Below are 57,522 nucleotides of genomic sequence, written 5' to 3'. Positions count from 1 at the left end.
GGTGGTAGCCCGCATCCGAGCCACAGCCGAGAACCGTTGCGGATATTGTTTGACTCCTCAGCGTTACGCGATGCAGGTTCTGGAGATAGAGCACATCACTCCAAGAGCAACCGGTGGGACCGAAGACGAAGAGAACCTCTGGCTTGCGTGTCGTCTCTGCAATAACGCAAAGAGTGTGAAGACTCACGGGCACGACCCGGTAACCGGCCGACGAGTTCGACTCTTCAATCCAAGAAGGCAGAAGTGGCGCCGCCACTTCTACTGGAGTGATGACGGGGTGCGGTTGATAGGGCGTACGAGCTGCGGACGGGCAACAGTCGAGGCACTGAACCTTAACAATGAGATCGCTTTGGTCGTTAGACAGAACTGGGTCAGCGCAGGATGGCATCCACCGAGACCTTGAGTTTGAAGGAGACTGAAACCAATCATTTCTTTTGGGGTCCGACTCGCAAGAACGAGCACGCGCGCACAGCAGCTTTTTTAGCGCCCGACTCCCGATCAGTTCATTTCTTAATGCCACCGTCGTAACGCGTGGGGGGCTAATGGCCGAGGAAAAACCTAAAGAGCAGAGGGAGGAAGAGTGGCTAGCAAGCAACATCGTTACGCCCGCCAACAACTCTTGGCTCGCTGCGTTTCTGACAGATTTCGGGCCCGGTTGGGGCTTCGCCGTTCGGGCTGTGGCGACACTGCAATCCGTCGCGTCGCTCGTTCTTATATTCCTCTCAGGCCTCGCCGTGCGGCGACGATTTCAGATCAATTGACGTGACCAAACTGGTAGTGTCCTAATTCTAAACTGGGACACTACCCCCCCAGTCGCGTGGAATTCTGGTAAGGTCAGGCCGCAATTTCCGTAAACCCTCTTCCGCACTATCCGCTGCTTACGATCTTTGTGACTTACCCGATTGGCACCGTCTGTTTTATCATTTGCCTTTCCACCGCTAATCTATCTGAAGTCGCGCACGGGCTTCGGTCTTACGCAACACTGGAGGAGGCACGATGAGAAGAACATCCGTCACGACAACAATCAGGTTGGTCCTAGTTGGCTTCGGAATACTGGGCGCTGGCGGGATGGCTCGGCCGAGCACACCTAGGGCCGAAGATAACTTCGAACTAGTCAAAGTCGCGGAAGGCGTCTTTGCCGGCATCGCAAAACCTGGAGGTCTCGCATCGGGCAATGCCGGGTTTATCGTCGGCGATGGCGGAGTCCTGGTAGTCGATACGTTCTTTACTCCGATCGCCGTCGAAGAACTAATAGGGGCGATCGAAGCCCAAACCAAGCAGCCAATCAAGTACGCGGTCAACACTCACTACCATCTCGATCATACCGGCGGTAATCAGATACTTGCTGCGCGCAACATTCCCATCATCGCGCACGACAACCTTATGCAGTGGCAGACGACAAAGAACCGGCGCTTTCTTCCTCTTCCAGATGAGCTGCAAAAACGAAGAGCGGATGCGGCTAAACAACTCGGTGAGACTCCGGAAGATCAGAAAGACAAACGCGCACAACTTGAGCGGCAATTGCGCCGGCTCGACGCGATGCTTCAGATCAAACTCACCAATCCATCGGTGACATTCAGCGCCGGCGCTATGCATTTGTATCTGGGCACTCGTGAAGTCGTGCTGTTTAGTCTGCCAGGGCACACCGGAGGCGACGTGTTGGTCTTCGTGCCCGATGCTAACGTGATGTTCACCGGGGACATGGGTTGGTCAAAGACGCTTCCAAACCTGGTCGACGCAACAGTGAATGATTGGGTGCCTTCGCTCGACAAGATTCTCAGCAATCACTCGAGTGCGAAGTTCGTGCCCGGGCACGGCGACGTGGCGACAGCAGCCGACATGCGCGACTTCAGAGACTATCTCGATGATCTGCGGAGCCGGGTCAAGAAGGCGATCGCCGACGGCTTGACGATCGAACAGGCGAAGGAACAGTTGAAGCTACCCGACAAATACAAGGCCCTCGCGTTTCAGAATTTCGCTCAGTCCAACGTTGAAGATATGTACAAGGAGCTGAAGGGCACGAAGCAGACCCGGTAACTCCCTGGCGGACTAACTCGCGGCTTTACTGAGGAATCCCTGCGGGACTTGATTCCGATCATTGTTCGACTCGAAGGCTTGAGTTCAGCATCTCTCGCCTCTGAGGCAAACCAAACACAGATTGCCTCGTGGCCTTCGTGTCCTTCGTGGATAATCACTAGTTCATGACTAGCGAAAATCGGCAGTCGCCCGGCCAAGCGAGAACACCCGTGGGCCGGTTGCGCGACGCGCTTGGGTTGGAACGAAACGTCGTGGTGATGTCGCTCGCCGTCTTCCTGCTTGGCGCCGGAGAAGAGCTCTGGAAAAGCTTCCTGCCGAAATACCTCGAAGTCCTCGGCGCAAGCGCCGCCGTCATTGGACTGTTCGGAACGGCGCGCGACTTCCTCGACGCGATCTATCAGTATCCAGGCGGCGCCATTTCTGATCGCATCGGCAGCCGCCGAGCGCTGGTTCTGTTCGCCGGTCTCGCCGCTGCCGGTTACTTGATCTACGCTTTGAGTCCAAGCTGGCCATTTGTTTTTGCCGGACTGGTATTCTCGATGGCGTGGGCGAGCATGGCTTCACCGGCGATGTTCGCAATGATCGCTGAGCGGCTCCCACGCGAGCGCCGGGCGATGGGCTTCACCGTTCAGGCGATCCTCAAGCGCCTGCCGGTGATGCTTTCGCCTGCGATCGGCGGACTCCTGATTGCGAAGCTCGGCCTGTTGCGAGGCATTCGGACCTCGCTGCTGATTACCGCAGCCCTTGCGTTGACTGCGATCTTCGCACAGCGGCGGCTGTACAATGTGAGAGTCGCGGCCGCCGAAGTGAGGTCGATCAATCTTCTCGCGCAATTCCGCGCTCTGCATCACGCGCTAAAGCGTTTACTGATATCGGACATCTTCATACGAACGTGTGAAGGAATGGTCAGCGTGTTCGTCGTCCTTTACGCGACGAACGTGATCGGCGTGACTTCGGTGCAATTCGGGGTGCTTGTCGGAATCCAGATGGCCACATCAATCGCGGCATACCTTCCGGCGGCAAAACTTGCGGACCGCTATGGACGCAAGCCGTTCGTCGTCGCGACGTTCATTTGCTTTTCGATCTTTCCGCTGGCGGTTGCCCTCTCTCAGAGCTTCGCTGCGCTGGTCGCCGCTTTTGTGATCGGAGGGCTTAGAGAGCTTGGCGAGCCCGCGCGCAAAGCAATGATTGTAGATCTTGCCGATCCTACTCGCCGCGGGCGCACGGTCGGGCTCTATTACCTGACGCGCAGCCTCTCGATCACGCCGGCTTCGGTGATAGGCGGCTTCTTATGGAAGATCGATCCGACGATTCCGTTCTTCGTCGCGTGTGCAATCGGCCTCGCCGGAACTCTCATATTCGTGCTCACCGTTGAGCGTCGTTACGCCTCTTGAAGCTCGAATGTATTGGCGAGAAGCTTTAAAAACTGCGCATAATACTCACGCAGGATTCCTGAGCCCTGGGAGTTACAGATGGCAGCCGCTACTCATCCGCCGAGCCCCGCGCGAATACCCTTCATCGGCCACCTCACGATGTTCCGGCGCGACCCGCTGAGATTTCTGCTCGATTCGGCGCGAGAATACGGAGACGTCGTTTATTTGAAGTTCGGACCTCAGAGTGTCTACCTGCTCAACCATCCCGACTACATCAAAGACGTGCTGGTCACCAACAATCGCAACTTTGTCAAAAGCCGCGGCCTCGAGATGGCCAAGAAGTTCCTTGGCGAAAGCTTGCTCACCAGCGGGGGCGAGTTTCACCGTCGCCAGCGAAGGCTCGCGCAACCGGCGTTTCATCACCAGCGCATCAACGGCTACGCCGCGGTGATGACTGACTACGCCGCTCGCACACGGACTCGCTGGAAGTCGGGCGAAGCGCTCGACATCTGGCAAGAGATGATGCGTCTGACTCTGGGGATCGTAGGCAAGACGCTGTTCGACGCGGATGTTGAAGCCGAAGCTCCCGAGATCGGCGCGGCGCTCACCGATGTAATGCAGCTCTTCGAGCGAATAACGAATCCATTCGGAGGGCTGCTCGAGAAGCTGCCGCTGCCCGGCAATTTTCGCTGGCTCAAAGCAAAACAACGGCTAGACTCGACCATCTATCGAATCATCAACGAGCGTCGCGCAGCGGGCGTTGATCGGGGCGATTTGCTCTCGATGCTCTTGCTGGCGCAGGACGAAGAAGGCGATGGCGGCAGCATGACCGACGTGCAGCTTCGCGATGAAGCTATGACGCTTTTTGTAGCCGGGCATGAAACAACCGCCAACGCGCTCACCTGGACGTGGTACTTGCTCTCGCAACATCCTGAAGTCGAAGCAAAACTGCACGAAGAAATAGATACAGTGTTGGCAGGCAAGCTTCCCACCGCGGATGATGTCGCCCGGTTGCGCTACACCGAGATGGTCTTTGCGGAATCAATGCGACTCTATCCGCCGGCGTGGACTCTGGGGCGCCGCGTGCTGAATGACTATGAAGTCGGCGGCTACGTCGTGCCGGCCGGCTCAATTGTCTTGATGAGCCAGTGGGTGATGCATCACGATCCGAGATACTATCCTGAGCCCTTCAGGTTCGACCCCGAGCGTTGGATCCCGGAAGCAAGAGAAGCTCGGCCGAAATTTTCTTACTTCCCATTTGGCGGGGGACCTCGCGTGTGCATAGGCGAGCAGTTCGCCTGGATGGAAGGCGCGCTGCTGATCGCGACCATCGCGCAGCAATGGAAAATGCGACTGGCTCCGGATCAACTAGTGGAGCCGAAGGCGATGATTACTCTGCGGCCGAAGTACGGGATGCGTATGGTGCTTTCGGAGAGGATAGAGCGACTAGATCGTCAGGAGGGCGTTATCTACTCAAGCCGCGTCAACGAATCTGCTTTACCTTTGCGCCGATCTTGAGTTTCGACCAGTTGCGTTCCGAGGTTAGGACGGTCGCCTTATGCGCGATCCCGAGGGCGAGGCAACACCGATCTCCAAGCGACAACCCAAATCTCCTCGTGGCAAGCCGTAGCGACGCCGCCTGAAATGCCAGCTTCGCGTCAAAGCTCACTATCTCGATATTGAGCAAGTCAACCGTATGGCGAGCATCGTCGTCTGGAACGCCCGCATCGATGAGCTTCCCGATCACTTCGCAGTAGTTGACGGCGCTGATCGAGCAATCACCAATAGCCTCCTCGACGACGTCCTTCCCGGCTTCCTCATTGAGAAGCGCAAGTAGCGCTGACGCGTCAAGAACGAAACTACTCACGTTCAGCCTCCGTGCGGCGCTCCCGCCCCAGTTCCTCGACCAAAGAGCGGCCCTTCTTCACATGCTTGCGCACTATTGCCTGAGCTTCCTTAATAGCTTCGCGTCTGGTTCTAATCCGAACCTCACCATCAATCAGGCGCAAGATCACTTCATCGCCTGTCTGCAACCCAAGTTGTCTCCTGAATTCGGCAGGTATGACAATCCGGCCACCTTTTGTGAGGCGTGTACTTAGAGCGCTCATATGACACCTCCAACTCTGCTTACCATATCGGTCGATTTGTACCACGATCAGCGAGACATGGCAATGGGATCTTCGCCTGCCATTTCAAGTTTGGGCGGCAAACGCTTGATTAGGCTTACGCCGCAAGCTATGCTGCGCCTCAGACAGGAGACACAGCGGTATGAACGTCGATTTCGCTTCAGTTGCAACGATTCCGTTGCCCGAAAACACGGAAGCAGTAATCATCCGGCCTGGGTTGCGCCCATTCAGCGATGAGGAGTTCGCCGAGTACTGTGCGCAATACCCTGAACTGCGTATCGAGATGAACAGCGAGGGTGAAATGATGATCATGCTTCCAGTCGTTTCCGAAAGTGGGAAAAGGAACTTCACTCTGACCACTCGTTTTGGGTCCTGGGTCGAAAGGGATAGAACCGGCGTTGGATTCGACTCTTCAACTGGATTCACGTTACCAAACGGCGCGAAGCGCTCACCCGATGTCTCATGGATTCGCAACCAACGGTGGGACGCTCTGTCTGCGGAACAAAGAAACGATTTCGCTCCGATCTGTCCAGACTTCGTCGTGGAGTTGCGCTCCAAGTCGGACCGGCTCAGACATCTCCAAGAGAAGATGGAGGAATACATCGAGAACGGCGCCGAATTGGGCTGGCTGATTGATCCGCGCGAAAGGAAAGTTCACATCTACCGGATGGGCGCAGAAGTTCAAGTACTGGACGGTCCATCGGAGATCTCCGGCGATCCTCTGCTCAAAGGTTTCGTGCTGAGACTAGACGGCATCCTCGACTAGATTCGCTGCGAAGCTTGCACGTGCTATCCAGTTCCTTACACAGTCTTGGCGCCGCTCTTTGTGCAGCGGCGGTGATTCATGGAGCCTACGAAAGCCAAATACGTTTGGGACTACGATATCAGTCAGGAACAATTCGATGACATTCTGGCGGGGCGCTACACGCGCGGCAGTCTGGACCGCGATTGGGCCGCCGTACGGGTCATCGAGTGGGCGCCCTACGAAGAGATGGTCAGGCTGATTGGTTTCCCACAACTCGTCAAGGAGTGGCCGCGCTGGCGCTCGAGGGTGCGGTCTGAACAACAACGCCGCGGCATTGATTTCCTGGTGGAATGGTTGCCTACTCATCACCCGGAGTTGCTGACTGATGCCCAATAACCAGACTGAGCAGCAGTCAGTCACCAATGAGAGTGCTGAATGACTCGATACCTGAAAGTGCTTCTTCTCGTCTTCGTCGCGGTATGGGTTTGGGCCGCGATAAATCCATCCTATCGTCACGACTGGTTGCTCGAGAACTATCTCGTCTTCATCTTCGTTCCGATACTCGTCTTGACCGGCCGGTACTTCAAACTGTCGAAGGTATCGTACACGCTGATCACGCTGTTCATGATCCTGCACGTCATTGGCTCGCACTACACGTACGCCGAGGTTCCGTTCGGCGACGTACTGCAGAACTGGCTGGGCGCGAGCCGAAACATGTACGACAGACTCGTTCACTTTTCGTTTGGGTTCTTGCTGGCATATCCGGTTCGCGAAGTCTTTCTCCGCGTCACACGTGTGAAAGGCTTCTGGGGCTACTACCTGCCTTTCGACGTAACGCTGGCGTTTTCCGCGGTCTACGAAATAATCGAGTGGGTCGCCGCGGCAAACATTGATCCGGCGGCTGGCCTTGCATTCCTCGGATCGCAAGGCGACGTGTGGGACGCGCAAAAGGATATGACCATGGCGGGGATCGGCGCGCTGCTGGCGATGATCATCATCGCGCTGATCAACGTGAGGTATCAGCCCGGGTTCTGGCAGGAGATGAAAGCGAGCTTCAAGATAGACGCGGGCGACGCTCCATTGGGCGAACAAAGACTGAGAGAGATGCGGAGCGGCGGCAATCAATAGAGCCTTGTTGGGTAGTGAAAAGCCGCCGTCGGAATGGCCTATTCAGCATCGGTTCTGTCTGTGGCTAGCAAGATGAGTTGCTCTCCCAAAGACTGCAGCTCCGAGAGGTACTGTTCAGCGTCGGGAGCAGGCTCGATCCACGATACCGCTTCCCAATCCTCAAGGGTCGCGCTGCAAAGTCTTCGCGCCAGGTCAACAGGGTAGATGCCGGAAGACTTGCTCTGCGCGCCGAGTATCGCTTCGTTGATCGACAGGCCCAGAGTCGTGCAGAGTCCCCACACGTCGGCAAGATCGCGGGACTCTTCCCGCCCGATCAGAGCAGTGAGTTTGTTTGCCAGAATTTTCTCGGCGCTGTCCACTCGTCCGAGGACCGGGTGATCGCGCACGTCGCCGACTCGTGAGCCTACGTCGTTTATCATCTCGACTTTGAGCGTGACTTCTCCGCGCGTCAGCACCGCGCGCACGAAGTACTTTTCTCTCAATATCACCTCTGTCTTCCAGTCACCGAGCCGCCAGAACGTATCGACAACGCGGTTGGACCATTCGCCAAAATGAGCATCGAAGTTAACAAACAGGTCCAGATCGTCGGAGAAGCGGTGCTTCAGGTAGCCGCGCGAGAGTGCTGTCCCGCCTGTCAGATAGAAGCCAGTCTTCGCTTCTTTCAGCAGACGAAGAACGTCATCTTGAAAGGGGTATAGAACGCTGAAGTAGAAGGAGCTATCGGCCATCGCTCAGCAGCTCCGGATGGTGCTTTGGCAGCCAGTCGACCAGAAAATCGATCGCACGACGTTGTTGCTCGGACCGAACGCGCGACCGCCAACGCGACCATTCGTTGACAAGCGCGCGGAACCCAATGAGCCGAACCATCTCCTGGTATGGGGCCCACTCGATTACGCGCACTGCCGCCCAGTCTCGATCGAGACGTCCGCGCGTACGCCGGCCCGCCAGGATGTCATCGAACTCATCCTGGCCGAGATCGTAATCCCAGACATATTTGGCTCGATTCTTCACGTCTATCCACCTAGCGGTCACATTATAGCCCAGGGCGAGCCGAACGGAGGTAATATCAACCCGCGGTTGACTGAGAAAAAGAAGCTGCTACGCTACCACCGAGGTCACGTCCCGTACCGCGCTCAAGCAAACAACCCGTTGATGTAAGCCTCAGGCGAGAACTCGATCAGATCGTTCAACTGCTCGCCGACTCCAACATAGCGAATCGGAATCCCAAGCTCCTTCGCTATCGCAATGACGATCCCGCCCTTCGCAGTCCCATCGAGCTTGGTCAACACCAGACCGGTCACCGGAACTGCTTTTGTGAACTGGCGAGCTTGCTCCAAACCGTTCTGCCCGGTGACCGCGTCCATTATCAGCAACACTTCATGAGGCGCGCCCTCGACTTCGCGGCCCGCGATGCGCCGCATCTTCTCGAGCTCCAACATCAGGTTTGTCTTCGTGTGCAGCCGCCCTGCGGTGTCGATGATCAGCACATCAACGTTGCGTGCCTTAGCCGCGTGAATCGCATCGAATAGCACCGCTGAAGGATCGGTTCCCGGTTTCTGCTGAATGAGCGGCACGCCCGACCGCTCGGCCCAGATCGCGAGCTGGTCGTTGGCCGCGGCGCGAAACGTATCGGCCGCGCAGATCAACACCTCGTTGCCTTCGATCCTGATGCGATGCGCCAGCTTGCCGATAGTCGTCGTCTTTCCGACACCATTAACGCCGACGATCATCATGATGTAAGGCTTGATATCGAGCGGCACTTCGGTCTCGGACGCAACGGTGCCACGCTGGCGATTCCGTTCCGCCGTATCGAGGATGTCCCTCAACTCCGATTTGATGAGCCGCTTCAACTCGTCAACATCATTGAGTTGTTTGCGATTGATTTGCTGGCGGGCCTTTTCGATTATCCCGAGCGAAGTCTGCGCGCCAATGTCGGCGCCGATCAGCACTTCTTCCAGCTCATCCAGCACAGTCGCGTCGATCTCGCGCCGCCCGCCGATCACCGAATCGATTCGATCGGCGAGGTTCTCGCGTGTCGATGCAACTGCTTCTTTGAACTTCTCGATAAACTCAGGCTCAGGACCTTCGTCTCGCCGCGCGGCGATCGCTTCTTCCTCGGCCGTGGCCGCGCGGTTCAGCCCGAGAGATATGAATTCGGGTTCTTTCTTTCGCTTCCAAAACGCCATAGTCAGCTAGTTGCTCCGGTCTCTATTATGAGAATGATCGCGGGATAATCAAAGTCGCGGTAGTTTCGTGGGTAATCGAAAGGACGCTAGAGGGTACCGCGCGGCCGTGTGACTCGCTAACTTTGAACCTGTCTTAAAACAGGTGGGTGACCCAGGCTCCGGCATTTGACATCCCCGATCAATGCGGGGCATCGCGCCTGCCAGTGCTGTCAATGGCCCCCGTTGCGTTAGCATTGGTAAAAAATTAGCAAATCATCACTAACTTTGCAGTGACCCTCAGCCTGCATCGATGTTACTCGACCGTTTTGTTAAGGGTCAAGATAAACTTGCTTACAGCGGTTGTCATTCAGCCATTCTGCCTTCGACCAGCCGCTTCAACAGCAGGTCTTCAAAAGAAACATCGGCAGTAACCATCGTGTAGCCGATGCCCGTTGCGCGGCAAAATGATTCAAGCGAAGTAGTGTAGGCGGAAAGCGTGGATCGATAGGCAGCCAGCAAGCGCTCATTGACGGTGATCTCCCGGCCCTGGCTGCTCTCTGAATCCACAAGCATCAGATCGCCCTTGATGTGTGGCTGCATCTCGTCGGGCGCAAGGACTTGAATCAGGTTCAGGTCGAAGCCTCGTTGGGCCAGCAACTTCATCTCGATTCGAAAATCGCCGGGATCTAGAAAATCAGAAATCACAAAAAGGACGCCGGGGCGACGATTCGATCTCTGATAGCTTCTGACAACGGCGCTCAAATTGGTAACCGCTTCAGCGCTACTCACGACGTCGACGCTAGCTTCGTGTGCGCCCTGTACTCCGTTTTCTGCCGGCTCGGCAGCGCTCGGTTTTGCTTCTGGTCCGGCCGATAGCCCTTCGAGAAACGAGAGCACCGAGTGAAGGTGGCCGCGGCCCCTTAACGCTCGGATGCGTGCTCTCAGCGTGGAATCGAAAGTCGCTACGCCGACGCGATCAAGGCTGCTAACGGCGAGGAACGCCAGCGCCGCCGCTGCCCTTCTCGCGAAGTTGAACTTGGTCATCGGCTGCCCGAAGTGCATCGAGCGGCTCTGGTCGATCAGTATGTCGATCCTCACGTCTTCTTCTTCGACAAACTGACGGAGCATCAGCCGTTCGAGTCGCGCGAAGATGCTCCAGTCGACGTGGCGGAAATCATCGCCGGCTTCGTACTTTCTGAAGTCTCTGAACTCAACGGAGACGCCTCGACGAGTAGACCGGCGTTCGCCGCGCATGGTTCCCGGAAACGCGCGCCGCGCTTGTATGCGCAGGCGTTCGAGCTTTCTCAGAAAGGTGGGATCAAGAAGCCTTGTTGTCATAGGACCATAACGGGTGCCGGCCAGCTTCACTCAGAATTGAGAAATTGAGAATTGCAAATCGCGGATTGCAGATTTCAGATTTGCAGATTTCAGATTTCAAATCTCAGCTTATTTCAGCTTTCAAAATTACACTCAAATCTGAAATCTGAAATCTGAAATCTGCAATTTGCCATCTACCGTCGTCCGCTCCTAACTACTTGGCCTGCTTCTGCGTCGTTGCTACGGAGGCCAGGACGTCTTCAAGAATGGTATCCGTGCTCACACCGTCGGCCTCGCCTTCGAAGTTCAAAATGAGTCGATGCCGCAACGAAGGCTTCGTCACGCCGACGATGTCCGCAGTGCTCACGTTGTAGCGGCCCGCCAACAACGCGCGCGCCTTCGCCGTAAGCACCATCGCTTGCGCGCCGCGCGGGCTCGCTCCATAGCGCACGTATTTGCGCACGGACTCGGGCGCATCGGCGCCTTCCGGATGTGTCTTCAGCAGCAAGTCGGCCGCCAGCTCTTCAACGTGAGGAGCGATGATCACCTGGCGCACGAGCTTCTGCATCTGGGCAAGCTCATCCGGCGTGAGAATGTTTTTCGCGTGGGGCACGTCTTCGGCCGTCGTGCGCCGCAGCACTTCAATCAAGTCCGACCGGGTCGGGTAGTCAATCACCAGCTTGTAGATGAATCGATCGAGCTGCGCCTCGGGCAGCGGATACGTGCCTTCCATCTCGAGCGGGTTCTGGGTGGCCAGCACGAAAAACACCCCGTTGAGCGGATAGGTGTTTCCGCCGACCGTCACCTGTCTTTCTTGCATTGCCTCGAGCAAAGCTGACTGCGTCTTTGGTGTTGCGCGGTTCACTTCATCGGCAAGCAGTAGGTTGGTGAAGACGGGGCCGGGCTGAAAACGAAACATCTTCTCGCCGGTTTCGTCTTCCACAATGATGTTAGTGCCGACAATGTCAGCCGGCATCAGATCAGGTGTGAACTGTACGCGCGCGAAGTCGAGACCCAGCGTCTCGCCGAGCGTTCGCACCAACAAGGTCTTTCCGAGTCCGGGAACGCCTTCCAACAAAACGTGCCCGCCGGCCATCAGCGCAAGCAGGGTGCCTTCGACAATCTCTTGCTGGCCAACTATGACCCGCGCGATCTCGGACCGCAACGCCCCGAACTTGCCGACGTAGTCCTGGACCCTTTCTTTTATCTCACCGAGGGTTTGCATAGGAAGTCAGTGCGCGAAGCGCACGGGAAGAATTGAGAATTGAGAATTGAAAAATGAAAATTGCAAATTGCTAGGACGACGCAGGACGCATCGCGCCGATGAATTTTCAATTTGCAATTTTCATTTTTCAATTCTCAATTTTCAATTTCCCAGCTCCTCTCACCAGGGCATCTGAAGCCTCACGATGTCTTTCATCTGAACGAGGTGGTTGAGGTCGTTGCCTTTGATCTGGCGAACCACCAGTTGCTCGACGGTCATCGGACCATCGGTCTCGTGGGTGCCGCTGCGCGACCAGACGTCGGTCGGAGCACCCTCGAGAGTCCGGATGGTTTCCTGACGCAGGCGTTTGAACTCCTCGAGCGCGGCCTTCGCGTCTTGATTGATGTAGTCGCTCTCGAATGCCAGCCGGTCTTGATCAACGTTGGCGAGCAGCGGGTTGTCCTCGGCGAGGATCCTCCGATAGCGCGCGAGATAAGCCAGCCGCTCCATGTCGCGCAGGTGACACATGATTTCTTTGACCGACCACTTGTTCGGGATGGGCCGCCACCTCAACGTCTCTTCGCCGAGGTCATTCAGCAAGTCCTCGAGCTCGTTTGGAAGCGACTTAAGGTTGTGCAGTAACCGGTCTTTGTCTCTCTGTTCCATCTGCATTCTCCGGGTGATTCAACTGATCTGCTGCACCAGCGCAGTTCAGGCTGCCAGGAAACTGACGGTGTCTAGCCGCTCAAAAAATCACCTGTGATCCTACCGAAGTTGTTGTTGCCTTTCATCTCTTCCCATCCGGGTTGATCGCGTCGAAGTACTTGCGAACCACTGAGCGCAAGTTAGGCGGCACCTGACTGCGCTGAACCGAGCGCTCAGCCTCGCGGCGATACTGCGGATAACCAGCAGAGTACGGAGCGCGCGCAGCGCCGACGCCGGCTTTCGACTGCAGGTATAGGTATACGCCTTCGGAACCCTGCTGATACTTTCCTTGCAGGCTCGATTCTCTTCCTCGCCCCGCGAGACTTCGATCTGCTGCCGTGATTAATTTGCCTGTCGACTTTTTGGCATCGCTCCGATTGTTTGGCGAAGCCTGATCGCGCGCGCCGGACGGTCCATTTCGCGAATCTGATTTGCCGCCGGTCCGTTTCACGTCGGTTCTTTCATTATGCCCGTGCGCCCGCATCTCGCCGTTCAGTTCGGGCACACGCGCGAACTGCGCGGCGAGACCGGCGGCCATTTCCTTTGCCTGCTGATTCTCCATCAACAAGCGAGCCGCCGATTCCAGCTCCTGTTTGAGCTTCTCCTGATTTGCAAGCTGGCTCGCCACCTTCTCCATCTGCTCCGGGTGCATCTGCCGCGCCATCTCTTGAAGCGCCTGCTGCAAATCCTTCGACTGGGCGATCTGTGCCAGGTCGCGGGAAAGAAACTCAGCCGCCCTTCGAAGCTTCTCGATGTCGGCCGGCGTGAGTTCGTTGGCGCGAAGCTGGGCAGCCTTCTTCAATAATTCTTCAGACAGTTTTGGCAACGCCTTTGCGGCTTGCTCAGCCATTGAGTTTGGAACCGACTTGAGCGCGTCAAGTGAATCCCCGGGTTGTTCGCTCCGCTGTTGCTCGCTCTTTTCCTTGTCAATGTTTTGATCGGCGTTTTGATCGGCCACTTTTTCACCATCTGCTTTCTGATCGGCCGGCTTCTGCTGACTCGGCTTCTGATCCACTGAAGCATCGGGTTCGCCCGCCGCTGCCGGCGGGTTCCTGAGATCGGGTTTGGCTGAATAGGTCCCAACCGGCTCGGCCTTCCGATGCTCCCCTGAAACTGGCTCCTGTGGCCGCTCCTGGGGGACTGCTTCCCTGCGCCCTTCGGCCTTTGTTTCCTTGATGTTTGGCTGACCGCCTTTGGCCGGCGCCCGACGCAATGAAGCAATCGGGCTGGATTTCCCGGCCTTTTCCTGAGAGGAATCACCGGCGTTAGGCTTGTCGCCAGGAGCCGTCGCTCGGGTTTCTTTGCCGGGCTCTCGTTTTACATCACCGGTGGTCGGTTCCGCGGTTACGATCGGTTGGCTCTCATCATTCTCTACCTTTCCGCGCTGCGCCGCTGACGGGGTTACAAGCGAGCCACCCAATCGCCGGTCTGCGAGTTTTACTATTTCCTCGGCACGCGTGCTCGCTAGATCGTCGCGGCGCTGCCGGATTCTTTCTTCAAGCGCGCTCAACTTCTTGAGCACGTCCGCGCGAGTGACAGTCGAGCGCCGGAATCCGCGACCAAGCTCGGCCTGTTCGGTTGCCAATCTAGCTGTCTCGGTCTCAGGCGGAACAACTTGCTGGACGTCCGCAGCGGTCCGTTCAAGATGTTCGGCCGCGCTCTCGATATCCGCGCGCTCTGTCGCCAAAGACTGGTTGACTGGCAGCGTTCGCGGGGTAGTCATTAGCGCAGCCCCGAGCGCGATCAGTGACAACAGCGGCAAGGCATGCCAGGAGCGCATTGTGAACGGCACGATCGCTGCCGCGCGCTGATTGCTGACCCGCTCGGCCGTGTCTTCAATCACCGCCCCTTCAAGCGCCCGCCTTGGTCCGCCGCGCTCAATGATCAAGTGCGACGTTGCTACCCTGTCTTCGAGGCCGAGTGCTTCATCGATCAGAAAAGCCGCGTCTCGCCGGCGCGCGCGAGTCAAGAACCGGGGTATCAACGTCGCTGCTGACGAAAGGCCAAGCGCGCCGATGATGACCGTCCAGACCGGCGCCTGAAGCGGTCGCAACCGTACTAACAGCACGAGGCCCGCGGCGACGATCCCTCCAATCGCCACTGACAGCGCGAGCCCGTCTTGAAGCGACAGCAGCCGCCTTCGCCACATTACGCGACGTTCGAGTCGAACGATTTTCGCAACGGCTTCGTTCATAACCAGCTTCTCACGCGCTGCAGCCGCTTCAGACTCAGCAGCAAGCTCAACGCGGTCAACAGCAGATAGAATATCACCTGAGTGATCCACACGGGAACGCTGTGAAGCCAGACGTTCGCGGGGATTGGGATGCCGGGGATTTGCGATGCGATGGCCGCGAACGGGTTCGTTCTCAAAAGCAGGAACACCACGTTCATGAAAGCCGGTGACGGGCTCTGGTTGAAGTTGGTCGCCAGCGCCGAAAAGAACAGCGCCAGCGCAGGCAGCGCCGCGACCAGAAAGATCACCGCGATCAAACTTGTCAGTTGCGCCATCACGCCTCGGCGAATCAGCGTCGACCAGAGAAAACTCATCGAGCAAAACGTCACGCCGGAAACGACCATCACCAGGTAGGCGATCGCTATGTCGCGCAGGGCTACGCCGCCCAGAGAATACGTAAGCGCGATCAAAGGCAGTGACCCGAATAGAGTAAGAAAGAGATAGGACAACGCGGCCCCGACTTTTCCGAACAGAATCGTGGACGGCTTTGCCAGCGAAGTAATCAGCAAGTCGAATGTTTGCTGCTCGCGTTCCGATGAGATCGCGCTCGCCGAAAACGTCGGAGCGATCAGGCAGATCAAAGCCATCTGGACGTAGATCAACACCGGGGTCAGAACCGAACCGGCTTGATTGACTACTGTCGTCGGCGCGTTCTTGTGCATAACAATGTAAATCAAGCTCACGATCAGGCTCAGCGTTACGACGTACCCGGTCAGCACCAAAAACGCGCGAGTGCCGCGCATCCGAGTGCGCATTTCTTTGATCAGGATGGGATTGGATAAATCCATAAAGGAGTTTCTTGAACGTGAAACGTGATGCGTAAGCGTGATGCGTGATGCGTGATGCGTGACCGGAACCGGAACAGCGGCGAAAGTCCCGTCACGCATCACGCATTACGCATCACTCATTACCCATCACGCAACTACGCCTCGAGTTACCTTCAGAAAAATGTCTTCAAGGTCCGCCTCGGTTCGAGTAAAGCCGAGCACATGAACGCCGCGAGTTACCAGGTATTCGAGCAATTCGTCTATGTCGTCCGCCTCTCCCCCGTACTCCACGCGAATCACCCGTCCGTCACAAGTCGTGCGCGTAATGTCAGTGCGCTCGGCGAGCACATCGAGCGCAATCAGCGGGTCGCCTTTCACCGTGATATCCAGAATGACGTTCCCCGCGAGCCTGGCCGTTATCTCATCGATTCGCCCTGAAGCAAGCAACCGGCCGGCTTCGATTATTCCTATTGAGGTGCAGAAGTCGGCAAGCTCGGTGAGGATGTGCGACGAGACCAACACGGTCTTGCCCATCCTGCAAAGCTCGCGTATCAGCTCACGGATTTCGATTCGCGCGTGAGGATCAAGCCCTGACGCAGGCTCATCCAACAGAAGCACCGCCGGATCGTGCAGCAGCGTTTTAGCAAGGCACAGCCGCTGTTTCATTCCGCGCGAAAGGCTCATCACCTGCGAGCCGCGTTTGACTCCGAGATCGGTCAACTCGAGCACGTCCGAAATTGCCCGCTTGCGCCCCGCCGGGTCTAGCTTGTAGAGAGCGGCGAAGTAGTCAAGATACTCCCACACCAGCAGATCGTCATAAACGCCGAAGCTGTCGGGCATGTAGCCGATTATGCGGCGCACGTCATACGGCTGGTTGACGACGTCGAATCCTCCGACACTCAGCTTGCCCTCGGATGGCAGCATGAGACTGGAAAGCATTTTGATGGTGGTGGTTTTTCCCGCCCCGTTTGGACCGATGAATCCAAACACCTCGCCTCGTCCGATCTCGAGGCTGAGGTCGAGCACGGCGGGAAGGGTCTTGTAGTACTTCGACACGTTTTCGAGCTTGATCATGTCTCTGGTTTCTGGTTTCTGGTTCAGAGTTCCGGGTTCAGGGTTCGAGGTTCCGGGGCCTCTGGTTTGGTACTTTCCCAACTGGGTTCGTATTGCAAACCGACAGGCCAGAACAACGAGAAACCAGAAACCCTGAACCCTGAACCCGGAACCCGAAACCACGCCCTTGGCTATTCAAAGATGCACTACGTAAAACGCCTTGCTGCGACGTTTCAGCGAACCTTGAAACCCGATGCCGGTTGCGCCTTTTTCCACGAACCCGATCAGCAGCGGGCGTTCGAGCCGCTTGATCGCGTCCGGCATCAATTGAATCCCGAAGAACCCTTGCGTGAAAGCCCGATCGCCGCCCACTTCGCGATCGAGCAATGCCCCAAGCTCCTGGAAGAGCTGCGCCTCATCGCTCCCCTGCTCGAGTTGGGTCAAATACCAACCATTGAAACTCGAGGGCTGCGGAGCCGACACGGACACCGTTTGCTCGCGACCCGCTGCTACATCGAACAGGTCCGATATGCCTGAAGCACTCAGATAGACAGCCCTGCTAATCTGCGCGTCGCCCAGATTCCTGATCGCGATCGACGCCTCGCTTGTAGAAACGGCCACCATCGGCGGCGCGCCCTCGTTCATCGATCTCACCTGAAGCAGACCCGATGTCCAGGTGGTCATCGGCACCCGCAACGTAAACTCTTTCGGGCCGCGCTCGCATTCGATGCTGCCGATTGCCGACGCGCTCGAGGTTTGATTCCCGCTGTACACGTCGTTGGCATAGGTGTCGCGACCCTCGAACGTGATCTCTTGAATACGCTTGGTCGCCGGCATTACCAGCAAGCCGCTCGTCACCCGCGAGATGCCTTCAGGTTGATGAAGCTCGACGAGTGACGCATCGGCGACGATCGAGGCCGCTCCGCGGCCGATCTGGGCTACCGTCACGCTGACGACTGCAAAAGTGATTACCACCGCGGGGATCGTCAGCCACGCCAGATCAGTCTTGCGCCTCCATCTCAGCACGAGGTAGTTGATCGGCCCGAGCGCCAGAATATATGCCAGCAAAAACAGCAGAACGTATTTCGGTGAGGGCGGCTTGATCTCCGCCAGATGAAAAAGAAAACCTTGCACGCCCCACCTGTTTGACGATGAGTTTCCCCGGCGTCCAAACGTGATCCAGTTTGTGTGCTTCGGCTTGGTCTCAGCCGCGGGCAGAAGCAGATCCGTCCATAAGTCTTTCGCCGCGCTCCACCCTCGGTAAGGATTGAGTTTCGGGTTGATCGCCACGAAGCGCACGATGCCGCTTCCGTATTCCTTCTCTGCAACGATTGGCTTATCAGGGGCGCCGACCAGAACGTGAGCATCGGCCTTCAACCGCGCGAGCATCACCGGCAGGCGATCGGTTGAATCGAAGGATCCGTACACTTCGTTCAACTCTGGAAGCGAAGGGATTGTAGCTGTTGCCTGCGCTTCTACGGGCAGGATCGACTCGAGTCCTATCGCCCGCAAGCCGGCGACGTCGGCGGCGCCGGTGACGACGAGCAGCCCGCCCGAAGCGACCCACAACCTGAGCGCGCGCGCTTGCTCTTCAGACAACTGATTCAACGGCGCATCACCGATCACCACCGCGTCGAGCTGATCATAAGAGATGAACTCGCGCGGGAGGTCTTCAGCGGAGATCACCGTCGGGTGTGCCAAAAACACGGAGCGCCATGGGCCCGACCCGCTGGATCGGGGCCGCCTGTTCTGGGGGCCCTGAGGCCCCTGAGGCCCCTGAGGCCCCTGAGGCCCCTGAGGCCCCTGAGGCAATGATGGCGGGGCCGAAATCGCAGGTTGAGCATTTGGGTCCGGGGGGTCCGGTAGCTGACCCGCGCCCCCGAGAGCCGGGTTCTTGAACGGCACGCGGTTGGGCGTTCGAATCACCTCGGCCGAGGAAATGTTGTTGAGCGCGGTCGAATCCGTATCGACGACGGCGATCTCCAACTGATCGCTCATCCCATAACTCCGCTCGACGGTGATTCGGGTTTCAGCGATGACGCGATCATCTGACTGTATGCGGACGATCGGGCTCTCACCTGAATTGAGAAAGGCCGCGATCTCGTGAAGCTGCCGCGAGCCAGTCGGCAGTTGAATGTCTTTGACGTACTCGCGCACCTGCGGATTCGGATTCGGCGAGGACTCGCAATGAACGACCAGGCGGCCAACGATTGCCGGTCCCTGATTCGAGAGGCTGATCCTGAACGGCACCCAGCTCCCGGTCCAGTTGCTCACTTCCAGCCGCCCGAAACCCGCGCGAACAATCATTTCGAAATTCTCGGTGCGCGCGACGCCTGTTTCAGCGGCGACATCATCCTGAGCGCGGACCTCGTGTGACGCCATACGCGCCGCGGCGATGAAGCACACAACGATTGAGAAGACGACGAATCCTCGGGCGCGCCTTGACCACGATGCTTGAAGGCCTCGCGATGTTGAATGAACAGATCGCGCCGAATTAGAGTGAAGGTTGATGTTCAAATAGACCGTCCAGATTACTCGCAGTGACCGAGAATATACAATCATTCAGACATACAGTTCAACAAATCCAAAGTTCCGTGCCAAAGCCTGATGAAAGATGCTAGATTAACAAACGAATAAACGCGAAGGAAAAGTTCAGAGTTCAGCCTTCAGGCTGCTCTCAATCAGGAAAGCTAAAGCTTGTACTCTGAACTTGCACGATTGGAGATTGGCGAATGAAGTTTTCCACGAAGGCGATACACGCCGGGCAAGAACCCGATCCAACAACCGGCGCGGTGAGCGTCCCGATCTATCAGACTTCAACCTATGCCCAGGAAGGATTGGGCAAGCACAAAGGCTTCGAGTACGCGCGGACCCAGAACCCTACTCGGCTGGCGCTCGAGCGCAACCTGGCGGCTCTTGAAGGGGGCAACGCTTGTTTCGCGTTCGCATCGGGGATGGCGGCCACCAACGCAGTGATGACGCTCCTCAAAGGCGGCGATCACGTGATCGTCAGCGATAACACCTACGGCGGGACCTTTCGACTTTTCGACAAGGTGCTTAGAAACTTCGGGCTCGAGTTCAGCTACGTGGATGCGCGCGAGCCTCAGAATGTCGAGGAGGGTGCGCGAGCCGAGACGCGCATGGTGTTCATCGAAACCCCAACCAACCCGGTGATGTCTTTGGTGGATATTCGAGCCGTGTCTGAGATAACCAGGCGGCGGGGTATTCGGCTCGTAGTCGATAACACCTTTATGAGCCCCTTCTTTCAACTGCCGCTGGAGCTTGGCGCGGACATCGTCGTTCACTCCACAACTAAGTATCTGAACGGTCACAGCGATAGCATCGGCGGCGCGGTGATCCTGAACGACGAAGAAGACATTGCCAGGATGGCCTTCATTCAGAACGCCGCCGGCGCGATTCTCTCGCCGATGGATTCGTGGCTGGTGATGCGCGGAACCAAGACGCTGGCCGTGCGCATGCGGCAGCATGACGAGAACGGCCGCATAGTCGCGCAGTTTCTCTCGGAGCACCCAAAGATCCAAAAGGTCTATTACCCCGGCTTGAAGTCGCATCCGCAGCACGAGCTTGCCGCGCGGCAGATGTCGGGCTTCGGCGGAATGATCTCGTTCGAGACCGGGTCGCTTGAAAATGCGAAGCGCGTACTGGAATCGGTTCGGCTGTGCACGCTTGGCGAGTCGCTCGGAGGAGTCGAGACGTTGATTTCGCATCCGGCTACGATGACCCACGCGTCGGTTCCTGAAACCGAGCGCATCCGTCTGGGAATCACCGACGGGCTGGTGCGAGTGTCGGTTGGAGTCGAGGATGTTGAGGACATTGTCGCGGATTTGGATCAGGCGTTGAATGGTATTAGTCCGTAGTCCGTGGTCCGTAGTCCGTAGCTCTTCCATGCGAGTTGATGGCAGAGAGCTACGGACTACTGACTACGGACTATTACGGACGATCAGTTACAGATATTGCCATCCAAACGGAAATCAATCATAATCACGCCCAACCCAAGGGCGTATCGACGTACCAAGAGTTCGGGTTGCTCGAGTACTCCGTCACACTGGTCTAACTGAATTTCATGATGGCCGAAGAGATCGCATTCAGAATCTCCGTATACGCACAGAGCGATGTGGGGATGGTTCGGACTGGCAACGAAGACAATTTCTTCGTCTTGAACCTTTCGACAGCCGACACCTGGAAGCCCGAAAGCGATTCGGATAGTGCTCACGAGAGCCTCACGAGCTTTAACCAGAGTTATTACGGGTCGCTCATCGCGGTTACCGATGGGATGGGCGGCGCGCTTGCAGGCGAAGTCGCCAGCCGCTTTGCGGTCGAGTGCGTGCGCGACCGAATGCTCGAGCTACAGGCCAGCCCGGCGTATTCCAAGCTTCCTTTTCACGAACGACTGCGTCTATCAATCGAGCTTGCCAACCTGTACATCTACCAGATGAGCACCAAGCGATCTGAGTACGCCGGCATGGGCGCGACCTTCACCGCGGTAGGGATATTTGGCACCACTGCATACTTCGCCCAGGTTGGCGACAGCCGGGCCTATCTGATTCGAGGCGGGCGCATCGAGCAGATGACCCGGGATCAATCGCTTGTCGGGCAGTTGGTCGAGGCTGGTCACCTGACACAGGAAGAAGCCGAGCGACATACTTATCGCAATGTGATACTCCAGGCGCTCGGGGCATCCCCAAACATCAATGTTGTCGTCGACCGTTTGGAAATGCGTGATATGGACACGCTTGCGTTGTGCAGCGACGGGCTATCCAACAAAGTGCGTCCCGAGGAAATAAAAGCAGCCATCGATCAATCCGGTTCATTGAAAGAAGCTTGTACGGCGCTCATCAACATGGCCAACGAGCGCGGCGGCGAAGACAACATCACCGTGCTGATCGCGCAGGTGAGCAACGGGCGGCTCAAGACACAGGAAACCGCCACCGATCCGCTGGTGACGACGGCATTGGGCAGCGAGACTCCGCCACAGGAGAGATGGGGAGCCGAGACACTTCCACGAGACCCCAACCTCCCCAATCATGTCGACCACGACTTGCTGGACGACGAAGAAGAGACGATCCCGCCAGAAGAGGATACGATCCCGCCGACTTAGACGATTGAAGAGTGAGGACCAGAAGTATCGCTTTGACTCATTAGCACATCAGAAGTATGGTTCTTTCGCAGGCTAGCCAGGACGCGGCGTTTCCGCTTTCATAGAGGGTTCTACAATGAATAAGCAGCAACTTCACAACAGGCTCGAGCAATTGCACGGCGAGCTTCAACAGATTGAGTCTGTCGATGAGAACGAGCGGGAGACTCTTCAGAAGGTGATGAGCGATATAAAGAAGTTACTGGAAGGACCAGAGGCCGATGAGCGCGATGTGCATGATCGGCTCGGTGAAGGGTTGAGGGAAGGGATAGAACGACTGGAAGCTTCACACCCTAGAGCGACAATGCTGATGGGCCAGGTGATCGACGCCTTGGCAAAGATTGGTATCTAGCTAACCAACGAACCCCTCTCAAGATCAGCGAGTAACTGCTCTCTGAGCCCTTCCGTAATAGATTCGCTTATACGACAGCACCACCGGGCTGTTAGTCTGAGCCTTCACCGTAGGCGCGCCGGTCGGACCACCTGTGTCGACTACATAGCCGGGATAGAACGGCGGCGATTGACCCTGATCGTAGCGCGGGTCCCACTTGCCTTTGTACGCGTACCCGTGAAACTGTCCGTCGTAGACTCCAAGATTGTCGTAGTTGCTCGATTGCATTCCGCCTACCAGGTTGAAGTTCCCGCGAAAAGGCTTACCCGCGAAATCCAGCACGTCTGATCTCACTCGCCCTCCAAAGGGCCGGCCGTTGGGACCGATGATCGAATGGCCGTCTGAATCCGTGAGACTGAATGCCGCCATTGAAGCGTTCACGGTCAGGTTGTCGGGCGCGCGGCCGTCGCTTGGAATGTTGATGTTGCCACCCGATGCAAAGATTCCCAGAACGTTCTTAGCGTCGGGATTGATCGGGTTGCCTGCCGGGTCAACCACCGGCGTCTCGTAGGTAAGGTCGCCCGTCAACGTGACGCTTCCGCCCGCAACCGGACGCCTCGCGTCTCCGGTGGGAGTGCCCCCGGCAGTGATTGTGACGGCGAAGTCGGAATCGATCGCGGGTATCGGCTGTCCTTTTCCGTCGCGCCCCGGACCGTGCAGCGAAGCCAAATCGCCGCGAACATAAAGCGATGCCGCCGAGCGATTGCCGTTCTCTACGATCGAGCGGTCTTTCGGAACTCCCCTCAGCGTGCGAGTGCCGTTGCCCGCATCGACGGTAGTCGTCCCCGCGTCGACATCGATGACGATTGTGGTGGTCTGCTTGCCCTGGGTGATTTTTATGACTTGTCGATTTCCAGAAGGATCGGCGCTCAACAAAACTTCGTTGACATCGCCCATCACGTAGATCCCGCTGCCGGAGAAGGTCTCGCCGTCAGATGGAAGATAAACTCCTGGCGCAAGTGTCGGAGTGGTCGAGGCCGCGTCTTTAGGCTCGGCCAGCGCGGTGTTCAAATCACCCGCGGCTCGAAGCCCGGCATGCAACTCGCCGTCAGTGGGCGGACCCGAAGACAGCGCGTACCCGCCGTCAAGCACCGCTCGGGCTTGATCGAATGCGTTGCCGGTCGGAGGAACAGGGTCAACTCCCCGATCGAACCCGGCCAAAAATCTCGGCGCGACCAGCACTCCATCAACCACGTCTGAATCGGCATCGACCGGCGCCGGCGGGAGGCCCCCGCCGTAGCGATAGTAGCTCGAGCTCTTGTAGGCTTGCGTAACGTAGCCGCGAAACGTCGGCGGATCGGAGCCGTCGGCAACGGTCCAGAAGCCGAATCGCTCGTTCGTGTGAACGCGGCCGGCGAACCTATCGCCCGGGCCGAGTCCTTGATAGATGAAGGGTCCTTCTGGGGTGTATGGATCGAAGCGGTCGAGGAAGAGCGCGAACTCTGAGAAGCTTCCGACGCGCAGCCCGCCGCCCTCAGCCCTCACCAGCAGCTTGAAATTGAGTACGCCTTCTTCGACCAGGGTAACCGCGCCGTTGAGTCCGGAGATTCCTTCGCCTACCGATTCCAGTTGATAGCTGACCGAGTAGGGCTCAATCTGTCCGAGTCTCGGGTAGAGCGGGTTGACCAGTTTCACGCGATTGGCAGCATGAGCAGGATCGTTGTCGCCGACTGCGTAAGGGACTTGAATTTCCTTAATCTTGATCTTGGTTCGATAGGCGGCGTTGTTCGGAAAGGATTCCGTAGTGTTGAAAGCTTTCTCAGCGGCCGCAATAAAATCGTCGGCGTTCAGTGTCGGCCGGCCCGGCGAAACTCGCGGAGGATCAGGCAACGACGCCATCACGAACTTGTCATTGCGAAGCAAGCGATGCAGATTATTTACTCCCGCCTCGGCCGCATAGAAGCCGCTGGTCAGGTTCTTGAAGTTGGAGGTGATGGACTTGTCCGACAGCGACGTAAAGGTCACTGCAAGCGCGAGCATGAGCATCAGTGACATGATCAGCATCACGCCGATCAAGGCCATGCCTCGTTGATCATCGGGGCGGCCAGCTGGGGCAGCCCGCGTGATCCTAGCCGGCATCAACATACGCGGCGTTAGAGCTTCGTGATGATTTCCTCTCTTCAGCATCGCCCAGCCTCCCAAACAAAGGTTCCGCATTCTTCCCGTCCTTCGAGCCTTAACCTATGGTCTCGGGTTCAATCGCTCGCCTAATCGCGGCTGCTTTCCGATTCTTCTTGTCTGACGCCTGTAGCCGCCTTCGCCTAACTCCCCTGATCCGTCACCCCCGCGGTCCGAGCCCAGCCCGGCGCCGCCATCGGATCCGAAGCCAGGATTCCCGCCGCCGCCTGGGGACCCACCGCCAGGCACACCGCCTCCCGGGCCGTCGCCGCCGCCTCCGGCCGTGCCGCCGTCGCCGGGAACGCCTGGCGAGCTTGTGCCGCCGCCGCCCGGCGATGATCCAAAAGCGCCGCCCGATATGAAGCGGGGACGAATGACGCTTGCTAGGGTGACCAGACGCTCGGCTTGCTGATCGCTTTTGATCTCAGTGCGCGCGGTCATCGTGACTTCAACCGCGGCCGTCTTGTATTGCCTCGAGATGTTCTGTTGCTTAACCCACTGGCCCTCGACTTCTCCATCTTTCAACTCCAGGTAGCGCACCTGAAACGCTACGACGTTGCGGGCGATGGTAATTGACGGAGCATCGTTCACCGAAAGCGCAAATGTCGGATGTTCCGGATCGGTCTTGCGATCGACGAAGTAGCGCTTGATCGTGGCCGGCCGCATTGTGAACGAGCCGCCTTCGTAGACATCGCCGAAGGGAACTTCCGGTTGAACACCGCGATGCTCGATTGGCTCGAAGCTGACGCCAATCGCGCCTTCGGCTGTCAACTTCGCGCTTTTTATCTTGATGAAGTCGACTTGGACTGAACCGTCTTGACGCAGAGCACTGATGATAAACTCTTCGTCGGGCGATAGAGCGTCGATGACCGACATCGCCTCGGCGCGCAACGCGCCGTTCGGCAGGATCTCAACGTAGCGATCCGCGGTAGAGAAACTCCTCGTCGAAGCCGCAATCAACGGGAGCGCGGCCGCCGGCAGTTTCGTTTCGGTGTCCGATGACACAATGGTTACTTCGTCTGTCTTTCCTTCAGGGCCGTTGTACGAGTAGATCGATCTGAACCTCGAACCCAACCCAAGCGCGTTTTCCTTCGATTGCTGTATGTCGCGCGTGAGAAAGTCCATCAGCAGCCGCGCATTTTGATCCATTTCGGAAACGCCTTGCTCTGTGCGAAAGATGGTCTGGCTCTTGCTGAGCAACAGTACCACCGAGCCGATGATCAGAGTGAAGACCGCCATAGCGATCATCAACTCCGCCAGCGTAAATCCGCGCTCGTGTTCACGGGGCAAAGGGCGAACGCAGTGCGAATAAGCTCGGTCGAGTGCGTCGCTAGCTGGCATCGGTGAATTTACGCTTGCAGGTTGTTCGTTGGCTTGTGTCCTCATGAACTGTTCCCTCCGCTACTGATTCGTCATCACCGTATACAGATCGACCAACTCCGGCGCCTTGCCGGCGGCAGGATTCTCGCTCTTCACTCGCACGGCAATCGTCAATCGTCTGTCGGCAGGGTTCTCTTCGCTGCTGGACATGATGACCCATCGGCGCGAATAGGTGACTCGGCCATCACCAAACGGATTGCCCGCTACAATCGTTCCATCCGGCCTGCGAGTTTCCGCGGCGCCATTCGGGTTGACCACGGTCACCGTGCCTTCAGGCTCGACGTCATCGCGGCCGGCAATGATGATCTTGTCGAAGTAGTAAGAGCCATCGGTGGCAGCGGCGTCATACGCGATGCTGCCGACTATGTAAGCGTCGTCCGGCCCGTGACTGCTCGGATTTGTGGTCATCCTCGACGGGTCGACCAGGCGTTGAAAGGACGCGGCGCCGAGTTGTTCGAGCCTATCCTGCGCGAATGTCGTAGCTGTGGTGAAGTTGCGTGAGCTGGCGTTGGTTTTCATCGCGAGGGTGAACATCCCGGCTATGCTCACAAGCCCGACGACCGTGACCAACATGGCGATGACGGCTTCGATCATCGTGAAGCCTTCCGCGTTCAACCCATTCGTCCGCGGCTGGCTATCGAATCTGCGTTCTGGTTGATTGACTGATTCCATGTCTGACTCTGCTCTTCTGTAGTTTCCGCTTCGCACTTAGGTTAGGTGCGATCGTCTCGCTTCGCTTCCGAAACGGTTACCTGACCGGTCGGTGACACGGTCACGTACAAGTAGTAGCCGTCCGATCCATTCAGGCGAATCGTCGGGCTCTCTTTCGGCATCGGCGTGATGACACCCCGGCCATCGAAAGCGATCTGTTTGGGAGCATCCGGGGAAACGGTGACGCCGCCTGGCAACTGCACGGTGCCCTTGTTCTGCGGCTCTGCTTTCCCTTCGGGGTCGTACTGCTCGATGTCGACGCGCTGCAACTCGGCGACGAATACCCCAGCCAGGGTGTTGTTTGAAGTAGCCAAATACCTCGCGCGCTGCAACGCGGTGGCTACATTTCGGCCGCCGACACCCAGCCGGTACATTCGCATATAAGAGACGATTTGAGGCACGACAAACGCGGCGGCGATTGCGATGATCAGGAGAACTACCACCATCTCGATCACAGAAAAGCCGCGCTGGGCTTGCCTTGTCCCTGAACCGGTTATGAGCTTTGGTCGAAACATATGGTTACAGAATATGGCAGACGCTTACTTACACTTCGCGTTACTTCTTCACAGAGAGCGCCCCTGAGTCGGCGTTTAGTTCGCCTCCTCCTTCAAAAAGGACAGGTCTGGGTTGGGGACCGTTGGGGACTGTTGGGGGTTTACGTACTGAAGTCGGCGGTTGTGTAGGCAATCACTATTCCGCGAGGTGGTTTGAGATCAATTCAGTGTGAAGACGAGCAGCGATCTACTGCCTCCCTCCGTGGACGACCCTCGTGGCCCAGCGCAGCCGTTGGGTAACGCGGGGCGCCCACAGTTTTACTGAGGTGTTCAGTAACAGAAACATTTCGCGGCCCGATTGGCTCGGCACGCAGACCTTGGCCGATTCTTGCTCAATGGCGAGGGTTCATTCTCCGTTTCAGTGATGAGAGAGACGGTCTTTTCTCAGGAACGTCGCTTGCTCGAACACCTCACCCAGCCAAGAGAGGGTTCTAGCTGAAGGGAACGGGTTGTGGATGAACTTGCTTCGTCTTGAAACGAACGGATGGTGTCTCATCGGGGTGCTGGCTCTGGTCGAACTAGTCGGGCTCGTGATCTTAGTCTTCGTTGGGAAGTTGAGGCGCGGAATTCAGATACGAGGCGCCAATCTGTGCTCGGTTGAAATGGTTTCGCCTCGTGATCCACAGTGGGTGCTGCGCGAAATCGAGCGGCTGTGCTCGGGAGAAGATCGCGTCGAGTCCCTGATCAAACATATGAGCGCCGAGGATCGCGCGCTGTTTGATGTGACGATCATAGATTCCCTCAACAAGCACTCGCGCGATGACCAGTACGGGTTACGTTCGGCGCTCATAAGATACGGCTACGACGAACAATGCGCGCGGCGCGTGATGAGCGAAGATTTCTCGGATCGGCTTCGAGCATCCGCAGTCTTGAGCTTGCTCCGCCCGCAATGGAAGGACACATGGATGGAGTGCAAACATCGTCCGAAGGATGAAAACGCCGCGCTCTCCCATGCTGCTACGCGAGACACTGGGCCTGTGGATATTGAATGAGTCGAAGTTCAAACTTGAGATCGCCGCGACTTGGAATCGGATGACGCCTTGAACTCCGAGCCTGACTTCGGCTTTCACTCGGCTTTCTTTTGTCCGTTGGAAGGCTGGTTTTGGGGGTGAGATTTGTTGCTCGTGCGTTTAAACATCTCCAAACGGTTCCCGCTTTGATTGAAACAGACCTCATCCATGATGTGGCGGATAAGAAGAAGCCCGCGTCCGTTTGGTTCAAGCAACCGGCAAGGCTCGGTAGGGTCAGGCACCTTTTCCAACTCGAATCCCGTGCCTTCGTCGGCTACGGTAAATCGGACGCCTTCGACGCTGAACTCGGCGACTATGTGAACGGCCTTGCGGCAATCGCTCTTATTGCCGTGCTTGATGGCGTTCACGATAGCTTCGTCTAAAGCGATGAGCACTTCCAAGTCGCCCGGTGTAACAATTCCCAGCCTTAGCATTCGTTCGTTCAGATAGTCCAACACGCCATCCAGATGCCTGAGCTCGCTCGGCATTTTGAAAGCTACACGCTCTTCGAGAAAGGGTAGTAGATCGTCCAGATGCACTCGCTCAGATCGGTCCTCGACGTAATTGTCGAACCCGGAGGAGTCGCAGCCAACGCCACCGTCGTTCCAGTCGCGCGGTGACGAATCCTCCAAGCGCCCTGTGACTAGGTCGGAGTTGGCTTCGCCTTTGCGCATCAAAACCAGCAGCTCTCCATACCAATCGAATCGAACTGACCTCGCGCACGCGCCATTGAAACAGGCGTATTGTGCTCCTCGAGATCGAGCATCTTATAACATAGAGAGAGGAATTAATCTACAATTGCCACCGTCATTGTTACGCGCGCTATCCTGATCGAACCCGATCTTCTCGAACCGGACCAAACGGGACTTGCGTCGGGTAACGAGATATGATAAAAAAATAAACAACTGAAAGCAGCAATTGAGGTGCCTCCTCAATTCCTGAAGTGAGCGGAATGGTAGAGGACGAGAAGCTGGATGTGCAGTTCTCGTCCTCATTTTTTTGGTCCTCGATCCAAGCTTCGCTATTCTCGAGGCTCCGCCGAAACAACCCGGCGACGAGGGCCGGCCGCTGATCAAGGCGGCACCCGAAAGGGCGTTGGTCATTTGTAGACTTGGGCTCGTGTAGAGGAAGCTGCAGTGCCTCCGCTGTGGCTTTGAAAGCGCGAATTCGCTCGGGCCGTTACCCGGTTGACGTCAGTATTGGGCCCAATTCGAGGCGTGTCTGTTCGCGCGGGGGCACCGGATGGTAGGTCTTGCCATAGGCAGTGGTGATTTTTTGAACGTAGTTTTTCGTCTCCTTGTAATCTGGGACCTTGTTACCGCACTTTTCGACGGTTCCCTCGCCCGCGTTGTACCCCGCAAGTGCCAGCATAACATCACCGTCGAATCTCTTGAGCAGCCATTTCAGGTACCGCACACCGCCTTCGATATTCTGCCGCGGGTCATAACGATTCTCGACCTTGAATCGCTCGGCGGTGGCGGAGATGATCTGCATCAATCCCTGCGCATCCTTGTTTGACCGAGCACTGGGCTTGAATTGGGACTCCTGTCGCATGACGTAATAAATCAGCTTTGGATCGACGTCGTACATGGCTCCCGCGTCCGCAATCATCTTGTCAATTAGGAGGTTGCCGCTTGTAAGGTCTCCTAGAGCTTTCTGCTCAGCCTCCGCGGTAGCCGCCACAACAGGCGCACCGACACGGCCGTGAAGAGTAAGCACCGAGGTTACGATCAGCGCTAGCGCGCTGATTCTATAAAGAACTTTCAATTTCCTGCACGATACTGACGCGGAATACAAACGCATTTGTTGCTACCTCTCCCTGTCTTGCTTTAGTGTTGTGGTTCGCTCGATGAATCGGCGCCTTTAGGTGAATGTCCGCTTCACATAAAACAGTATGATGCGTTCTGTGCGAATATTCAATATATCTCCTTTCATCACAATGATTTCGCAAGATTCGACGCAATGATTTCGCAACTCTTTTGGAACCGGCGAAGCCTGGGTTGCGGTCGCGCAAGACACTATTGCATAGAGATCAAGGGGCTTGCTCGGAGAGCATTGATGTTGCCCGGGCCGGTTCACAACCATATAATCGCTGCAATAAAATGGCAACAAATCAAACTCAGGCGGCCGTCGCGAAGCCGAATCGATCCGAGGTTGGGCGAGCCGGAGTCTGGACGATTCCGAATATCCTCACGACTTTTCGTATGGTGCTTACCGTCCCCTTCCTTTATTTCGTCCAGCAAGGAAGCTTTGGAAAAGCGCTTCTAGTGTTCTTCGGGGCGAGCGTCACTGATTTCGTCGACGGCTTCATCGCGCGCAGATTCAAGCAGCAATCACGTCTCGGCCGGTTCCTCGACCCCATCGCCGACAAACTATTGACGACCACCGGTTTTGTGGTGATGGCAATTCCGCACGCGGGATTCCCGTCGATTCCAATCTGGCTTGCTGTCGCCGTGGTCGGTAGAGATGTGATCATAGTGTTGGGTTCGCTGGTTGTGTATTTGCTGACGAAGTTCAAAGATTTCAAGCCAACCCTCCTAGGCAAAATCAACACGCTGGTAGAGCTGGGGCTAATCGTCTGGTTTCTTGTTTTTCACACCACAGGACGGCTGATCTTTCTGTTGCCATTTCTCTACGCGATCGTGATCGCGTCCCTCATAGTCTCTGGCGGCGAATACGTGGTTAAGGGAATAAGCATTCTGCGACGCGAGCCGCAGAAGGTCTCGAGCGAGACGACCGCATAGCACTTGCGCAACATCCAGCGTTGTAGCCCCTGACTGACTCACAGGCAGACGACGCTTGGCATCCGCAGTAAGAACAAACGGAGCATTGAGAATTGATGGAATCTAGAATTGTTGAGGTTCCGACTTACAAAAAACTTGACAGCATCGTGCTCAGATATTAAGATTCAATTTGATTTCAACTTCCTGGAGGCATTGAAAAATGGGCAAGATTATAGGTATTGACCTTGGTACCACCAACTCGGTTGTCGCGGTGATGGAGGGGGGCGAGCCGATGGTTATTACCAATTCCGAAGGCGCGCGGACCACGCCTTCTGTCGTAGCGTTCACCAAGGACGGCAATCGTTTAGTCGGACAGGTGGCCAAGCGGCAGGCGGTCACCAACCCGGAAAACACCGTTTACTCGATCAAGCGTTTTATGGGGCGTCGCTTTGATGAAGTGAATGAAGAAATGAAGATGGTGCCTTACAAGGTCACCAGAGCCGGAAACGATGTCAGGATCCAAGCCGGTGATAAAGAGTGGTCTCCGCCGGAGATCTCGGCAATGATCCTTCAGAAGCTCAAGCAAGCCGCGGAGGATTATCTTGGACAGAAAGTGACTCAAGCGGTCATTACCGTCCCGGCGTATTTCAACGATTCCCAGCGCCAGGCCACCAAGGATGCGGGCAAGATCGCGGGCCTCGAAGTCATGCGTATTGTCAACGAGCCGACCGCCGCCGCGCTTGCTTACGGGCTGGACAAAAAGAAAGACGAGACAATCGCAGTATTCGACTTCGGCGGCGGAACGTTCGACATCTCGATTCTTGAAGTGGGGGAAGGTGTAGTAGAGGTCAAGTCCACTAATGGAGACACTCACCTGGGCGGCGACAATATCGACCAGCGCATCATCGACTGGATCATCGAAGAGTTCCGTAAAGATCAGGGCATCGATCTCTCGAAGGACAAGATGGCTTTGCAGCGGCTGAAAGAGTCGGCAGAGAAAGCGAAGATCGAGCTTTCTTCGACGATGGAGACGGAGATCAATCTTCCTTTTATTACCGCCGACCAGTCAGGGCCCAAGCACCTGGTCATGAAACTGACGCGCGCGAAGTTCGAACAGCTCGTTGAAGAGATTTTGCAGAGGACAATTGGCCCGTGCCGCGCGGCGCTCGAAGACGCCGGATTAAAAACCGACAAGATCGACGAGGTGGTGCTGGTCGGCGGATCGACTCGGATACCGAAGGTCCAGCAGATGGTAAAGGAGTTTTTCGGACGCGAACCTCACAAGGGTGTGAACCCGGACGAAGTTGTCGCCGTCGGCGCGGCGATTCAAGCTGGTGTGCTTGGTGGCGAAGTGAAGGACTTGCTTCTGCTCGACGTCACGCCGCTGAGTCTCGGTATCGAAACGCTCGGCGGTGTGTTTACGAAATTGATCGAGCGAAATACCACGATTCCGACACGCAAGTCGGAGATTTTCTCGACCGCTTCTGACAGTCAGACTTCCGTGGAAGTCCATGTACTTCAGGGCGAGCGCTCGATCGCAGGGCAGAACCGCACTCTCGGGAAGTTTCATCTGGTAGGCATCCCGCCTGCGCCGCGAGGTGTTCCGCAAATCGAAGTGACCTTTGATATTGATGCCAACGGCATCGTCAATGTCTCGGCCAAAGACCTCGGCACCGGCCGCGAGCAGAAGATCACCATTACATCCTCGTCAGGCCTGGCCAAGGATGAGATCGACCGGATGATGAACGATGCAGAGTCGCACGCCGAAGAAGACCGCCTGGCTCGCGAGCGCATTGAAGCGCATAACAAGCTGGACGGAATGATCTACTCGACCGAGAAAACTTTGTCAGAGCATCGCGACAAGGTTGATGCTTCGACCGCGAGCGAAATTGAATCCGAGGTAGCCGAGGCAAAAAGCAAGCTCGATTCGAGTGATGCGGCTGAGATCAACGCGGCATACGACCGGCTGGTCAAGTCCTCGCACAAGCTTGCCGAGATCATGTATCAGCAAGCCTCCTCTCAGGCGGGCGGCCAAACCGGCGGCGCCGGTGCTTCAGGCGCGGCTGCTGGAAGCGGCGGGAGCGGCGAGGATAACGTGATCGACGCCGACTTCGTCGACGTTGATGATAAGAAGTGAGGAGCCGTCGTGAACTAGCATAGACTTCAGTTCGTGTCTCCGTGGCTGCGGGGGCGCCTTAGTCTCGAATGTGATCGACTAAAGTCTATGCTGCTTCGCACGCATCATCGTCTATGCAAGGTCCGGACTACTACAAGCTGCTGGGTGTACCGCGCAGTGCGAAAGCCGAGGACATAAAGAAGGCTTATCGCAAACTCGCGCGGCGTCATCATCCGGACGTCAACCCCGGAAACCAGGCTTCGGAGGATCGCTTCAAACAAATCTCCGAAGCCTTCGAGGTTTTGTCCGACCCCAAGAAGCGCGAGATATACGACCGCTACGGCTATTACTCGGAGCACGCGGCGGCCGGGGCCGGTACTGCCTGGGGACCGGTGTTTGACTTCTCCAACTTCGGAGCCGCGAATTTCCGTGACATATTCTCGGAGGTTTTCAGCAACCTCAGACCTCAAGCTTCGCCTTCGCGCAAACAGCCCTCACGCGGGAGCGACCTTGAGTACCCGCTTGCCTTGACCTTCGAGCAGGCGATGCAGGGCCTGACAACCAGGATTGAAGTGGATCGCAGCGAAAGCTGCGCCGACTGTCGAGGGATAGGCGAAACGGCTAGCGCTGACGCCGCATGCTCGGCCTGCAACGGAACCGGTCAGCAGGCGAGGCGAATCGGCGGACCTTCCAGATGCACTCAGTGCGCGGGTACCGGAAAGGTCGCTGTTGTGTGCGCCGCTTGCAAGGGCCAGGGGATCGTGGCCAGGCGCGAAACAATCACGGTTCGGATACCGGCCGGTGTCGAGACCAGTTCGCGGGTCAGGGTCCCGAGCAAGGGGCACGCGGGCAGGTCAGGCGGTCAGTCCGGCGACCTCTACATAGTCACCAACGTCAGTGAGCATTCGTACTTCAAACGTCAAGGGGACAATATCCATTGCGTCGTGCCGCTCACTGTGCCCGAGGCCGCGCTCGGCGCCAAAATAGAAGTGCCGACTGTGGACGGAAAGGCGCTGCTCAGGATTCCGCCGGGCACTCAGTCGGGGCAGCGGTTCCGATTGCGAGAGCGCGGCGCCCCAAGCCTGCGCGCCGGAGGCAGCCGCGGCGATCAGTTCGTAGAAGTGAAGATCACGCTCCCCAGAGTGATAAGTGAAGAGACAAAGGAGCTACTCGGGCGCTACGCGCGATACAATCCTGAGAATCCTCGCGCCGAGATGGGGCTCGAATGATTGAACAGCTTCTTTACTGGTTGGTACCGCTAGCGCTTATTGCGCTGCTGTTCTGGTCTGTCGTTCGAGAAAACGGTCGCCGCAGACGTAGAACAGTAGCGGAATGGGAACGGGATTTCGCCGCCGGGCAAGGTAAGACCACTCAGTTCATCCAGGCCGGGGCCCTGGGGTTGGAGGCAATCCTCATAGACGAAAAGCGCAAGGCGATTGAATCCATGCAGGATGAGAAGCAGGGAATGACAAAGACTGGGGGCAAAGACGACGACGTCGATCGAACCGCGGCAAAAGAGTAAAATGTCGAAGAGCAAGACCGTAAAGAAATATACGATAAGCGTAGTGGCTGAGGAGTATGGCGTCCACCCTCAAACGCTGCGGTTGTACGAACGCGAAGGTCTGATCAAACCATCGCGTTCGGCTAAAGGCACGCGCTACTACACTGAAGAAGATATCGAACGGCTCGAGCTAATACTCAATCTCACTCGCGATCTCGGAGTGAATCTCGCGGGGGTTGAGATCATTCTTAACATGCGCGAAAAGATGAATCGAATGCAACACGAGTTCGAGAATTTCCTCCGGTATATTCGCGAGAACATCGCGCTGGAGTTATTCAGCAGCGACGAGAGCGCCAAGAGCGCTCTGGTCCCGCGCCGGCGCATCGAGCTTGTCGTCAAGAACGGTGGCCGCGTCGATTGAGCTAGTCGCTTCCATCCTTTTGCTCCTAATGTGCCCAATTGATACCTCTGCCTTCCTCAGACACTCACTGGCGCCGAAGGTCCTTAGATTAGCCCCCTACGTTTTCGCATTGTCCACCACACACCTCGCGTCGTATATTATCCGCGGCCTAATCCTGGGTTGATGCAGACACAATCGTCGTCGTCAGGGCCGAAGATTTCATCGGAGGTGCCCGACATGCTCACCAGGATTTCTTACACAGCCGCGCTGGCGCTCGCTGGGTTGTTACTTGTGCTCGTCGTATCGGCTACGACAACAAGCGCGGACGATCTCGACAATATCGTGTTCGAAGGCGTCGTACGGGACACCGCTGGCGCGGTGATTCCTGGAGCGAAGATCGTAGCGATCCAAACCGCGACCGGCGTCGAGCGTGTTGCGACGACTAACGGCGAAGGCCGCTTCCGAATCGCAGTCGGCGCGCCCGGCAACTACAAGCTCAAGGTGAGCGCAACCGGCTTCTCGGAGGAGGAGAGCCAACCGATCGCGGCCACGACGGGCCGGAGTTTCGCGATCGACTTTGCTCTGCACGCCGCTGGAGTGAGCGAGCAGATTACTGTTGCCGCTTCGAGCCCGGCGCTTGTCGACACCAATCGAACTGTTGTCGGCGACACAATAACTCAGCGTGAGCTCGAGGACCTGCCGATCCTCAATCGTGATCCGCTTCAGCTCGTCTTCCTGCTCGGAGGCGTCGTGGAAGCTCCCTTATCGACAACCGACCTGGCCGATGAAGGGCGAGGAGTCTTCTTGCGAGGCACGCCCGAAGAGGCGGGTTCATTCTCGCTTACCGGCGCGCCGGCGACGTCGAACAACATCACCATAGACGGGCTCGACAACAACGATGATCGCTCGGCGCGCGAGCGTATTGGTCTGAGCATCGAATCGATCGCCGAAGTCCAGATCATAACCAACCAGTACGCGGCGGAATACGGGCGCGCTTCGGGCGGCCGGATCAACATTCGAACACGAGCAGGGGCGAACGGCTATCACGGGAACGGCTACTTGTTTTTCTCTGACGAGTCGCTCAATGCCAATACTTATTTCCGCAACGCGCGAGGTCTTGGCCGGGTGGCTCAGCAGCAACGGCGGGAAGGCGGGGTGCTGTCTGGTCCGATTCGAAAGCAAAAGGATTTCTTCTTCGCCAGCTACGAGCGGTTTGATTTTCCAGACTTTGCGGAGGTCAATGCGTTCGTGCCCGTTGCCGGCAATCCTTTGTTTCCGCTGCCAAAGCCGACTCAGCCTCCGGCAGCAGGTAGTCAGGTCGCGCTGTTCTCCGAAGAAATTCCGACGCCTGAGAGCTCGAACGTCGGGAACCTCCGTGCGGACCTGAACTTCTCACAAGTGCATAACGCCGCCGTTCGGTTCGACCTGCTGCGCGGCGAAAACGGTCGCGGCTTTCCGGGCGGTACGCGGTTGCCCGAGACGATTCTGATCGAGGGCCGCAATTCGGATTCGATCAGCGTCTCGGATTACCTGGTCTTCGCCAACAAGTTTGTCAATCAGGCGAGGTTTCAGTATTCGAGACTCTTGCCTCGAAGCACGGCAGGCCTGGACTCCGCGACCGTGGTGATCACATCACCCAGAGTTACCGCGGGATCATTCACCGGCAGCAACGCTTCCCCCGCCTTCGCCAGGGAAGAGAAGCGAACGCAGATTCAGGACAACATCTCGGTCATACTCGGAGCACACCTGTTCAAAGCCGGGGGTGACATTCAGTTGGTGCGCTCGACGTTCCAAGATCTGTTCGCAACCGCCGGCGAGTTCACGTTCGATACAGTCGATGACTTCCTTGCGAACAACCTGAGCCGCTTCGTCCAGCGCTTCGACACCGAAAGCCGCGTGTCGAATAACGTGGTTGGCGTCTTCATGCAGGATGAGTGGAAGATCCGGTCGAATCTGACGCTGTCGCTCGGCATGCGTTGGGACAACGAGTCTGTTCTGGAGGATCGCAAGAACTTCAGCCCGCGCGTTGCGATCGCTTGGGACCCGTTCGGCGGCAAGCTCTTTCGCAGTTTTAAGAAGCTGGCCGAGCCCGGCAAGACTGTCGTCCGCGCGGGCTTCGGTCTGTTCTACAATCGCGCGCTGCTCCGCACGATCGATGACTTCTCTCTCGGGACATCGACAATTATCGTCGACTCCGACGTGAAGCCCGAGGTCCTATCGGCGGTGCGCTTCCCGCAACCGATCAACGATCAGACGCTGATCGACCGGTTCGGCATAGCCGAGACTCAATTCCTGCGGCGGGTCAGTCCGGATCTCGAGATTCCATACACCCTTCAGACGGGTCTCGGAATAGAGCGCCAACTTGCAAAGCGTCTGGTTGCGAGCGTGGACTACATCTTCACTCGCGGCGCTCACCTTTGGCGGGAGACCAATATCAACGCTCCGGTGTTGCCCATCGGGTTTCGGAATTTCACCCAGTACCTCGAGAGCCGGGATTTTGATAACCGCCCGCTGCAAGGCGGCCAAAGGCCCATATCAGGATCCAGCGCTGACGTTGTGCGCTTCGATGGCAGCGCGAATACTTCGTCGACTTCAGGAGCGATTCAAGTTGAAAACGGCGTGCGAGTGTTGACGCTCGGACTGAACGCACCACGCTCCTCCAACATCACGGCGGCGCTCAATGCGCTCCGTTCTTTGAGGCCGGACTCCTCGCTCACCCAAGTCGAGCTTCTGGAATCAACCGGCAACTCTTTTTATCACGGCGGCGTTTTCTCGTTGCGTTCCTCGCTTGGCCGCCGGGCGACCTTTCGGGCGGTGTACACGCTTTCGAGATTCGTCGACGAAGGAACTACGAACACCGCCTCACCACAGGACTTGTTTGACCGCCGAGCCGAACGGGCGCTGTCGCTTCAGGACCAGCGGCACAGATTCACGTTCAGCGGCCTGTTTCAAATTCCCTATATCGAGTTGGACGTTGCGCCGATATTGTCGTTTGGGTCCTCGAAGCCCTTTAACATCGGAGCCGGTTTTGATCGAAACTTGAATGACATCGAGAACGACCGTCCTAACTTTATCCAGGAGATTGGGCGGCCTGAATGGCGGCGGCCCGGGAGCGGTGCGGCGGATGACGTCAAGTCGGCGCTTGCGCTTGCGCCGATTGGCACGACCGGGGACCTGCCGCGCAACTACGGGATCGGACCGGGCACGCGCTCGATAAACCTGCGCGCGTCACGGACGTTTGTCGTTGGGGATCACGTCAGAGTGCGAGCCACTGTAGACGCGTTCAATGTTTTCAACAACACGATATTCAGCTTCGGTTCGGAGTTCGTCGATCGCGACGATGCAGATTTTCTGCTACCGCGACGGACCCAGCGCCCGCGCACCGTTTTGCTGGGTCTGAAGGTTTCATTTTGAAATGATATGGAAGGACGGCCGGCTTGGCGCGGATCAAGGTCACGTAGGCCGCGGGCGTGACATCAACCCGGCGTAACATCAAAAGGACAGCTTCTCGATAGGCTTTTCAGGCGCTCGTGGTGGGTGCTTTGCCCAGTTGCCACGTCCTTCCAATATCCGGTTGCACTTATCAATACCCATGCGGGCGCGAGCGCCGTACGGCTCAAGCGCTTGCATCGCCTCTGCTTTTTTGAATAACTCTATGGCACGGTCGGGGTCGGCAACAGAGAGAGCCACTTCGCCTCCCTGAACCGCAGCCTGCGAGACGAGGGGATCATCAGGCCAGGCGTTCACAAGGCGTTCATACTCCACTGCTGCCTCGCGGTTCATGTCCGACTCTTTCAGGTACTCGCAGATCGTCAGCCAGTCGCGCGCCGGGATTCGAGGCGCGACGTTGTCATCAGGGAACGCTGACAGCAAACCGTCGTAGGCGTAAAGCGCCGCCTCTTTGTCCTTGTTGACCAGGTGCTGGCGGATCAGGCGGGCGTACATAGCGTTGAGCCGGTCGAAGTTCGAAGTCTGTTGATATAGCTGTATCGCTGTCAGCAGCGCATTCGTGTCGTTTGGCTGCTTGCCAAGATGAGCCCTGAGCTTTCTCTCTGCCAACACCGCGTCTCCCTTATCCAACGCCTCCAGGGCCTGGGTGACGGCGGGCGCGGCTGAGAATGAAACCATCGCTTCGATCTTCGGATTGATGTGTTCCTCTTCATACTTTGTGAGCTTCATCATGATCGCGAAGCCCGCGCCAAACACAAAACCTGCAATGTGGATCGAATAGCCGACATTCGAAACCGATCCCGCCTTCTTGTCGAAATACCAGTACACCACCTGAGCGATGAAGTAAGAGGCCAGATAGATATAGCCTGGGACCATCACGACTATCGGCTTCTTCCCAAAGAGCAGTCGAAGCCACCAGAAGTGCAAACACAGGAGTTTTATCTTCGTCTTTGGCAGCCTGAACAGAAAGGCGCCCATCGTCGCTGAGATTGCCCCTGATGCGCCTATCGAAGGCACGGCTGCAGGATTGACTAAGCCCGGTATGCACGAAGCCGCAGCGCCGAGAAGATAGAAACCGAGAAACACACCTCGGCCCCAGAGATCCTCGAGACTGAAGGCCACGGCAAAGAAGAAGATCAGGTTGCCGAACAGGTGAAGGCTGCCGCCATGCAAGAACGCGGCGGTGATCAGTTGATGCGGCTTCCAGTCGCCGTTCGGGGCGAGCCCGTACTTGTACCATAGACTTTCTTTTGCGAGGTCCTTGAATGCGATGAGTTTTTGATCAAGCTCGTCTCGCAGCCTTTGGGCTTCGAGGGTGGCGAGCCATTCCTTGTACTGAGCTGCGATTTCCGGAGCGTGTTTGAGCTGCTCCTCGAGAGCGTCTGCTTCGAACTTGCTTATCACTCCTACTTCGGCGAGCTTCTTTCGCACGTCCGGGTCAGCCAGCAACTCTTCATGCTGCTTTATGAACTGTTCCATCCTGGTCCCGATTTTTGTCATCTCGTCGAGCTGGCCGGCAACCACCGGCAAGGTGACGTAGAAGACAATCACGTTAAGCGCCATGATCGAGAAGGTGATCCATGGCAAGCGGCGAACGGTCGAATTCTCGTTGCCTATCGGTATGAAGGAGGAAACCAGGGCAAGGAAAATTATGAGGAGTATGAAGATCAGGATGGACATTGTCGGATGTTCTTGAGATCGCTGTTAGTCAGTGAGGGCAGGCGCGGGAGGTGCAAGTGAAGCCTGGATGAGGACCGAGCGGATGATACCAAAGGGCCAGGACGTGGGCAATAGTATTGTTAGTAAGGCCCTCGCGGTGTCTCAGGGCTCAGGGTTGGTCGGGGCCGGAGTTGGCTCGGCCGGCTCATTCGAAGCCTTGACTGCCATTGAAGCCGGTATGCGAATGGTATGTTTGCCCGGAGGGGTGACTCCTCGCTGAAGCTCGGGGTTCAGGTCAAGCAAGGTTCCGTAAGAAACCTTGAGCTTCTTCGCCAGCGGGCGCAGATCGGTTTGACTCGTGACCATTCGCGTTTGGTAGCGATAAGGATAAGCGGGCGGCAGTTCGAACCCGTACTTCTTCGGGTTCTTTGCTATCGTCACAACCGCCAGAATCGCCGGCACGTAATTCCGGGTCTCCGACGCGATGAAGCCGCCTCGATGCAAACGCCAGAAATCTCGCGAACCCGAGCGCGCTATCGCGGCATCGACGTTTCCCTCACCCGTGTTGTAAGCCGCAAGCGCGAGCGACCAGTCGCCCTTGTAGCGGGCGGACAGCCACTTCAAGTAACGTGCCGCGCTGAGAGTTGATTTCTCGGGATCCGAGCGCTCATCGACCCAGTAGTTCTGGGTGAGGCCAAAACGCGCGCCCGTCGAGGGGATGAACTGCCATATCCCTTTTGCGGCTGCCCACGAATAAGCGTATGGGTTCCAACCTGATTCAACCTGCGCCAGCCACACCAGATCAGTCGGCACGCCTTCCTGCTTGAAGATGCGCTGGGCCATCTCGCGGAACCGGACCGAGCGCTGGAGGCCCGCTTCCATCGTCGCGCGGCCGCGCCCTTTGGTGAAATAGTTGATGAACTGTCGAACGGGAATGGCGGGTGTGAAGTCGAAGTTGAATCGTGCTACCGCGTCTTCTTCCTCGGCTGCGCCAACCTCTTCAAGGTCCGCGTCTGAGAGCGATGCGATCTTGTCGAGCGGCGAAGGCTCGAAGCGCTGCTCGTTGAATCCACCGTCCTTCTGCTCGAGGGCGGCGATCTGATAACGATTAACTTTCTCGATCAACTGGCGGTAGTAGACGCGAAGCTCGTCGTCGCTGCGCACGTCAATGGACTCGACGAAGATTGTATCGACAGCTTCGTCGAACTCGCGCCTCGCAAGCTGGTACTGCCCGCTGTTATAGGCGTTCTGCCCCCGAATGTAATGCATCTCGGCCGCGCTGATTATGCGGCGCACCTGGCTCTGCTTGGCGTCTTGAGGGGTGGGCGTTGCTACGGGGTCGAGTTGAAATGCCGCTGCCCCCGGCGAAGTGCCGGTTAACAGGAGGCAAAACATTATCGCTAGAAATCTCCGATTCATCGCCGCCTTGATGCAACCTGATTACTACTCATAGAACGCGCCAGGCGTCCTTCTGTTCAGGTTTCTATTATACCCGATTAGGTGGGAGCCCAGCAGAGTATTTGGGAACGGCGGGGAGTCTCCAGCCAAAAACGGGGATTGAAAATTGCAAAAGAGCAAATCGGGAATCAAATTGAAAGGAACAACGGCTGAAGAGTTGTTGTTCCCTTTGACTTTGCGATTTTCAATTCTTCGTCTTCAATCAAGCCCTGCGCCTATTCGTACCGAAGCGCGTCGATCGGATCCAGCCCCGCCGCTTTTCGTGCTGGGTAGTAGCCGAACGCCACTCCGACCAATACGGAAAAAATAACCGACGCGAAGATGGAAACGGGCGAGACCAACGTCGGCCAGCCGAGGGTCTTAGATATTATGATTGAAGCGCCTACGCCGAACAGGATTCCGAGTACGCCACCAACCACTGACAGCGTGATCGACTCGATTAGAAATTGTCGTCTGATCGCGGCGCTGCGGGCGCCAATCGCCATGCGAATCCCGATCTCACGGGTGCGCTCGGTGACCGACACCAGCATGATGTTCATAATCCCGATGCCGCCTACCAATAGCGATACGCCTGCAATCGAGGCGAGCAAGTTGGTCATGATCTTGCTGGATTGATCGGCCGCTTCGGCAACATCGGTCAGGTTGCGCACGAAGAAATCATTCTCTTGATTTGCGCCGAGCTTATGCCGCTGGCGAAGCAGATCGGTTATCTGTTTCTCCGCGGTGAAAGTTGCAGCGGGACTGATGGCCGAAACCATGACCTGGTGGATGTGAGAGATTGTGAGCATCTTCTTCTGCGCGGTCGTGTAAGGAACGATAACCGTGTCGTCTTGATCCTGTCCATACGCGCTTTGACCTTTGCTGCTGAGCACCCCGATCACGCGGAAGGGTAGATTGCGAATTCGCATCGTCTGGCCAATCGGATCGCCGTCCGCAAAGACATTATCGGCAACTGTCTTGCCGATCACGCAAACACGCGCCGCAGTTCGCACGTCGCCTTCCGTGAAGAATTCTCCTCTCGAAACCGGCCATGCGCGAATATCAGGGAATTTCTCGTTTGCGCCTTGAATGCCGCTCGACGCGACCCAGTTTAGATTGCCGAACACAAGCTGACCGTTGGCGCGCACGCCGGGACTGACGGCACGCACTGAAGGACATTCCAGCTCAATTGCGACTGCATCTTCAGGGGTCAGCGTATTGGAAGAGCCCGCGCCCCCGCGCATCCCGCCGGTGTTCATTGAGCCGGACATCACGAAAAGCATATTGTTGCCGAGGTTGGCGATCTGAGACTGGATCGACGCCGACGCGCCCTGACCTATGCCGACCATGGCGATGACGGCGCCCACGCCTATGATGATGCCCAGCATGGTGAGGATCGACCGCATCTTGTTGCGGCCCAGCGCGCGAATGGCGATCCTAAAGGTCAACAGCAAACTCATTCGTCATCCTCCTCGTCGTCCTCAATCGGTGGCAGGCTCTCAAGCTCTTCGCGAGCTGACCGCGACTCCTTGATCATATAGTCGTTCTTGATCCGGCCGTCCTTGAATACGATCGTGCGGCGCGCGTATTGAGCGATGTCGGGCTCGTGCGTGACCAGGGCGATGGTGATGCCGCGCTCTTCATTGAGCCGCTGAAATACATCCATAACTTCGACAGCCGTACGGCTGTCCAGGTTGCCGGTCGGCTCGTCCGCAAGAATGATCGAGGGCCTGTTCACCAGCGAGCGGGCGATCGCCACGCGCTGCTGCTGTCCGCCCGAGAGTTGGTTCGGCAGGTTGTTCATCCGCTCGCCGAGGCCGACTATATCGAGAGCTTCCCTGGCGCGTTCCAAACGCTCCGCAGTCTTAACGCCGCGGTACAGCATCGGGAGTTCGACGTTTTCCAGCGCCGAGGTTCGTGATAGCAGATTGAAGCCTTGAAACACGAAGCCGATCTTTCGATTCCTAATGTCAGCCAGCTCATCTCGAGACAGCTTTGAAACGTCCTGGCCGTCGAGGATGTAGTGCCCGCGCGTCGGCTTGTCCAGACATCCAAGGATGTTCATCATTGTTGACTTGCCAGAGCCCGACGCGCCCATTATCGCTATGAACTCACCGCGATCGATGTGCAGAGAAACTCCGCGCAGCGCGTGTATTTCGACGTCACCCATCTGATAGGTCTTGTGAATGTGATCGAGCGTGATGAGCGCCGGGCCAAGCAATGGGTCGGTGACGTAGTTTGTTTCGGTGACTACCTGGGCTTCCAATGAGTCTCTACCTTTTTTCGTAATATTTGGGCGCGGCCTCACTCAATGCGAGGCTCGCGCCCACGATGTTTCCAGGCGTTCCTTTTCGATTTACCGGCCGGGCCCGCGACCGCCGCCGCCGCCCCCACCGGGTGGCCGCTGGCCGAACGGGGTAGCAGCCGGCTGTCTATTGGAGTTACCGGTTTCGTTTTGTCCGACGATCACAATATCGCCTTCGTGAACGTCTCCGCCCGTTACTTCGGTGACGCGGCCGTTCGTTAGACCCGCGCGCACGTAGCGCGGCTCGATTGTTTTGGCGCCGGTTAGAATCCAGATCGTCTGGCCTTGCCTTCGTTGGCCGCCGCCGTCACCGCCACCAGAAGCACCCTGACCGCCCTCGCCCTGTTGCCGTTGACCGCCGCCGCCGCCTTGACCGCCCCGCTGACGCTGAGGGTCGCCGCCTGCACCTTGAGCGGCGTCGGCTCGCTGACGGCCTTCGCCCGCTTGCTGGCCGCTCTGAGCGGCAGGTGGTTGGCCTTGTTGTTCTTGCGGCGTTCCTGCCGGCTGTCCCTCGTTAGCATTCCCGGCTTGCCGTTGAGCGTCGCGCTCCTGTCTACGCTCCTCCATTTTCTGACGCAGCGCCTCGTTCTCCTTGTCAGAGAGGTTGGGTTTGAACCGCAACGCCGCATTGGGCACCGTCAGCACGTTATCGCGCTTCGCAACCGGGATGGTGATATTCGCGGTCATTCCCGGACGCAACTTCAAAGCGGCGTTGGCAACATCAATGACCGCGCTGTAGGTGACCACGTTCTGCAACGTCTGGGCGTTTAGTCTGAGCTGACTTATTTCGCCGGCGAACGTTTCGCCCGGGTATGCATCGACGGAAAAACTCGCCTTGATCCCCTGGCGAATTTGACCGACGTCGGCCTCGTCGATCGAAGCGAGCACCTGCATTTTTGTCAGGTCATTTGCGATGGTAAAAAGGGTCGGCGCTGAGAGGCTCGCCGCCACAGTCTGGCCTACGTCGACGTTGCGCGATACCACGACGCCATCTATCGGCGAGGCGATGATCGAGTGGTCGAGGTTCAACTGCGATTGTTGAAGCTGGGCCTTTGCCTGCGAGACGGCAGCCTTCGCCTGGTCGAGTTTCGCCTTAGCAGAGTTGCCGGCGGATTGAACCTGTGCGACCTGAGCAGCGGCTTGTTCGTAGCGCGCAGCGGCTGCGCCAGCCTGCGCCTGTGCGGCTTCAAGGTCGCGTCCGGACAAAACGTCTTTCAGTCCCTCGTACCGCTTGACCAGCGCCTGAGCATCTTCGCGCTGAACCCGCGTCACTTCCAGATTGGCTTTTGCCGCAAGCAGATTTGCTTTTTGATTGACGATTTCGGTTTCCGCACCGGTGACCGCCGCTTGAGCGTTGACCAGGTTGGCGCGCGCGTTTTCAACTTGAGCCTGGAATATCGCCGGGTCGAGACGCGCGACGATCTGGCCGCGCTTCACCTGTGAGTTGAAATCTGCGCCAAGCCACTGAACGGTACCCGACACTTGCGAACCGACCTGCACTGTGGTGACAGCCTGAACAGTGCCGGTGGCTGCAACGTTGACCTCGACGCTGCCGCGCTCAACTCTAGCTGTGATGTAGTCGCTCGCGCTCGCCTTGTCGCCCCAGAGAAAAGCTGCCAGTCCAACGACTGCCGCAAGGAGCAAAATAATACCGATTGGCGTGCGCCGCTTCTTGATAATCGCGATGAACTTCGTAAGCCTCTCTGCCATCCGTTCCTCGTTCTCCAGTGGTCAAGTGAGTCTCTGCGCCACGTTCCACTTCTTTATTTTGTCGCATACTTATAGACGCTTTGCAATCTGGGGTGGTTACAGTTAAGGCGCACAAATATTGGGACGAGTGCGGTTTAGACAGGTTCCCGACGATGGTTCTCCTGCTCGCGGCCGCGCCAGCAGGATCAATAGCCGCTCAATGGTCGAGAGCCGATGCGACCGCGTCCTCAAACGAAGTAGCGAACGCTCGAGCGTGCGTTGCTTGACAGTTTGATGTTGGCGCTCCTTAATAGTAAGCTGTCCAAGCGGGCGGTTAGCTCAGCGGTAGAGCATCGGTCTTACAAACCGGGGGCCACTGGTTCGAACCCAGTACCGCCCACCAAGTAAGTCAACAGCTCACCGACGCTGCCAAACTTCTACTTTCAATTTATCCCCTGAGTCATCCCCAGGTGCAATAATTGATGCCAGCCTCCGCAGCTGCCAGACAGAAAGTCATTCTTGGATCCGTCCAATATTGAACAGCGCTGGACGCGGAATCAGAGTATGGTATCGAAGGCATAAGAGCCGCGATCCTTCGGGCTACGCTCATCAGTCTTTCATGTTAAGGAGGGCCAACAATGTCATTCGGGATTTACATCGTCGGCTACATCATATTGATTATCGGCCTGGCGATCGGCGCCCACTTGCTGCACGTGCCTCAGAAGTGGATCGGAGTAGGCGTTATCTGTCTGATCGGCATAGCGATCATCCACGGCGTGACGGCGACTCGACAAAAGGATCCGACGTCCTAGAGTAAAACGGCGATCCACAGACCAGAGAACCAGGAGCAGACGGATTTGCCCTGCAAGCCGGCCAATCCACAAAACTCGAAAACGTGCGTAAGCCCTGAGTGCCCATCATTACGGATGGTTCTACCGAGGTCCTTCACGGCGTCACCAACCCATCGCTTTGTCTACGTCTCTCGGATACTCCCTTTGCGGCGGTATCAGCAGAAATGCTCGAGAAAAGCTGCCAGGCATTATTAGGGGCGATAGAAACAACTTTATTCTCTTACTTCATAAGCATTACCAAAAGCTGGTTGCCATGGCCAAGCACGACGCCAAACTTACTGAGACTCATTCTATCGAGGAAGCCGAACTGCGGCACAAGACCAAGCAGGCGAAACGCCGCCGCGCAGGATAATCGGAGGCGAACATTCTGGCGCTTAGCGCTCGGCATCACTCGCCCGCGACAGTGATGGCCGTGTCTCGCGCAAAAGCCAGATCAGCGGCTGAGAAAGAGACGCTGAAGAAGCTCGAACGATGCCAGATTTTACGTGCCAACTTTCTGAGACCGCGTCGCCGCTCACGCACTTCTGGGAGCACACGGCCGGAAGCGATCACGCCCCAGTTGCGCTGCGCGCGGATTGGCAGAACCAGTTGCGGCGCTGCCATCACGAGCTGGGCTTTCGTTATGTGCGGTTTCATGGCTTGCTCTCGGATGATGTGGGCACGCTCATCTCTCACCAGGAAAAGCCTCTCTACTCGTTCTTCAATGCGGACCAGATTTGTGACTTCCTCCTCTCGATAGGTATGCGGCCCTTCGTTGAACTGAGCTTCATGCCCACCGCGCTCGCCTCCGGGCGCAGGACAGTCTTTCACTATCGCGGGAACATCACGCCGCCCCGAGACTACCGGAGGTGGGCAAAACTCATTCGTAAACTGGTATCTCACTGGGTTGAACGTTACGGTGTCGGTGAAGTGCGTGAGTGGTTCTTCGAGGTGTGGAATGAGCCGAACCTCAAAGCCTTTTGGACGGGCACGCAAGCGGATTACTTCAAGCTTTACCACTATACCGTCGATGCCATTAAGAGCATCAGGGAACGCTTCGAGTCGGCGGCCCCGCGATCGCCCTGAATGAATGGATTTCAGAGTTTCTGGACTACTGCGATAAGGAGAGGTTGCCGGCGGATTTCGTCAGCACGCACCATTATCCGACCGATGCGTTCGGCGAAGAGGGTGACGATACGTTGACCCAGTTGGCAAAGAGCCAGCGAAGCATTCTCCGCGAGCAGGCTCAAGACGCAAAACGCCGCGCTCGGGGCAAGCCACTCTACTACACCGATTGGAATGCGTCATCGAACCCACGCGATTCGCTGCATGATGAACCCTACTCAGCGTTTGCCGTGAAGACCATATGGAAGCAAACGGACTGGTCGAAGGCTACAGCTTCTGGACCTTCTCAGACATCTTTGAGGAGAACTACTTTCCCTCGCAGCCGTTTCACGGTGGGTTTGGGTTGCTGAACCTTCACGGCATTCCGAAACCGGCCTACCGCGCATTTGAGCTGCTGCACTCGTTGGGAAACGAGAGCTTGCTCGTTGACGGTCTGCATGAGACGGTCGATGCCTGGGTTATTCGTGGAGTGAATAAGACAACGGTGTTGCTCACAAACCATGCCTTGCCGCGGCATCACATTCAGAAGGAGCGAGTAAAGATTCAGTTAAGCAAGGCGCCTGAGCCGGCAAGCGCGCAGGTGAGGCGAATCGACGAGGACCACGCGAACCCGCGGCGTTTATGGAAGGAGATGGGCGCTCCGGAGTACTTGAGCAGTTCACAGTTGGACAAACTCCAGGACGCATCGCAGCTAAAGCGAGAGCCGCTTGATTTTCGATACACGGATGGAAGAATTGAGTTGGACGTCACGCTTCCGGCGAACAGCGTGGCGGCAATCGAATTTGAGTTTCCTCCCGACTCATAGTGGCGTGTAACAGACACTTCGCCAATTCCTTACCGATTTGATCCCTAGCGAAATGTCCGGTACAAGTCACTAGTTGCGAGGTTTGCGGTGAAGCCGAGACAACACTCTTATCCTGACAAGAAGCTCGAGGTGCTCCAGCGCCTTACCTTTGACTATTTCCTGAAGGAAACGAATCCCGAGAACGGCTTAGTGCCGGACAGCACACGCCAGGGAGCGCCGTGCAGCATCGCTCCAACTGGTTTTGCACTCGCGGGCTATCCCATCGGCGTCGAGCGTGGATTCATCACGCGCGACGACGCGATTCGACGAACCCTCACGACACTGCGTTTCTTCTGGAATAGCCCACAGGGTCCGGAACCAGACGCCACCGGATACAAGGGTTTCTACTACCACTTTCTCGACATGAAGACCGGCCGCCGGACGTGGAATTGCGAACTATCAACAATCGATTCAGCCTACTTGATCGCGGGAGCACTGACCGCCGCCGAGTATTTCAATCGCGACACTGAAGAGGAGCGCGAGATTCGCACACTTGGCGACGCCCTCTATCGCCGCGCCGACTGGCGATGGGCCCAGAATCGCGCATTGACGGTCACGCACGGCTGGAGACCCGAAAGCGGGTTCATCAAGTATCGTTGGCAAGGTTACAACGAAGCCCTGATTCTTTACATCCTCGGTCTCGCCTCGCCAGAACACCCGTTGCCCGAAAAGAGCTACAAGGCTTGGACCAGGACTTATGAGTGGAGAAATCTTTATGGTCACGAGTTTCTCTACGCAGGTCCGCTCTTCATCCATCAGCTTTCGCACATGTGGATCGACTTTCGCGGCATTCAGGACGAATACATGCGCAACAAAGCGATCGACTATTTCGAGAATAGCCGCCGCGCTACCTACATTCAGCAGCAGTACGCGATCCGCAACCCGAGAGGCTTTGCAGGTTATGGTGAATACATTTGGGGTCTCACTGCGAGCGATGGTCCCGGACCAGCGAGGAAAAAGATCGGAGGCAAGCTGCGCCGGTTCTACGACTACATAAACCGCGGTATTCCAAACGGACCGGATGACGGTACGCTTGCTCCGTGGGCGGTGATCGCTTCACTTCCGTTCGCGCCCGAGATCGTGTTGCCGTCGATCCAATATTTCGACGAGACCTTCCCTGAGATGACCAGCAAGTACGGATTCAAGTGCAGTTTCAATCCGACGTTTTCGACGGCGCAAAGCAAGGACTGGGTCTCAAAGGGTTACTACGGGCTGGATCAGGGTCCGATAGTTTTGATGATTGAGAACTATCGCTCAGGATTTCTTTGGCGGCTGATGCGTCGCTGCACGTACATCATCACCGGGCTTCGACGGGCAGGTTTCGCCGGCGGCTGGCTGCGAGACATTGAGTAGATCAAATCATGTCCGGCCGGATCGGTGGCATCAAAAGGGATGGCCACGCTAGGATACTCTAGCTTTTGACGGCGCTTCGATGACAAAGACAAAGAAGAAGAAAAAGAAAAAGAGCACGCTGGAGGGCGTCGCTCCTCGCGGCGTTCAACGGTTCTTTGCTGAATTGGGTCCCGGTTTGATTACCGGTGCGGCCGACGACGACCCTTCCGGCATTTCGACCTATTCAGTGACGGGCGCTTCGTTTGGATACGCGCCGCTCTGGACCGCGCTCTTCTCGTTTCCCTTGATGGCAGCGGTGCAGATGATGTGCGCGCGGCTGGGACTGGTCACCGGACGAGGTCTCGCGTCAAACTTGCGGCGCAACTATCCGCGCGGCGTCGTGTGGGGGGCGTGCGCTTTGTTGGTGATAGCGAACGTCGTCAACATCGGCGCCGATCTTGGCGGGATGGCCGAAGCCACCAGCATGGTCACCGGCATCAGTCATTTCATCTGGACGCCGATTTACGCGGCGCTGGTTGTCTCGCTGCTGTTCTGGACCTCCTATAGTCTAATTGCAAAAGTTTTCAAGTGGCTCACGCTGATCTTGTTCGCCTACATCATCGCGGCGTTTCTCGCACATCCTGACTGGCGAGCCGTTTTGCGCTCGACGTTCGTTCCTCATATTGAGTGGTCCAGCAATTATCTGGCGGCGTTCGTCGGGATTCTGGGAACTACCATTTCTCCTTACCTTTTCTTCTGGCAGGCCTCGCAGGAGGTGGAAGAAGAGAGAAAGATGGGACGCCGCACAGTTCGCGAGCGTGAAGGCGCGACCAATGAAGAACTTCGCAAATCGAGAACAGACGTGCTCACGGGAATGTTCTTCTCGAACCTCGTGATGTATTTCATCATTCTCACCGCCGCCGCGACTTTGCATGCTGACGGTAAAACCCGCATCGAGACGGCGCAGCAGGCGGCGGAGGCCCTCAAGCCGGTCGCCGGCAACGGCGCATATTTGCTTTTCACTTTGGGATTGATCGGCACCGGGATGCTGGCCGTGCCTGTCCTCGCGGGGGCGGCAGCTTACGCCATTGCCGAAGCGCGCCTGTGGCGCGGAACGCTCGAAGACGAGCCGCGGCTGGCAAAGAAGTTTTACGCAGTCGTGGCCGTGTCGATGCTGCTGGGGTTATCACTAAACTATGCCGGCATCCATGCGGTGAAGATGTTGTTCCTGGCGGCGGTTTTGAACGGAGTCCTCGCGCCGCCGTTGATCGTTCTAGTCGTGCTCTTGACCAGCAACAAAAAGGTGATGGGTAAGCGAGTCAATCCTCCTGTGCTCACGTGGCTAGGCTGGGCGACGGCGGCGATCATGGCGGCGGCGGCGATAGGGATGTTCGCAACGATGTGATGGCGGCTGGACGTGAGCGACCTTTCATTTTACGGTCCAGTTGCTTCCCAGCCATTCTGTCTTTCGCTTCCAACGAATTGTTGGTAGCTCTCGGCGTCTTGCACAACCAACTCAGCTTTCCATTTACGGTCAGCACCACAGGCGCCTTCGTCTTCTTCATTTGGCGCATCAGCTTCGCGCTGTCGCGCTTGAATGTGCTGAGGCTATGAATATCACGCGTAAGTTTCACAGGTTTGCTCCATTGCTAAATCTGCACTGAATTTGACGAGACTAGCTTAGCGTGTCCGGCCTGCCCCGTCACAAGATGGACTGAAGGTGTAGGTGTAAGTGAGCTTGATTTGGCCTGGAGGGGCAGGTCTGACTGCGGAAGAGTTTCGAAAAATGGCTCTCGGTCTACCGGAACCGTCGGAAGCCGCGCATATGGGTCACCCGGACTTCCGCGTCGGTGGGAAGATCTTCGCTACACTCTGGGGCGACGGTCAAACTGACGCCTGAGCAACTAGGAGTCCTTCGTTTGCCGAACCCGAAGTTTCAAGCCGTTCAATGGTGCCTGGGGACGTGACGGGGCGACGAGGTGCAACTCCGCGCCGGCGAAGAAGAGCACTCTGCGCACGGCGCTCGTCTTCGCTTGGCGAAACAGAGCACCAAAACGCCTCCTGCAGCAGTTCGACATCGAGTAGCCCGCGCCGGCGCCCGTTCGCGCCGCCAGACCTCCCGGACGCCCACCAGGTCCCGAGAGCCGCCTTGTATCAAGGAAGGTATCTAGCCGATTATCACTTTTTCGGGGCTTTAGCGATGCAAGTCTTCTCGGATTCTCTCGCCTGCACCTTGCTGTCCCGTCTCGCTTTGCTGGCCGCCGCTAAGGCATCTCTACGCTCCTTACCCTTCGTGGTATTTGCGTTTTTCACAGCGGCTTTGTAGCTGTCGTTAGCCGTCATTATGGATTGCAGGTACAAGTCATGGCAGACCTTCACCGCCTCTTTGCGCGTCTCAGGTCTTGCCATCGCTGCTGGCACTACTGCACTGAGAGCAAGCGCCAAAGACAATGCTGTCGTTGCTAGTAATCGCTTCATTGTTGTCCTCCCGAATCTTAGTTCCGGCAAGCGTCCAGAAAATACTGTGAACGCAAGTGAGCCAAAAAGCCAAGGTGGTCAAATTGGAGCAGAAATGCGGCTACCCGTCATTTGCGCAAGGTCTTACCAAGGTCCTTCACGGCATCGCCAACTTTGCGTCTCGCTTTGCCTAGAGTCTCTTGGACATTCCCTTCGCGGCGGTCGGCGGCGCCTTGGTTTTCCATCCTTCGATTGCCTACCGCGTGCCCAACATCCTCTTTTACTGTGCCTTTTGCCTTCTTGATCTTGCCTTTAACCTCAGCTTTGTTTGGTAGTCCCATGGCTTAGTTCTCCTTTTCTTTTGTAATACGCCGGCCTGGTCCGACTGGCCGGCGATCTGATTAACATCAAGCGGCCCGCCATCTTTCGCGGGTCTGGACTTATCCCGTCGCTCGTTTCTCCACTGGCGTCTAGCAGCCCAGGGATTGTGCAGCGCATCTTTCAGCCCCTCCGACGACTGTAGCCATAGCCCCCGCCAAAGAGCAGAACCAGGACTACGATAACAATCAGTATTGTCGTGGTACTCATTTACTCACTCCTTTCGGCCCGGGCATCTCACCACCCCGGCCTAATCTAGCTCGTCTCAATTCCGCCCAATTCCCCGATGATCTTGTCTCGAACAAGCTAGCGCAGTTGAAGCACGACGCCTGGCTTATTGATGTTGATATCAACTTCATGCTTTGCAGGACCGCGCCGGAAGACGCCTGCGAAATAAAGCACCGCCAACACCACGATCAAACCCAACACAACGGCCAAGACGGCCAACGCACCGCTGCCGCCCCCGCCATCGGAATGAACTTCTACGATTCTGTCTGTCATCGTTCTAGCCTCCGTTCTGGTCAGTAGGTACAATACCCCTATCTCGAATCCAGCACCGTTCAATATTGGACAAACGTGGAAATAGAGTTCCAATCAACAGGTCGGTTGGGAACCGGGCCTAGCAGGCTGACGAAAAAGGGAATCAACCAATTGCGGTGGTGGGATTGCCTCGATACAGGATTATGCTGTGACAAACCTTCTGTAGTGCTCAAACCGCTTAAGAATCAAACTCACATATGTCACCGGCTCGATGCCGCGGCAGAAGCCATATTTCACTACCGGGTCCTCTGAATACTGCACCTTTGATTTCTGCAAGAGCCAATACGCGACATCGTCCCAGGCTTTAGGGTTGCTTCCGTACTTTTCTGCCAGCCGCTGCGCGTCTTCTACATGGCCTGCGCCGCAGTTGTATGATGCCAGGATGAACTTAAGGCGCTCATCTCTATCTTCGATTCTCTTACTCCAATAATCGGTCAACCAGATAAGAAACCTGACCGCACCACGCACGTTGTCCTCCGGGTCCCGCGGATTCTGCACGCCGAACTCTTGTCCAGTCGCCGGCATGAGCTGCAACAGGCCTGTTGCCCCCGCCCATGACTTCGCATTGGGCTTGAAACGAGATTCTTGAAACGTTTGCGATGCCAGTAGCCGCCAGTCCCAGCTAAGTTCCGCCGAATATTGTCTGAGCAGGGGATCGTACTGACATAGCTTACCTGTCTCATGCGTTAGGTACTCGCTTGCAGCGCGCTCCTTGTAACCCTTCCGGTCGATGAAATACTTCTTGTACATTTTGTCGAATAGTGAGCCGTTCTTTTTGTGTTCTATCCATCGGTTCAACTCTTTTAGCAGTTCGGATGAGTTTTTCCTGATCACCCACGCGACCCTGTTTGAGGCCCCAACAAGCGGGCGAATCTTGATGTTAGTGAAATAGGATTCCTTCAACTCAGCCAAATTATTCTGCACGACGGTGTACTCGATATCTCCTTTTGCCACTTTGTTGATCAGCGCTTCATCATCGATCTTACCTCCCACCTCAACAACTTGTATATCGCCTGAGATTTCATCGGCCAGTTCTATCAGTGTCCTGCGGTAGGCAGATTTCTTTGGTAACGTAACTGTCTCTCCGGCTAGCTGAGAAGGCTTTGTAATGAGCCTGGCATGTATTTCTATCTCATCTGGTTTTATGTCGGCAGGCTCAGACTTTATGTCGCTCTTGACAGCCTCGGGCAGGTTCGCCTGATCGGGTGGCTTTTTCTGCTGCACGAGTGCTGGTTCAGTTCGATACAAGGTATTTGTAAATGAGACTTTTGCTTCATCCTCCTGTTTAGGGATAATCCGAGCAGCCACAATGTCGCCTTCGCCGCGATTAAGCATTTGGTAAAGAGTCTTCTGGTTTTTGACGACCTCCATCACCAATGTGAGGCCATGCTCCCGCGAAAAGGCCTTGAGCAATTCGTATTCGTAGCCCATAGGCTCGCCACGAAGAAGAAAGTATGTGGTTGAGTTGTGGGGTGCGAGAATCGTGAGGGTGCCACGTTGTTTAATGGCTTCAAGGTCGCGCTCGATGGGAGGGCCTAATGGGACATCCCCCGCCTCGTCCACAGGGCCTTCTCCTGCCAGACTGGGATGCTTTAGATACCATAAGTAAGAAACCAGGCCAAGAGAGAGTAAGACAACCAGAGCCGCTATTGGGATACTTCGAATCTTCACTCTAGTCCCTCAAGATTGAGATTGCAGCCGCTTGAAAGACTACAAGCAGCAGACTTTGCCGAGGTCGTCTTCGTGCTCATCCTCTGGACTCCTTTGCCTCCAAACCGAAGTGTTGACTGAGCCGAACCCGAAGTCTTTCAATGGTGCGTGGGGGTGCGCGGGGACGCCACCGGGGGGCCACGAAGGTGAAGCTCCGGGCGGCGAAGAAGAGCACTCTGCGCTTGCCCTCGCCTGGCGAAATAGGGCGCCAAAACGCCTCGTGCAAAAGTTCGACCTTGCGTTCCCGTCTAAAGTCGAGCTTCACCGCCCATCCCAGATACCTGTAAACTTCACTAGGCTCCGTGACTTTTCATTTTTGGCTTGGGCGCCGGAGCTTTCTCCGGGTCGAAAGTCGCGAGCATGTTTGACAGGTCATCCGCGTGCTCCTCTTCTTTCTTGAGGATCTCTTCAATGACGCTGCGCGTGGTCGGATCGTCGTTGCCAAGCCACCGGATGATCTCCGAGTACGATTCGACGGCTATGCGCTCAGCAACTAAATCTTCGCGGATCATCTCAACGAGCGAGCCTCCCTCGACATATTCCGAATGGCTCCGCGTAGCGAGGCCCTCCGGATTGAAGTTCGGCTCGCCCTGAAGCTGCGTGATGCGCTGAGCGACCATGTCCGCATGCACCTGCTCCTCGTTGGCGTGTTCGAGGAACTCGCGCGCTACGGGCTCGGCGTGAATACCGCTGGCCATGAAGTAATGACGCTTGTAGCGCAGAACGCATACCAGCTCGGTCGCAAGCACTTCGTTCAAGACGGCGATCACCTTCGTGCGGTCCGCCTTGTAGCCGTCGGTGACCGGGCCTTGCTCAATATGCTTGCGCGCCCGCTGCCGAATCTCTTTGACATCCGATAAAAACTCATTCATTGACGTTCTCCTTTGTTTGACCTGCCTTGATCTGCTTGCAGGCTTGCCGGGCTGATCACCTGTGGCGTGAAGTGCGCCAGGGTGATCGGCTCCGAAGCGATTCAGGCCGGGCCGCTAATGGCTCAACTCCTGGGCTCTTCCATCAGAACTCTCGGCTTTGCCTTCAGGTTCGAGGTCTGGGTCGTTAATCAACTCCCCGCCCCTGTCCTTGCGCACGCCCTTGATCTGTTTACCTTTGTCTTCGAAATCATCCTCTCTCCACATACTTGTCTCCCCTAGGTGATTGCATATTCCCCGTCCCTACCCAGTGAGCTTCTTCTTAAGCCCAGTAAGCTTCTTCTTAAGCGTTGATAGTTTCTTGAGGTCCCTACTGATAATCCGCCGGACTGGAATTAATTGCTGTGCAATATTGCACCATCTCGAAAAGAAAGTTGCCGGCGATGTGCTGTCTGCTTCCGTCAAATGCTTCTCACAACATTGTCCTATTTGGGAATTGTCCAATATTGAACGGAAACCATCCCCTGTTGAGCGTAGCATTGGAAAGCTGCCAGAGGGCTTCAGCGCAGCAGGTATAGGGATGTCTGGACGGCTCAATTCAAACGGTTAGCGGCGGCCAACGAATCAGCAATCGCAACGCCTGCTGTGTTGAAAAAGAGAATCTACTACCTCAAGGAGGAAAGAGAATGAGCGACAACGTGATCTATCAGGCCAAGCAGTTTAAGCTGAGTGGCTTGAGCGGCATCTCTGACGAAACCGTCGAAATGCACATCAAGCTCTACGAGGGCTATGTCACGCAAACCAATCTGTTGACGGAAAAGATTGCCGAGTTCATCAAAGACGGTCACATCGACCAGGAAGAAATGCCGGCCTACTCTGAGCTAACGCGTCGTCTCGGGTTCGAGTATAACGGGATGGTTTTGCACGAATACTATTTCGGCAACATGAAGCGGGGCGGAGCAGGCGATCCGGAACGCAGTTCGGCATTCCTCAAAGCGGCGGAGCAAAGCTTTGGCAGTTACGCGGTTTGGAAGACTGATTTCGTCGGCGTTGGCAAGATGCGCGGCGTTGGGTGGGCCATCTGTAATCAGAATCCGGCGAACGATAGACTGTCGAACCATTGGATCAGCGAGCATCAGATCGGCAACGTCGCAGGTTTCAATCCAGTGCTCGTGATGGACGTCTGGGAGCATGCGTACTTGCTGGACTATAAGCCAGCCGAGCGCCCCAAGTACATCGAAGCTTTCTTCTCTAACATCGATTGGAACGCGGTCGAAGAGCGCCTGAAGAAGGGGACCGGGGATCGTTCCAAGGCCGCACACTCGCCCGTTCCTCGCTAGATTTGTATGTGTGGCTAAGTCAGAGGCTCGCGTTCATCAAGCTCAAAGGCCGAGGCTGTGGCACTGCACAGAAGAGTGTGTTGGAGTGGTTACGTTTGCTTTAGCAGATCTTAGAGAACGGGGGCACCCGGAGAAAAGCAGCCACGAAAAAGAGCTAAGAATGGCGACTCCGCAATTCAGACGCATTTGTATGCTTCGGTGCTACCGGCGATTTGGCCTACAAGCAGAATCTTCCGTGTGCTCCAGGCGTGATGCGCGCAAAAGCTTGCCGTCTTTCTCTTTGTACCGTTTCATACTTCACCTTTCTTAAGCCGTTATACCACGAAACAAAAAACGGGGTTTCATCCCCAGAGGCGTCCCCAGTCTCTTCAAACAATGGTAAACAAGCACGGACATTCGCTGACGGCTTTCTTGCAATCGTCCAGCGTTTCCGTCTATACTCGCTTTCGGTTGTTCAGCGTTGTCGGCTTGCTGGCGGCTTACAAACCGGCGCCGCTGGTTGGAACCCAGTACCGCCGACCAAGTTTGCAAGGCTTCAGCAACCGATTGAGAAACAGTTTTAGTTTTGAAGCGCGGAGTCGTAGTTCAGCTGGTTAGAACGCCGGCCTGTCACGTCGGAGGTCGCGGGTTCGAATCCCGTCGGCT

The 57,522-nt window shown here is 56.7% G+C and carries 52 protein-coding genes and 1 tRNA gene (1 of these 53 only partly in view); 24 read left to right on the top strand and 29 right to left on the bottom strand.

Going from position 1 to position 57,522, the window contains the following annotated elements; genetic code table 11:
* The 4 genes from AABO57_16740 to AABO57_16725 form a co-directional block, all read left to right on the top strand.
* Window positions 1–403, top strand: partial view of an HNH endonuclease signature motif containing protein gene (locus AABO57_16740; GenBank protein ID MEK6287390.1) — the 3' portion only. 26 nt of this gene lie to the left of the window's left edge; 403 of the gene's 429 nt are visible here — the last part of the coding sequence; the start codon falls outside the window, past its left edge; its stop codon occupies window positions 401–403.
* Window positions 404–996: 593 nt separating this feature from the next.
* Window positions 997–2,037 (top strand): MBL fold metallo-hydrolase, encoded by a 1,041-nt coding sequence (locus AABO57_16735; protein ID MEK6287389.1) that lies wholly within the window; start codon window positions 997–999, stop codon window positions 2,035–2,037.
* 164 nt (window positions 2,038–2,201) lie between these two features.
* Window positions 2,202–3,431 carry an MFS transporter gene (locus AABO57_16730; GenBank protein MEK6287388.1) on the top strand — a complete coding sequence of 410 codons (1,230 nt, stop codon included), beginning with the start codon at window positions 2,202–2,204 and terminating at the stop codon, window positions 3,429–3,431.
* A gap of 78 nt (window positions 3,432–3,509) precedes the next feature.
* Window positions 3,510–4,928 (top strand): cytochrome P450, encoded by a 1,419-nt coding sequence (locus tag AABO57_16725; protein ID MEK6287387.1) that lies wholly within the window; start codon window positions 3,510–3,512, stop codon window positions 4,926–4,928.
* Here the strand turns inward: AABO57_16725 and AABO57_16720 are convergent.
* Window positions 4,894–5,277, bottom strand: a complete 384-nt coding sequence (locus AABO57_16720; protein MEK6287386.1) for a type II toxin-antitoxin system VapC family toxin — start codon at window positions 5,275–5,277, stop codon at window positions 4,894–4,896. The genes AABO57_16725 and AABO57_16720 overlap by 35 nt on opposite strands.
* Window positions 5,270–5,518, bottom strand: a complete 249-nt coding sequence (locus tag AABO57_16715; protein ID MEK6287385.1) for an AbrB/MazE/SpoVT family DNA-binding domain-containing protein — start codon at window positions 5,516–5,518, stop codon at window positions 5,270–5,272. The genes AABO57_16720 and AABO57_16715 overlap by 8 nt, the downstream gene beginning before the upstream one ends.
* A gap of 160 nt (window positions 5,519–5,678) precedes the next feature.
* Between AABO57_16715 and AABO57_16710 the strand changes: the two genes are divergently transcribed.
* From AABO57_16710 to AABO57_16700, 3 genes are all read left to right on the top strand, one after another.
* Complete coding sequence (locus tag AABO57_16710; protein ID MEK6287384.1) at window positions 5,679–6,302, top strand: Uma2 family endonuclease; 624 nt, start codon at window positions 5,679–5,681, stop codon at window positions 6,300–6,302.
* A gap of 78 nt (window positions 6,303–6,380) precedes the next feature.
* The gene (locus AABO57_16705) at window positions 6,381–6,677 is read left to right on the top strand and encodes a hypothetical protein (protein ID MEK6287383.1); all 297 of its coding nucleotides are present in this window, start codon (window positions 6,381–6,383) and stop codon (window positions 6,675–6,677) included.
* Window positions 6,678–6,716: 39 nt separating this feature from the next.
* Window positions 6,717–7,409, top strand: a complete 693-nt coding sequence (locus AABO57_16700; GenBank protein ID MEK6287382.1) for a DUF2238 domain-containing protein — start codon at window positions 6,717–6,719, stop codon at window positions 7,407–7,409.
* Window positions 7,410–7,447: 38 nt separating this feature from the next.
* Here AABO57_16700 and AABO57_16695 read toward each other — a convergent pair whose 3' ends face one another.
* The 10 genes from AABO57_16695 to AABO57_16650 all read right to left on the bottom strand — a co-directional run bounded on the left by AABO57_16695 (window position 7,448) and on the right by AABO57_16650 (window position 19,235).
* Window positions 7,448–8,137, bottom strand: a complete 690-nt coding sequence (locus tag AABO57_16695) for a nucleotidyl transferase AbiEii/AbiGii toxin family protein (protein MEK6287381.1) — start codon at window positions 8,135–8,137, stop codon at window positions 7,448–7,450.
* On the bottom strand, window positions 8,127–8,420 hold the full coding sequence (locus tag AABO57_16690; GenBank protein MEK6287380.1) for a hypothetical protein: 294 nt from the start codon (window positions 8,418–8,420) through the stop codon (window positions 8,127–8,129). The genes AABO57_16695 and AABO57_16690 overlap by 11 nt, the downstream gene beginning before the upstream one ends.
* 122 nt (window positions 8,421–8,542) lie before the next feature.
* On the bottom strand, window positions 8,543–9,595 hold the full coding sequence (gene ftsY, locus AABO57_16685) for a signal recognition particle-docking protein FtsY (GenBank protein ID MEK6287379.1): 1,053 nt from the start codon (window positions 9,593–9,595) through the stop codon (window positions 8,543–8,545).
* A gap of 342 nt (window positions 9,596–9,937) precedes the next feature.
* The gene (locus AABO57_16680; protein MEK6287378.1) at window positions 9,938–10,912 is read right to left on the bottom strand and encodes a DUF58 domain-containing protein; all 975 of its coding nucleotides are present in this window, start codon (window positions 10,910–10,912) and stop codon (window positions 9,938–9,940) included.
* A gap of 193 nt (window positions 10,913–11,105) precedes the next feature.
* Window positions 11,106–12,116, bottom strand: a complete 1,011-nt coding sequence (locus tag AABO57_16675; protein MEK6287377.1) for a MoxR family ATPase — start codon at window positions 12,114–12,116, stop codon at window positions 11,106–11,108.
* 159 nt (window positions 12,117–12,275) lie between these two features.
* A complete protein-coding gene (locus AABO57_16670) occupies window positions 12,276–12,761 on the bottom strand; it encodes a DinB family protein (protein ID MEK6287376.1) in 486 nt (161 codons plus the stop codon).
* Window positions 12,762–12,882: 121 nt separating this feature from the next.
* The gene (locus AABO57_16665; protein ID MEK6287375.1) at window positions 12,883–14,994 is read right to left on the bottom strand and encodes a hypothetical protein; all 2,112 of its coding nucleotides are present in this window, start codon (window positions 14,992–14,994) and stop codon (window positions 12,883–12,885) included.
* Window positions 14,991–15,821, bottom strand: coding sequence for an ABC transporter permease subunit (locus tag AABO57_16660; GenBank protein ID MEK6287374.1), 831 nt, complete (start codon window positions 15,819–15,821; stop codon window positions 14,991–14,993). The genes AABO57_16665 and AABO57_16660 overlap by 4 nt, the downstream gene beginning before the upstream one ends.
* Window positions 15,822–15,947: 126 nt before the next feature.
* Complete coding sequence (locus AABO57_16655) at window positions 15,948–16,874, bottom strand: ABC transporter ATP-binding protein (protein ID MEK6287373.1); 927 nt, start codon at window positions 16,872–16,874, stop codon at window positions 15,948–15,950.
* Window positions 16,875–17,048: 174 nt separating this feature from the next.
* A complete protein-coding gene (locus tag AABO57_16650; protein MEK6287372.1) occupies window positions 17,049–19,235 on the bottom strand; it encodes a hypothetical protein in 2,187 nt (728 codons plus the stop codon).
* 350 nt (window positions 19,236–19,585) lie between these two features.
* Here AABO57_16650 and AABO57_16645 point away from each other — a divergent pair, with 350 nt between their 5' ends.
* The 3 genes from AABO57_16645 to AABO57_16635 all read left to right on the top strand — a co-directional run bounded on the left by AABO57_16645 (window position 19,586) and on the right by AABO57_16635 (window position 22,360).
* Window positions 19,586–20,731, top strand: coding sequence for a cystathionine gamma-synthase (locus AABO57_16645; protein MEK6287371.1), 1,146 nt, complete (start codon window positions 19,586–19,588; stop codon window positions 20,729–20,731).
* 209 nt (window positions 20,732–20,940) lie between these two features.
* Window positions 20,941–21,972 carry a PP2C family serine/threonine-protein phosphatase gene (locus tag AABO57_16640; protein MEK6287370.1) on the top strand — a complete coding sequence of 344 codons (1,032 nt, stop codon included), beginning with the start codon at window positions 20,941–20,943 and terminating at the stop codon, window positions 21,970–21,972.
* A 115-nt stretch (window positions 21,973–22,087) separates the two neighbouring features.
* On the top strand, window positions 22,088–22,360 hold the full coding sequence (locus AABO57_16635) for a DUF4404 family protein (GenBank protein MEK6287369.1): 273 nt from the start codon (window positions 22,088–22,090) through the stop codon (window positions 22,358–22,360).
* A 24-nt stretch (window positions 22,361–22,384) separates the two neighbouring features.
* Here AABO57_16635 and AABO57_16630 read toward each other — a convergent pair whose 3' ends face one another.
* The 4 genes from AABO57_16630 to AABO57_16615 are packed head-to-tail and all read right to left on the bottom strand — an operon-like array spanning window position 22,385 to window position 27,123.
* Window positions 22,385–24,526: a PilX N-terminal domain-containing pilus assembly protein gene (locus AABO57_16630; protein MEK6287368.1), complete on the bottom strand. Its 2,142-nt coding sequence runs from the start codon at window positions 24,524–24,526 to the stop codon at window positions 22,385–22,387.
* Between the two features lie 54 nt (window positions 24,527–24,580).
* Window positions 24,581–25,903: a prepilin-type N-terminal cleavage/methylation domain-containing protein gene (locus AABO57_16625; protein ID MEK6287367.1), complete on the bottom strand. Its 1,323-nt coding sequence runs from the start codon at window positions 25,901–25,903 to the stop codon at window positions 24,581–24,583.
* 15 nt (window positions 25,904–25,918) lie between these two features.
* Complete coding sequence (locus AABO57_16620; GenBank protein MEK6287366.1) at window positions 25,919–26,569, bottom strand: hypothetical protein; 651 nt, start codon at window positions 26,567–26,569, stop codon at window positions 25,919–25,921.
* A 41-nt stretch (window positions 26,570–26,610) separates the two neighbouring features.
* Window positions 26,611–27,123: a prepilin-type N-terminal cleavage/methylation domain-containing protein gene (locus AABO57_16615; protein MEK6287365.1), complete on the bottom strand. Its 513-nt coding sequence runs from the start codon at window positions 27,121–27,123 to the stop codon at window positions 26,611–26,613.
* A gap of 494 nt (window positions 27,124–27,617) precedes the next feature.
* Between AABO57_16615 and AABO57_16610 the strand changes: the two genes are divergently transcribed.
* Window positions 27,618–28,154 carry a hypothetical protein gene (locus AABO57_16610; protein ID MEK6287364.1) on the top strand — a complete coding sequence of 179 codons (537 nt, stop codon included), beginning with the start codon at window positions 27,618–27,620 and terminating at the stop codon, window positions 28,152–28,154.
* 74 nt (window positions 28,155–28,228) lie between these two features.
* Here AABO57_16610 and AABO57_16605 read toward each other — a convergent pair whose 3' ends face one another.
* Together AABO57_16605 and AABO57_16600 are read right to left on the bottom strand one after the other, a co-directional pair.
* A complete protein-coding gene (locus AABO57_16605; protein MEK6287363.1) occupies window positions 28,229–28,846 on the bottom strand; it encodes an ATP-binding protein in 618 nt (205 codons plus the stop codon).
* A 505-nt stretch (window positions 28,847–29,351) separates the two neighbouring features.
* Window positions 29,352–29,939 carry a lytic transglycosylase domain-containing protein gene (locus AABO57_16600; protein MEK6287362.1) on the bottom strand — a complete coding sequence of 196 codons (588 nt, stop codon included), beginning with the start codon at window positions 29,937–29,939 and terminating at the stop codon, window positions 29,352–29,354.
* A gap of 335 nt (window positions 29,940–30,274) precedes the next feature.
* Here AABO57_16600 and AABO57_16595 point away from each other — a divergent pair, with 335 nt between their 5' ends.
* From AABO57_16595 to AABO57_16570, 6 genes are all read left to right on the top strand, one after another.
* Complete coding sequence (locus AABO57_16595) at window positions 30,275–30,916, top strand: CDP-alcohol phosphatidyltransferase family protein (protein ID MEK6287361.1); 642 nt, start codon at window positions 30,275–30,277, stop codon at window positions 30,914–30,916.
* Between the two features lie 199 nt (window positions 30,917–31,115).
* Window positions 31,116–33,032 carry a molecular chaperone DnaK gene (gene dnaK, locus AABO57_16590; GenBank protein ID MEK6287360.1) on the top strand — a complete coding sequence of 639 codons (1,917 nt, stop codon included), beginning with the start codon at window positions 31,116–31,118 and terminating at the stop codon, window positions 33,030–33,032.
* A gap of 113 nt (window positions 33,033–33,145) precedes the next feature.
* Window positions 33,146–34,240 (top strand): molecular chaperone DnaJ, encoded by a 1,095-nt coding sequence (gene dnaJ, locus AABO57_16585; protein MEK6287359.1) that lies wholly within the window; start codon window positions 33,146–33,148, stop codon window positions 34,238–34,240.
* Complete coding sequence (locus AABO57_16580; GenBank protein ID MEK6287358.1) at window positions 34,237–34,533, top strand: hypothetical protein; 297 nt, start codon at window positions 34,237–34,239, stop codon at window positions 34,531–34,533. Before dnaJ ends, AABO57_16580 begins: the two co-directional genes overlap by 4 nt.
* Window position 34,534: 1 nt before the next feature.
* Window positions 34,535–34,933: a helix-turn-helix transcriptional regulator gene (locus tag AABO57_16575; protein MEK6287357.1), complete on the top strand. Its 399-nt coding sequence runs from the start codon at window positions 34,535–34,537 to the stop codon at window positions 34,931–34,933.
* 216 nt (window positions 34,934–35,149) lie between these two features.
* A complete protein-coding gene (locus AABO57_16570) occupies window positions 35,150–38,326 on the top strand; it encodes a TonB-dependent receptor (GenBank protein MEK6287356.1) in 3,177 nt (1,058 codons plus the stop codon).
* Window positions 38,327–38,404: 78 nt separating this feature from the next.
* Here AABO57_16570 and AABO57_16565 read toward each other — a convergent pair whose 3' ends face one another.
* The 5 genes from AABO57_16565 to AABO57_16545 all read right to left on the bottom strand — a co-directional run bounded on the left by AABO57_16565 (window position 38,405) and on the right by AABO57_16545 (window position 45,473).
* A complete protein-coding gene (locus AABO57_16565; protein ID MEK6287355.1) occupies window positions 38,405–40,042 on the bottom strand; it encodes a rhomboid family intramembrane serine protease in 1,638 nt (545 codons plus the stop codon).
* Between the two features lie 141 nt (window positions 40,043–40,183).
* Window positions 40,184–41,416 carry a lytic transglycosylase domain-containing protein gene (locus tag AABO57_16560; GenBank protein MEK6287354.1) on the bottom strand — a complete coding sequence of 411 codons (1,233 nt, stop codon included), beginning with the start codon at window positions 41,414–41,416 and terminating at the stop codon, window positions 40,184–40,186.
* A 278-nt stretch (window positions 41,417–41,694) separates the two neighbouring features.
* Window positions 41,695–42,918, bottom strand: a complete 1,224-nt coding sequence (locus tag AABO57_16555) for an ABC transporter permease (protein MEK6287353.1) — start codon at window positions 42,916–42,918, stop codon at window positions 41,695–41,697.
* Window positions 42,915–43,628 carry an ABC transporter ATP-binding protein gene (locus AABO57_16550; GenBank protein ID MEK6287352.1) on the bottom strand — a complete coding sequence of 238 codons (714 nt, stop codon included), beginning with the start codon at window positions 43,626–43,628 and terminating at the stop codon, window positions 42,915–42,917. Before AABO57_16550 ends, AABO57_16555 begins: the two co-directional genes overlap by 4 nt.
* A gap of 186 nt (window positions 43,629–43,814) precedes the next feature.
* Window positions 43,815–45,473 carry an efflux RND transporter periplasmic adaptor subunit gene (locus tag AABO57_16545; GenBank protein ID MEK6287351.1) on the bottom strand — a complete coding sequence of 553 codons (1,659 nt, stop codon included), beginning with the start codon at window positions 45,471–45,473 and terminating at the stop codon, window positions 43,815–43,817.
* Window positions 45,474–45,780: 307 nt separating this feature from the next.
* On the opposite strand from AABO57_16545, the gene AABO57_16540 reads away from it, so the two are divergent.
* The 6 genes from AABO57_16540 (at window position 45,781) to AABO57_16515 (ending at window position 50,988) form a co-directional block, all read left to right on the top strand.
* Window positions 45,781–45,855, top strand: a tRNA-Val gene (locus tag AABO57_16540).
* Between the two features lie 235 nt (window positions 45,856–46,090).
* Window positions 46,091–46,264, top strand: coding sequence for a hypothetical protein (locus AABO57_16535; protein ID MEK6287350.1), 174 nt, complete (start codon window positions 46,091–46,093; stop codon window positions 46,262–46,264).
* Between the two features lie 510 nt (window positions 46,265–46,774).
* Window positions 46,775–47,368, top strand: a complete 594-nt coding sequence (locus AABO57_16530; GenBank protein ID MEK6287349.1) for a hypothetical protein — start codon at window positions 46,775–46,777, stop codon at window positions 47,366–47,368.
* A gap of 280 nt (window positions 47,369–47,648) precedes the next feature.
* Entirely contained in the window at window positions 47,649–48,212 is a 564-nt protein-coding gene (locus tag AABO57_16525; GenBank protein ID MEK6287348.1) for a hypothetical protein, read from the top strand.
* 87 nt (window positions 48,213–48,299) lie between these two features.
* Entirely contained in the window at window positions 48,300–49,604 is a 1,305-nt protein-coding gene (locus tag AABO57_16520; GenBank protein ID MEK6287347.1) for a glucoamylase family protein, read from the top strand.
* Between the two features lie 79 nt (window positions 49,605–49,683).
* Window positions 49,684–50,988, top strand: a complete 1,305-nt coding sequence (locus AABO57_16515; protein MEK6287346.1) for an Nramp family divalent metal transporter — start codon at window positions 49,684–49,686, stop codon at window positions 50,986–50,988.
* 773 nt (window positions 50,989–51,761) lie between these two features.
* On the opposite strand, the gene AABO57_16510 is transcribed toward AABO57_16515, so the two are convergent.
* The 6 genes from AABO57_16510 to AABO57_16485 form a co-directional block, all read right to left on the bottom strand.
* On the bottom strand, window positions 51,762–52,061 hold the full coding sequence (locus tag AABO57_16510) for a hypothetical protein (GenBank protein MEK6287345.1): 300 nt from the start codon (window positions 52,059–52,061) through the stop codon (window positions 51,762–51,764).
* A 107-nt stretch (window positions 52,062–52,168) separates the two neighbouring features.
* On the bottom strand, window positions 52,169–52,381 hold the full coding sequence (locus AABO57_16505) for a CsbD family protein (GenBank protein ID MEK6287344.1): 213 nt from the start codon (window positions 52,379–52,381) through the stop codon (window positions 52,169–52,171).
* A 343-nt stretch (window positions 52,382–52,724) separates the two neighbouring features.
* Window positions 52,725–52,919, bottom strand: coding sequence for a hypothetical protein (locus AABO57_16500; GenBank protein ID MEK6287343.1), 195 nt, complete (start codon window positions 52,917–52,919; stop codon window positions 52,725–52,727).
* A 180-nt stretch (window positions 52,920–53,099) separates the two neighbouring features.
* Window positions 53,100–54,521 (bottom strand): transporter substrate-binding domain-containing protein, encoded by a 1,422-nt coding sequence (locus tag AABO57_16495; GenBank protein ID MEK6287342.1) that lies wholly within the window; start codon window positions 54,519–54,521, stop codon window positions 53,100–53,102.
* Between the two features lie 440 nt (window positions 54,522–54,961).
* A complete protein-coding gene (locus AABO57_16490; protein ID MEK6287341.1) occupies window positions 54,962–55,540 on the bottom strand; it encodes a ferritin-like domain-containing protein in 579 nt (192 codons plus the stop codon).
* Window positions 55,541–55,654: 114 nt separating this feature from the next.
* Entirely contained in the window at window positions 55,655–55,804 is a 150-nt protein-coding gene (locus AABO57_16485) for a CsbD family protein (GenBank protein ID MEK6287340.1), read from the bottom strand.
* 419 nt (window positions 55,805–56,223) lie between these two features.
* On the opposite strand from AABO57_16485, the gene AABO57_16480 reads away from it, so the two are divergent.
* Complete coding sequence (locus AABO57_16480) at window positions 56,224–56,877, top strand: superoxide dismutase (protein MEK6287339.1); 654 nt, start codon at window positions 56,224–56,226, stop codon at window positions 56,875–56,877.
* The last annotated feature ends 645 nt before the right edge of the window (window positions 56,878–57,522 follow it).

This window comes from Acidobacteriota bacterium (genome assembly GCA_038040445.1).
Lineage (GTDB): Bacteria > Acidobacteriota > Blastocatellia > UBA7656 > UBA7656 > Onstottus_A > Onstottus_A frigus.
This window is presented reverse-complemented; position numbering and strand designations above follow the sequence as displayed.

What these genes read in the sequence shown, in the direction of transcription:
- AABO57_16735 (MEK6287389.1), top strand. Translation starts at nt 997, where the DNA reads ATGAGAAGAACATCCGTCACGACAACAATCAGGTTGGTCCTAGTTGGC.
- AABO57_16730 (MEK6287388.1), top strand. Translation starts at nt 2,202, where the DNA reads ATGACTAGCGAAAATCGGCAGTCGCCCGGCCAAGCGAGAACACCCGTG.
- AABO57_16725 (MEK6287387.1), top strand. Translation starts at nt 3,510, where the DNA reads ATGGCAGCCGCTACTCATCCGCCGAGCCCCGCGCGAATACCCTTCATC.
- AABO57_16715 (MEK6287385.1), bottom strand. Translation starts at nt 5,518, where the DNA reads ATGAGCGCTCTAAGTACACGCCTCACAAAAGGTGGCCGGATTGTCATA.
- AABO57_16710 (MEK6287384.1), top strand. Translation starts at nt 5,679, where the DNA reads ATGAACGTCGATTTCGCTTCAGTTGCAACGATTCCGTTGCCCGAAAAC.
- AABO57_16705 (MEK6287383.1), top strand. Translation starts at nt 6,381, where the DNA reads ATGGAGCCTACGAAAGCCAAATACGTTTGGGACTACGATATCAGTCAG.
- AABO57_16700 (MEK6287382.1), top strand. Translation starts at nt 6,717, where the DNA reads ATGACTCGATACCTGAAAGTGCTTCTTCTCGTCTTCGTCGCGGTATGG.
- AABO57_16695 (MEK6287381.1), bottom strand. Translation starts at nt 8,137, where the DNA reads ATGGCCGATAGCTCCTTCTACTTCAGCGTTCTATACCCCTTTCAAGAT.
- ftsY (MEK6287379.1), bottom strand. Translation starts at nt 9,595, where the DNA reads ATGGCGTTTTGGAAGCGAAAGAAAGAACCCGAATTCATATCTCTCGGG.
- AABO57_16680 (MEK6287378.1), bottom strand. Translation starts at nt 10,912, where the DNA reads ATGACAACAAGGCTTCTTGATCCCACCTTTCTGAGAAAGCTCGAACGC.
- AABO57_16675 (MEK6287377.1), bottom strand. Translation starts at nt 12,116, where the DNA reads ATGCAAACCCTCGGTGAGATAAAAGAAAGGGTCCAGGACTACGTCGGC.
- AABO57_16670 (MEK6287376.1), bottom strand. Translation starts at nt 12,761, where the DNA reads ATGGAACAGAGAGACAAAGACCGGTTACTGCACAACCTTAAGTCGCTT.
- AABO57_16665 (MEK6287375.1), bottom strand. Translation starts at nt 14,994, where the DNA reads ATGAACGAAGCCGTTGCGAAAATCGTTCGACTCGAACGTCGCGTAATG.
- AABO57_16660 (MEK6287374.1), bottom strand. Translation starts at nt 15,821, where the DNA reads ATGGATTTATCCAATCCCATCCTGATCAAAGAAATGCGCACTCGGATG.
- AABO57_16655 (MEK6287373.1), bottom strand. Translation starts at nt 16,874, where the DNA reads ATGATCAAGCTCGAAAACGTGTCGAAGTACTACAAGACCCTTCCCGCC.
- AABO57_16650 (MEK6287372.1), bottom strand. Translation starts at nt 19,235, where the DNA reads ATGGCGTCACACGAGGTCCGCGCTCAGGATGATGTCGCCGCTGAAACA.
- AABO57_16645 (MEK6287371.1), top strand. Translation starts at nt 19,586, where the DNA reads ATGAAGTTTTCCACGAAGGCGATACACGCCGGGCAAGAACCCGATCCA.
- AABO57_16640 (MEK6287370.1), top strand. Translation starts at nt 20,941, where the DNA reads ATGGCCGAAGAGATCGCATTCAGAATCTCCGTATACGCACAGAGCGAT.
- AABO57_16635 (MEK6287369.1), top strand. Translation starts at nt 22,088, where the DNA reads ATGAATAAGCAGCAACTTCACAACAGGCTCGAGCAATTGCACGGCGAG.
- AABO57_16630 (MEK6287368.1), bottom strand. Translation starts at nt 24,526, where the DNA reads ATGCTGAAGAGAGGAAATCATCACGAAGCTCTAACGCCGCGTATGTTG.
- AABO57_16625 (MEK6287367.1), bottom strand. Translation starts at nt 25,903, where the DNA reads ATGAGGACACAAGCCAACGAACAACCTGCAAGCGTAAATTCACCGATG.
- AABO57_16620 (MEK6287366.1), bottom strand. Translation starts at nt 26,569, where the DNA reads ATGGAATCAGTCAATCAACCAGAACGCAGATTCGATAGCCAGCCGCGG.
- AABO57_16615 (MEK6287365.1), bottom strand. Translation starts at nt 27,123, where the DNA reads ATGTTTCGACCAAAGCTCATAACCGGTTCAGGGACAAGGCAAGCCCAG.
- AABO57_16610 (MEK6287364.1), top strand. Translation starts at nt 27,618, where the DNA reads ATGAACTTGCTTCGTCTTGAAACGAACGGATGGTGTCTCATCGGGGTG.
- AABO57_16605 (MEK6287363.1), bottom strand. Translation starts at nt 28,846, where the DNA reads ATGCGCAAAGGCGAAGCCAACTCCGACCTAGTCACAGGGCGCTTGGAG.
- AABO57_16595 (MEK6287361.1), top strand. Translation starts at nt 30,275, where the DNA reads ATGGCAACAAATCAAACTCAGGCGGCCGTCGCGAAGCCGAATCGATCC.
- dnaK (MEK6287360.1), top strand. Translation starts at nt 31,116, where the DNA reads ATGGGCAAGATTATAGGTATTGACCTTGGTACCACCAACTCGGTTGTC.
- dnaJ (MEK6287359.1), top strand. Translation starts at nt 33,146, where the DNA reads ATGCAAGGTCCGGACTACTACAAGCTGCTGGGTGTACCGCGCAGTGCG.
- AABO57_16580 (MEK6287358.1), top strand. Translation starts at nt 34,237, where the DNA reads ATGATTGAACAGCTTCTTTACTGGTTGGTACCGCTAGCGCTTATTGCG.
- AABO57_16575 (MEK6287357.1), top strand. Translation starts at nt 34,535, where the DNA reads ATGTCGAAGAGCAAGACCGTAAAGAAATATACGATAAGCGTAGTGGCT.
- AABO57_16570 (MEK6287356.1), top strand. Translation starts at nt 35,150, where the DNA reads ATGCTCACCAGGATTTCTTACACAGCCGCGCTGGCGCTCGCTGGGTTG.
- AABO57_16565 (MEK6287355.1), bottom strand. Translation starts at nt 40,042, where the DNA reads ATGTCCATCCTGATCTTCATACTCCTCATAATTTTCCTTGCCCTGGTT.
- AABO57_16560 (MEK6287354.1), bottom strand. Translation starts at nt 41,416, where the DNA reads ATGTTTTGCCTCCTGTTAACCGGCACTTCGCCGGGGGCAGCGGCATTT.
- AABO57_16555 (MEK6287353.1), bottom strand. Translation starts at nt 42,918, where the DNA reads ATGAGTTTGCTGTTGACCTTTAGGATCGCCATTCGCGCGCTGGGCCGC.
- AABO57_16550 (MEK6287352.1), bottom strand. Translation starts at nt 43,628, where the DNA reads ATGGGTGACGTCGAAATACACGCGCTGCGCGGAGTTTCTCTGCACATC.
- AABO57_16545 (MEK6287351.1), bottom strand. Translation starts at nt 45,473, where the DNA reads ATGGCAGAGAGGCTTACGAAGTTCATCGCGATTATCAAGAAGCGGCGC.
- AABO57_16535 (MEK6287350.1), top strand. Translation starts at nt 46,091, where the DNA reads ATGTCATTCGGGATTTACATCGTCGGCTACATCATATTGATTATCGGC.
- AABO57_16530 (MEK6287349.1), top strand. Translation starts at nt 46,775, where the DNA reads ATGCCAGATTTTACGTGCCAACTTTCTGAGACCGCGTCGCCGCTCACG.
- AABO57_16525 (MEK6287348.1), top strand. Translation starts at nt 47,649, where the DNA reads ATGGAAGCAAACGGACTGGTCGAAGGCTACAGCTTCTGGACCTTCTCA.
- AABO57_16515 (MEK6287346.1), top strand. Translation starts at nt 49,684, where the DNA reads ATGACAAAGACAAAGAAGAAGAAAAAGAAAAAGAGCACGCTGGAGGGC.
- AABO57_16510 (MEK6287345.1), bottom strand. Translation starts at nt 52,061, where the DNA reads ATGAAGCGATTACTAGCAACGACAGCATTGTCTTTGGCGCTTGCTCTC.
- AABO57_16505 (MEK6287344.1), bottom strand. Translation starts at nt 52,381, where the DNA reads ATGGGACTACCAAACAAAGCTGAGGTTAAAGGCAAGATCAAGAAGGCA.
- AABO57_16500 (MEK6287343.1), bottom strand. Translation starts at nt 52,919, where the DNA reads ATGACAGACAGAATCGTAGAAGTTCATTCCGATGGCGGGGGCGGCAGC.
- AABO57_16490 (MEK6287341.1), bottom strand. Translation starts at nt 55,540, where the DNA reads ATGAATGAGTTTTTATCGGATGTCAAAGAGATTCGGCAGCGGGCGCGC.
- AABO57_16485 (MEK6287340.1), bottom strand. Translation starts at nt 55,804, where the DNA reads ATGTGGAGAGAGGATGATTTCGAAGACAAAGGTAAACAGATCAAGGGC.
- AABO57_16480 (MEK6287339.1), top strand. Translation starts at nt 56,224, where the DNA reads ATGAGCGACAACGTGATCTATCAGGCCAAGCAGTTTAAGCTGAGTGGC.